Source organism: Campylobacter sp. RM12654 (genome assembly GCF_020137585.1).
In the GTDB taxonomy this organism is placed as follows: domain Bacteria; phylum Campylobacterota; class Campylobacteria; order Campylobacterales; family Campylobacteraceae; genus Campylobacter_E.
The window spans coordinates 1-57,671 of sequence record NZ_JACGAR010000004.1 but is presented as its reverse complement, the minus strand read 5'-3'; the positions used below and the strand labels follow the sequence as shown (position 1 = coordinate 57,671).

The following is a 57,671-nucleotide window of genomic DNA, read 5'->3' as shown; positions in this document are numbered from 1 at the left end:
CTTGTTTTAATCCTAGTTTATCAATAGCATCGCTTACACTTATATCGTTTTCAAACAAATAAGCTAAAACATCTTTGCCTGCTTTATTTGATATTTCACTATTTTCAATAGCTTTTATCAAATCTGCTAATTTTTCTTTTCCCACAGGAGAATTTGTTATATTTAATTCACCTTTTAATAAACCCATTAATTCTACACTTAACCAAGTTGTACTAAGTTTTGGAGAACAACCTGATTTTATTAAATATTCAAAAAACATAGCCATTTCTAGTGAGCTTACTAAAACCTTAGCATCATCTTCTTTTAGCCCATACTCGCTAACATAACGAGATATTTTCTCATCTGCAAGTTCAGGAATTGCAACATTAATCATATCAGCACTAGCAAATACAGGTAATAAATCAGGGTCTGCAAAATATCTATATTCAGCAGCTTCTTCTTTGCTTCTCATAGGTTTTGTAACAAGTCTTGTAGTATCAAATAATCTTGTTTCTTGAACTACTTCACTATCATACTTACCATCCATCCAAGCAGCTATTTGGCGTTCTTTCTCATACTCTATTGCTTTTTGAATGAATTTAAAACTATTTAAATTCTTAATTTCTACTCTTGTATAAAATTTATTATCGCCTTTAGGTCTAATAGATATATTAACATCACATCTAAAAGAACCTTCTTGCATATTAGCATCACTAATATCTAAAAATCTTATAATAGAATGAAGTTTTTTAAGATAAGCTACAGCTTCATCAGCGCTTCTAATATCTGGCTCACTTACAATCTCAAGTAGTGGAGTTCCTGCACGATTTAAATCTACTAAAGAATTATCGTTTTCGTGAATATTTTTACCTGCATCTTCTTCAAGGTGAGCTCTAGTAATTCCTACTATTTTTTTACCAAAATCACCTTCAATTTCTAATTTTCCACCTTCAACTATTGCCACATCAAATTGTGATATTTGATAAGCTTTAGGTAAATCAGGATAAAAATAGTTTTTTCTATTAAAAATACTTACTTCATTAATTTTTGCGTTAATTGCTTTACCAAAATATATAGCCTTTTGTAAAGCTTCTTTATTTAATACAGGTAAAGCTCCAGGCAATGCCAAACACACAGGGCAAACATTAGTATTAGCAACTTCACCAAAACTTGTCGCACAAGAACAAAAAATCTTAGTTTTTGTATTAAGCTGAGTATGAACTTCTAAACCAATAACTACTTCAAATTCCATTAATGCTCCTCATCAATTGCAATAGCACTAGCTATATATACATAAGTTAAAATCATAAATACAAACGATTGTAAAAATGCCATAAATGTTAAAAGAAAATATGGTGGAAGCGGAGCTACGATTGGAACTAAAGCCAAAATAACACCTAAAAATAAATCATCTCCTTTAATATTTCCAAAAAGACGGAAAGATAAAGAAACTATACGAGAAAAATGTGATATCACTTCAACAACAAACATAAGTGGAGCAATCACTTTAACAGGACCAAAAAAATGCTTGAAATACTTAAAAAATCCTTGAGTTTTTATGCCTTCGTAATGATAGTATATAAAAACAATTATTGCTAAAGGAAGTGTTAAATTTAAACTAGCACTAGGAGCTTCAAATCCAGGAATTATACCTATTATATTGCTTACAAAAACAACTAATCCAAGAGTAGCGATTAAAGGAACATATTTTAAAGCTGCTTCCTTTGAGCCTAAAGTATCTTTACCCATAGATAAAACACCATCTAAAAACATTTCCATAATATTTTGAATACCTTTTGGAACTAATTGCATTTTAGAAGTTGCTAATTTTGCTAAAACCAAAATAATTGCAATAACTAAAACGAAATGAATTAAATAAGTAATCGCTTTATTGTCATCAGCTATAAAATCACTAAATAAAAATAAATTGTGCATTTATTATCCTTAAAATTTGAAAGTAATCTGCTGATTTTACAAAAGCTAATTTAGTATTTGGTTAATGTTTTTGTAAAAAATATGGAATATGATTTGCTTAATTTAAACATATTTAAAATAAGGAAAAATAATGAGATTTATGATATTTTTGATATTTATATTAAATTCCTTAATGGCTTCACAGATAAAAGATATAGCAAATATTGTTGGAGTTAGGGATAATGAATTAATCGGATATGGTTTAGTTGTTGGTCTAAATGGTAGTGGAGATGGTTCTAGTAGCGAATTTACTATTCAATCAATTGCAAATATGCTAGGCTCTATGAATATCAAAATAAGCCCTGATGATATTAAAAGTAAAAATACCGCAGCAGTTATGATTAGTGCAAAATTACCTGCCTTTGCAAAAAGTGGGGATAAAATTGATGTAAATGTAGCTTCATTAGGTGATGCTAAAAGTTTAAAAGGTGGAACACTTTTATTAAGTGCTTTAAAAGGTGTTGATGGAAATATTTACGCATTAGCTCAAGGAGCGCTTAGTATAGATAGTAGTGGCAAAGGTGCTAGTATGACAAATGCAAAAATAACAAATGGGGCTAGTATAGAAAGAGAAGTTAATTTTGATTTTAACAATCAAGAAAGAATTACTCTAAGTCTAAAGCAAAATGATTTTGCACTAGCTAGTAAAATAAAAAATGCAATAAATAAAGCTTATGATTTAGATATAGCAAAAGCTACAGATGGTAAAACAATAATAATAGAAAGACCAGAAGAAGAAAGTGCAGTTGATTTTATAGCAAAAGTATTATCGCTAGATGCTGGAGAAATAAACGCAAATAGTAAAATCATAATAAATGAAAAAACAGGAACGATAATAAGTGGAATTGATGTAGAAGTTAGTCCTGTTTTAATATCTCATGGAAATATAACAATTAAAATTGAACCTAAAAGACCTTATGAACTAAAAGACAATGAAGTTGATTTAAAAGATGGTAGTGTAATTGATACTAGCTCAAATATTTTAAGAATTACTAACGATAAAATAACTTTAGCAAATATCACTAGAGCCTTAAATAAACTAGGTGCAAGCCCTGCTGATGTAATAACGATTATTAAAAATTTAAAACAAGCTGGGGCAATTAATGCTGAATTGGAGATTTTATAATGGATATATCAAAAATTTATGAAAATACATATAAAAATACTCTACCAAATACAAATACCTTAATAAAATTAAGTGAAGATAGTAAAAATAATTTTTCTAATTTATTAGAAAAAGAAATTAATAAAATAGAAAATAAAAAATCTCATGAAATTTTAAATTCTAATTTAATAAACCAGCCAAATACTGCAAAAGTAGATGAAAAATTGTTAAAAGAACAAACAGATGCTTTTGAAGCATTTATGATAAAAAGTGTCCTTGATATTAGTCTTAAATTAGAAAATCCACTATTTGGAAAAGACGCTGGAGATGATATTTATGGCTCAATGTATAATGATGCTATGAGTAAGGCTTTAAGTGGTGGGCTTGGATTTTCTGAAATGCTATTTAATTTTTTAAAAGAAAGGCTATAAAGTTTTTTAAACTAATTCCGATATAGTATGCAAATATTATAAAAAGGTTGAAAAATGTTAAACTCACTTAGTTCATCTATGGTATATTCAAGCCAAGATATTATGAAGCCAAAAGCTACAAAAAGTGAAAATGTTGATAAAACTGAAGTTAAAGAAACCAAAAGTTCTTTGAGCCCAAAAGCAGCTGCTATAGCTGAGCAAATTGCAAATGGAACTTATAAAATTGATTTAAAATCTACCGCAAATGCAATTGCAAATGAGTTATGCTAATGATAGAAAAAAGACTAGCTACTGCTAATAATCTTTTATTAAAAATTATTAGCATAACAGAACAAGGAATAAGTGATATCAAAGAAGCTAGAAAAGACAGACTTGATACTCAAAATAAGGAAAAAGTAGAAGCACTTAATGCTTTTTTAAAAGAAAAGCAAGCTTTAGATAATGCCTTACTTGAATTAGCTACTAAAAATAATGGTAATTTATCAGATTTATTAAGTGAAAAATCAAGCGATTTATTACAACAATTAAAATTTAATTTAAATTACTTATTAGCAAAAAACAAAGAATATGCAAAATATGTGCTAAGTGTTAAAGAATTTTATGATTCTTTACTTGAAGAAATGTTAAAAGATAGCATAGAAACTAACGGATACAAACAAGAATTTAAAAGCACAACAACACTAAATCATAAAATATAAATATCTTTTAAAAGATATTTATACAGCTGATTTGCTTTGCCATTTTTTACTTTTCCAACGATATGTATTAGCAAGTCCTCTTAAAAGTTCATCAACTACAAAAGCACTCCATATTCCAACCATAGCAAAATGTAAATGTATCCCTAAAATATAAGCTAAAGGAACACTAACTCCCCACATAAAAACAATTCCAGCATAAAAAGGAAAAGCAGCATCCCCACTAGCCCTTAAAGAATTAACCATTACTATATTTAAAGCTCTTGAACTTTCTAAGAAAAAACTTATTATAAAAAGCGGTTTTATAATATTTATTAATTCATTGCTTAAACTAAGTGCTTGAAATATATAATCTTGAATTAAAAAAACAAAACTAGCATAAGCTAAACTACAAATTATTGCAATTTTTAATACTTTAAAACTTTGTTTATATGCTTTTTCAAATTCTTTTGCACCAACTAGCCTACCGATGATTATCTCATTAGCCACACTTAAAGCAGAGCTAGTAGTAAATATAAACATTGAAATTTGAAAAAATATACTTTGAATACTTAAAGCATCTTTTCCTAATAATCCAACAAAAGCAAAAATAACCATATATTGTGCTGACCATAGTAGATTTTCTCCTGCACTAAAGCCACCTATTGTCAAAATATTTTTTAATATTTTTTTATTAATTTTAAAAAATAGCTCAAAATAAATCTTAAGTTTTGCAATCTTAAAATATATATAAATTAGCATTGCAAGGCTTACTATCCTAGAAATTACACTTGAAATTCCCACTCCAAATAAGCCTAAATCATATTTATATAAAAATATAGCATTAAAAACAATATTAACTGCATTCATAATAAGAGATACAATCATTAATTCCTTAGCCTTAGCATAAGTTCTAATTACAGATGATAAAGCTATATTTAAGCAATCTAACAATATTACATAAGCTATAGTTTGTAAATATATTAATGAATAATCAAATATATCATTAGGAACATTTAACAACCTAAGCATATTGCCATCAAAAAAATTAATTATAAAAAATATCAAAATACCTAAAACCATATTAAAAGATATACTAATATGAGCTGACCTTATTGCTAAGTTTTTGTTATTAGCGCCTAAAGCTTGAGATATTAATACACTTGAACCAATTGAAAGGAATGAAAATATAGTTGTAGCTATTATAAAAATCTGATTTGCACTACTCATAGCTCCTATTAAAAACACATTGTATCTACTAATCATAATAGTATTTATGACAATAGAACTAAAACGAAGTAGCATTTCTAAATAAATATTTAAAGATAATTTATAAAAATTAATTTCTTTCATAGCATTACTCAGGACTAAATGAAATTCTTAAAGAATTTCATTTAGGAATTATCTTCTTGATAAATAGTTTGTATCAAATTTATTGTTTATAAAATCAGGATTTTCCATCATAGAAATATGAAAATCTTTTGTAGTTTTAATACCACTTACTATTAATTCTTGTAAAGCACATTTCATCTTATGAATTGCCATCTCTCTTGTAGGAGCCCACACAACAAGCTTACCTATCATACTATCATAAAACGGAGGAACGCTGTATCCTTGATAAACATGGCTTTCCATTCTCACATTTGCACCTGCAGGAGCTGTATATCTACTAATTGTCCCAGGACAAGGTGTAAATGTTTTAGGGTCTTCTGCAGTAATTCTGCACTCAATTGAATGACCTTTAAAATTTATCTCTTCTTGTTTAGGTAGAGCTTTTCCTTCAGCTACATTTATCATATGACGAATAATGTCTTCTCCACTACACATTTCACTTACGCAATGCTCAACCTGTAATCTTGTATTCATCTCAATAAAATAAAAGTTTTGATAATCATCTAATAAAAACTCAAATGTCCCTGCACCTTCGTATCCGATAGCTTTAGCTGCTCTTATAGCAGTTTCTAATAATTTTTCTCTAGTAGCTGGCTCTAAAATTCTAGCTGGACTTTCTTCTATTAGCTTTTGATGTCTTCTTTGCATAGAACAATCACGCTCACCTATATGAATAACATTTCCAAAGCTATCTCCTATGATTTGCACTTCAATATGGCGTGGATTTTTAATGTATTTTTCAATATACATTCTACCATCACCAAATGCGCTTGTAGCTTCGCTTTCAGCTGACCAATATGCTTTTTCTAAATCAGCAGCCTTTTCAACTACACGCATACCACGACCACCACCACCTGCAGCAGCTTTTAAAATAACAGGATAGCCCATTTCTTCAGCTAATTCTTTTGCAACTTCTACTCCACTAATAGCCCCATCACTACCTGGGATTACTGGAACACCTGCTCTTTTCATAACTTGTTTAGCTTTACTTTTATCGCTCATAGTATTCATAGCTTCTACACTAGGACCTATGAATTTAATATTATGACGCTCACAAATTTCTACGAAATTTTGATTTTCACTCAAAAAGCCATATCCAGGAAAAATCGCATCAGCACCACATAATTCAGCAGCACTAATAATTGATGGGATATTTAAATAACTCTCGCTTGATTTTGGACCACCAACGCAAATACTAGCATCACAATATTTTAAATATAAAGCGTCTTTATCAGCACTAGAATATATACAAATAGCTTCTTTACCCATTTCTTTAATCGTTCTAATAGCTCTTAGAGCTATTTCTCCACGATTAGCAATTAAAATCTTTTTAATCTCTCTCATTGCAACCTACTTATAGTTTTTCAACTGCAAATAATTCTGTTCCATACTCCACAGGTTGTCCATCTTCTACTAAAGCGCTTACGATTTTGCAATCAAATTCAGCTTCAATTTCATTCATAATTTTCATAGCTTCAATAATGCAAATTGTATCGCCTTTTCTCACTGTTTGACCAACTTTTACGAAACTAGCTGCCCCTGGACTTGGTGCTTGATAAAATGTTCCTACCATTGGGCTTGTAATTGCTGGATGAGTGTTTTTAGCAGGTTGTGCTTCATTTACTACATTTACATTGATTGGTGCTGGAGCACTTTGTGGCATTACTGCAGGAATTGGTGCGCATTCAACAACCGTTCCTTGCTTTTCTAAGCTAATTTCAAAATCGCCTTCTTTGATTTTGATTTTGCCTATATTTGCTTGAGCAAACATATCTATTAATTCTTTTATTTCTTCTCTTTTCATTTTCTCTCCTGATATAAAATTCTGACAATTTTAATGTTATAAATATAACAAAAATAAAATTATAACTTATAATAGCATATACTTTTAATTTCGTGTTTCAAATTCTCACATTTTTTAAAACTCGTTAACAATATTTATTATGCTTTTAAATTCTTTTTCAATATTTTCACTAAAAGAAAAATTATGAATATAAGTATGCAAATAATTATCTTTATAAAAAAGACTTATTTTGTGATTAATAAGTTTTGCATTATTACTAATAATATCTAATTTCTTAGGATTTAAGAATTTAAAAACTTCTAAATTATTATTAGAATACAATTTAAAATATTTATTAAAATCTACATTATCAAGTAAAATTAAAGGCTCTTTAACTCCTAAAATATCCTTAATATCGCTATTACTAACTATTATAAAATCTTTCATTTTTATATTTTTTTTACGAATATAAATTCCTTTAAAAATATCTTTTTCTCTTTTTTTATCTTTTTGTGTGTAGTAAGTGTTTTTAATATTAACCTTTAAAATATCTAAATCATCTTTATTATAAGCAAATTCTATATTTAAACTTTCACTATTTATTATGCCTTTTCTAATATCGCTTATATTTGATATTTCATTAAAACTATTGCTAATGAAAAATGGTTTGATTATATTTTTATACTGAATATAGCTAATAAAAAATGATGAAATTATAATAAATACTATCAAAATAAACATTATATAAATATTTTGAAATTGCCTAGCAATACCCCAAATTAAATATATTGCCAAACACACAATACAAATTATTCTAAAAACTTTTAAAAACTCTATCATTTTGCCTCATTAAATTCTTTTATAATTCTTAAAACACTTTTAAATTCATTCTCAATATTAGAAGAAAATAAAAAATTATGAATATAAATTTCTAAATATTCATCGCCATAAATCACACTAAATCTATGATTTATATATTTTGCAGCTGTTACGATATTTCTTAATTTTTTAGGATTTAAAAATTTAAAATCCTTAACCATATCGCTAGGATATAAAATAAATTTTTTATTAAATTCTACATTATCACTCAAATAACTAATCTTTTGATTAAATAAAATTCCATTATTAAAATATAAAAATAACAATCTCCTATTAGCAAAAATACCAAAATTATTATGAATTTTTTTCTTAACCCTTATATAAGTTCCAAAAAAATCAATGCTTAAATACTTAATCTTAACATCAAACATACCTATACTATCAACTTTTAAAAAAGAACAAAACAAAATATCTAAACCATTTTTTCTATAAGCATTAAAAATATAAGCCCTATCAGAAGCTATTAATGTATCTTTATATTTTTCCTTATCTTCAATCAAAACGAAATTATGTTTATAAAAAAACGGCAATACATATAAAAAAAGATTAAGAGTATAAATTAATAAAGCAAGTAATATTAAAGATACCATTAAATATAAAAAATGACTAAAATGAATTAAATTCATATCCTTACTAATATAATAATCATCTATTGCTAAACATAATTTATAAAATGCAAAAACAACTAAAACTATAAAAATAAGTTTTAATGTTTTAATCATTTAAATAAATCTTTTACATTAGGATTGCTTTTAATTTCATCTTTTACTTCATAAAAATCAGCTTTTATAAAATTAAAAGCATTAGCTATTAAATTATTTGGAAAACTCTCGCAATAGTTGTTATAACTTGTAACTGCTGAATTATAAGCTCTTCTAGCAGCACTAATTTGCTCTTCACAATCTTTTAAAGCACTTAAAAGATTATTAACACTTGAGTTTGCTTTTAAATCAGGGTAATTTTCAAGTTTGATATTTAAATTCCCTAAAGCTTTGCTTAGTTCGTTATTTAAAGCAAATTTTTCTTTAGTATTATTTGAATACATAGCATTTTCTCTAAGTTTTACAATATTTTCTAAAGTATCTTTTTCGTATTCAAAATAAGCTTTTATAGAAGATATTAAATTAGGTATTAAATCATATCTTTGCTGAAGCTCAACATCAATACTTGAATAAGTATTTTTTACATCATTTCTTCTTGCTATTAAAGAATTATAAGTAAAAATAACCATAATAATTACTAAAAACAAAATAGCCAAAATCACATAAATTATTTCCAAAACTAACTCCTTAAATATTTTTCAATTTCATTTTTAAATTCTTGTATCTTTTCATCTATGTTAAACTCATCAAAATACTCTAAATGAGCTATATTTACGCCCGTATAATTATAAATAAACTCATCAAGTCTAGTATCAATCTCGCCAATCATCACAACACAAACAATATCAAAACCATTATCTTGCAATGCTTTTATGCTTAAAATCGTATGATTTATCATACCCAAATAATTCCTAGCAGCTAAAATCACTTTACGCTTATGTTTTTTCATAAAATCAATCATAGTTAAATTATCATCAATAGGACAAAAAAGACCCCCAGCTAATTCAATAATCATTTTATCATCAATAGGCAAGATTAAATCATTTATAGAATATTCAATATTATCAACCTTTTTTGCTATGTGTGGTGATGCAGGAGTATTTAAAAATATCCCTTCTTTATGAACTTTTACGTTCTTTACAAAACGCTTTAAAATATCGCTATCTTTATTACAACCTGCTTGAACTATTTTAAAATAAGAATAATTAAAAGCTTTACACAAAGCAACACATAAATGAGTTTTACCAGCGTCAGTATGAATGCCACATATATACATTTTTATCCTTTTTAGTTAGAATAAATTGTATTTTAACAAGTAAAGGATATAAAATGAAAGAAATATTTTTATGTTCAATTTGCAATGTAAAAAGTGGAAATTGTAGCGAAGATTGTGCGTATTGCACCCAAAGTAAGCATTATAATACAAATATTAATGTATATGATTATAAGGATATTAATACTATTTTAAACGAAGCAAAAATAGCTAGTGAAGCTGGTGCTTTAGGCTTTTGCCTTGTTACTTCTGGTCGTGGAATTGATAGTAAAAAGCTAGATTTTATTGCAAGAGCAGCAAGTGCTATTAAAGAAAGTGGCTTACATTTACACCTAATTGGCTGCAATGGAAGAGCTAGTTATAAGGATTTAGTATTTTTAAAAGAGCATGGAATAGATAGTTATAATCACAACCTAGAAACCGCCAAAAGCAATTTTAAAAATATCTGCACTACTCATACTTATGAAGAAAGATATGAAACTAATCAAAACGCTATAAATGCTGGACTTGGCATTTGCTGTGGTGGGATTTTTGGCTTAGGCGAAAGTGATGAGCAAAGAGCTGAATTACTTGACGCTCTTGCGACTTTAAAGCCACACACAAGTCCAATTAATTTTTATATAAAAAATGAAGCTTTAAAAATAAAAGCTAAAGAAATCACCAAAGAAGAAGCTATTAATATAATAAAACTTGCAAAAGAAAAACTACCAAATACAAGACTAATGGCTGCAGGTGGTAGAGAATTTGCATTTAAAGATGATTTTAAAGCTATGTTTGAAGCAGGGATAAACGCTATCGTGCTAGGAGATTATCTAACTACAAAAGGCGAAGAAAAACATAAAGATGTAGAACTCATCTTAAAAAGTGGCTATGAAGTAGCTAAGAGTTGTTAAAAATTTTATGGAATTTGAATTTTAAATCCAAATTCCATAAATAATTTATATAAAAATTTTTATATTTTTTTTAAAAAATTCAAAATACTATTAAATTAATATTTATTTTATTTGTTACAACTTAAGATACCCCCCCCATTGACACATATTAAATCATTGCTATATAGATATTTAAAGGCTTAAGAATAAAAAGTAAATTTTATGCTAATATACGGAGCTTAATTTAGAAATTATTATCAATAGGAGAATGAGAATGAAAATATCTCAAAAATTAGCAATTATAATTGCTGTGTCTTTAGTGATTTTATGCTCTAGTATGATTTATTTATCAAATAGTGCGATGAAATCAATTAGTGATGATACTGATGTATCTATTGAAAAATTAGTCTTAGACGATGCTTTAAAAACTGCTCAAAGCGTTGTATATAGTGTAAATCATATGACAGACCAGTTATATTTAGATTTAAAAAGTAAAGGCATTAGTAAAGAAGTATCATACAATAACACCATAAAATACTTAAGCAATATGGATTTACATAATAAATTAGTGAATTTTTTCGCAATGGATGAAGATGGAACCTACCTAGTTCATTATGTTCAAGCAAGAATTGGTAAAAATCATATAAATGACAAAGATATTTATGGAAAATACTTTATTCAAGATTTAATCAAATCATCAGCAAACCCAGATGGTGGATATGTTAAAACTAAGTTTTTTGATTCTATGATTAACAAAGAAAGAAATGTATTAATATACGCTCAAAAAGATATAGGCATGGGAATTATCTATGCTTGCACCGTGGATTTAGATGAAGGAATGAAAGAAATACAAAAAATCAACGACGATATGAACTCTCACATAAATGAATTTGGAATTAAATTCATAACATACGCAGTGATTATTGGGATAATAATACTTGCGATATTGATATTTTTTGTATTATTTCAAATCTCTAAACCACTTAATTATCTTACAAGTAGAGCTACTGAATTAAGTAGTGGAGATGGGGATTTAACTCAAAAATTACCTGTAAATGGTAAAGATGAAATAGCAGCAACAAGTAAAGCCATTAATGATTTTATAGAAAAAGTTAGATTATTAATCGTAGATGCTAAAAATATAAGTAGCGAAAATGCTAGTGTAGCAAATGAGCTTTCTCAAAGTTCTTTAAATACAGGTCAAAGTGTTGAGCAAAGCTCAGTGATAGTAAGAGATGTAGCTAATAAAGGAGATAGTGCAAACTCTACTCTAGCAATCGGAGTTAAAGCTGCAGAAGATGGTAAAAACCAATTAGTAAATGCTCTAAAATATATAAATGATGTAAATAAATCTATTTCAGAATTAAATACAAAAATTATGCAAAGTGCGAATTTAGAAGCTGAAGTATCAGATAAGATAGTAAGACTTAGTCAAGATGCTGATAATGTTAAATCTATTTTAGAAATGATAAATGATGTAGCAGACCAAACCAATCTACTTGCACTAAATGCTGCAATTGAAGCTGCAAGAGCAGGAGAGCATGGGCGTGGGTTTGCCGTAGTAGCTGATGAAGTAAGAAAATTAGCAGAAAGAACCCAGCATTCATTAGTAGAAATAAACGCAACAATAAGTGTTATAACGCAAGGTATAGAAGATGCAAGTGGTCAAATGAGCCTAAATGCAAAAAGCATTGGGGAACTGACAAAATTAGCTGATAATACTCAAAAAACTATGAACGATATGAATGAAGCTATGAATAATGTAATAGGAATTTCAAATCAAACCGTAGATGATTATATAAACACTAGCAAGGTTATGGATGATATATTATCAGGAGTTAATAATATTAATAAAATAACTCACGAAAACGCAAGAAGTGTAGAAGAAATAGCAGGGGCAGCAAATCATCTTAGCAATATTACAGAAAAATTAAACTCAAAACTAAATGAATTTAGAACTTGAGTAAATCATTTACTAGCACTAACGAAAATAGCGTGGTAGTTTAAGGTATTATGATATTTATCATTAAAGATTTTTAAATCATTTTTACCTAAAAATACCCCGCTAAAGGCATTTACTCCACTAAGTTTTAAATGCCTAAAAAGCTCAACTTAAAATAAATATTTATATATTTTAAACAATACCATTATAATAAAATTAGCAAAATATCTAAATCAAATGTTAGTAAAGCTATATTTTAAATCGTGCTAGAAGATTATCTAACCACAAAAAGCGAAGAAAATATAAAGAATGTAGAACTAATCTTAAAAAGTGGCTATGAAGTAGCTAAGAGTTGTAAAAATACCCCATTAATGGGGTATTAAAGCCAAATACAATTTATTGTAAGAACACTAACTGGCATTCCTATAATTTGAACATCAAACTTTAAACTACTTTCAACCATAGTAGAAGCATTATGAATTCTAAATGAAAATTGCCACCCATTATTTAAATAAAGCTCTAGTGTGTTTTTACTATCTTTTTTGAAATCTAAATAAATGATTTGATTTGGCAAGCATACCAAAGGAACTTCAACTTGACTTTTCTTGCCTAAATCTCCGTGCATATTATAAGCTTGTATTTGAGTTGTTTGTTTCTTATCAATACTTATTAATTTATAAAAGTCAAATTCTCCTAATAAATATTCCACCATAGATTTTGCAACTTTTCCTTGATTTAAAGCGTATTGTTGTAATATCTCGTTTCTAAAAGCATTTAATAATGAAATATATACATCATCTTTATTATGCAATTCGCTCCATTTTAAGCCTTTGCTATTATCTAAAAAATCAAAAATTGGTTTAATCTCATTCCAGTAATTATCAGAACATTTAAACCCGTACCATTTTTGACCAAAATCTAATTTTTTTGATAATCTTGAATGTTTTACAGCAAAATGATTATGCTTAATACTCAGTCCAATTTCCCAACTAATATCATTTCTTTTTATTAAAACATCTCTTACATCAGCATCCTTACCTTTATCATCTGATTGAATTGAAAGCTCCACCTCATCATTACTATTTTCTAAAATCAATGGTTCTAGTTCAAAAATTTTGCCTATTCCAGCTAAGGCGCTAGTTTTATACATATCTTTTTCAATATCATTTAAACTATCCCAAGCTTTTTTAGCTGCTTTGTAACTGCTATTTTCAATCACTTTTACTTTTCTATGTTTGCCTATTTCATACTCTAAATTAATTAAATAAGCAAATTCATAAGCTCTTCCTTGATTATTACTTTTATTACTCATTAAACTCCTTTTAGCAAATTATTGATAGCTTTTGCCATTTCATAAGCTAAATTAATCGGAACAGCATTACCTATCATTTTATAACCATCTTCAAGTTTATCGTAATAAAATTTAAAATTATCATCAAAACCTTGAACTCTAGCACACTCTCTAACACTAAGTCTTCTATATAAACTCTCAAAACCTTCTTTGAAGATATGTTTATTTTTATCCACTTTTGGCATTTTTGGAGCTTGTGGGTGTAATTGAGCTTGTCTTCCAGAAGCTTGAACGGTAAATGCTGGCTCGTTCCAAGTTCGAACCCTATTTCTACTCATAAAAATACTAGAATAAGAACCTATAAAATATTCATGATTCGGTATTTTACATTTATCACTATTCGATTTATTGTTATCTAAAGCAGGTATGGCACTATCTTTTAAATCATATATTACATCTTTAAAAGTTATTTTGTTTTTATATGGTAATGGTGTAATAAATCTTAAATTCAAATCTTTCCTAAAACCTACGTAAAAAACCCTTAACCTATCTTGAGCTACTCCATAATCACTTGCATTTACAACATTTACAAATACATCGTAACCAGCATTTTCAAACTCATAAATTATATTTTTCACAGCTTCACTATGTCTTTTTGACATCATACCTTTTACATTTTCAGCTAAAAAAAATTTAGGCTTTAAGGCTTTTAAAATTCTAATATATTCATAAAAAAGCTGTCCTCTAGGATCATCAATACCCTTCAATGTTCCTGCTTCACTCCAAGATTGGCACGGAGGTCCACCGATAATACCATCACATTTTGGAAGTTCATCAATTTTTACATCTTTAATATCCTTTTTTATAAGCTTTACTTTATGATTTTTTTCATAGGTTTCCCATATACTTTTATCATATTCATTAGCTACAAGTATCTCAAATCCAGCTTTTAAAAACCCCAAATCAAGACCACCAGCACCTGAAAATAAAGATATTATTTTTCTACTCATATTCTTCTTTCTTGATATTTTTATTTAATTCTACATTATTTTTTTAATTATTAGCACTAACGAAAATGGCGTGGTAGTTTAAGGTATTGTGATATTTATCATTAAAGATTTTTAAATCATTTTTACCTAAAAATACCCCGCTAAAGGCATTTACTCCACTAAGTTTTAAATGCCTAAAAAGCTCAATACTTGAGCTAAAATTTAGCTCATAATCTTTCTCAAAAATCTTTATATTTTTATAATACGGCTTTAAAATCCGCTCTATTTCATCAATATTTAAATACTCAAGCCCTACGCCAAAATGTTCTTTAATTTGCCAAAGATTATTCACTCCAAAAGTGCTAAAAATTAGCTTAGAATTTGATTTAGAAATTTCATTTATTAATTTTGCTAAATCAAGCCACTGAAAACACGCATTTGAAATAACTAAATCAAAATCCATTTTAGCTAAAAATGAGTTTTCAAAATCTCTTAAATCGTGCTTTACGAAAATAAATTCCTTGCCATAATCACAGCTAAAATCATTAATATCCACGCAATAAAACTCGCTAAATTCTATCTTTTTAGCCACCATTTTGCTAAACTCACCCCTATTTGAGCCAAGCTCAAGCACCCTACAAAAACGCCCATTTATTTCGCTAAGCAAAACTTCTCTCATATCATTTTGCACGATAGCATTTTTAAAATAAGTATCTTTTGCTCTTAAAAAACTTTTCATATTTCATCCCAGCTTAAAAACTCATCAAAGCAAAAATGAGAAGCATTGATTTTATTAATATTTTTAAAGCTTTTTAAAAGTGCATTTTGTGGGAAAATTTTATCATCATTTGATGAGTATGCCAAATCATAATCTTGCCAAATACAAGGCTTTTTAGAAATTTCTATAATACTTAAAAGCTCATCTTTAGGATTTTGATTAAATGCCTTATTTATCCCGCCACAATTATTTAAAAAGCTTTCTTTATCAAATCTTTTAGCCGTAATTTTAAAAAGCTTTTCGCTAATTCCAAACTCATCATCAATACCTTTTATAGTGCCATTTATCGCTATTTTTTGCACGATATTAAGCGAACTTAAATCGCACTTGCAAGACACCATAACACCCATTGAAAAAGCGATTAGTTTAATGTTTTTATAAGTTTTACAAATCTCTAAAAATCCTAAATCAAATTCCAAATAATCATAAACCATTAAAACATCATTTTTAGAAGCTAAATTATAAGCACTCGGTAAAAAGCCAAAACCACCGAAAAATAACACCAAATCACTAGAATTATTTTTATGTAAAAACTCAAATTTCATAAAAAGCCTTAGCAAAATTATCTAAATCGCTAAAATCCATACTAGCATTTATTGATAGTCTTATTCCTGTATCTTTAATAGCCACGGTTGGAGTTTTAATACTTGGAGCAAAAAAGCCTTTTTGCATAAGTTTTGCCGAGTAAAAATTAGCTTTTTCATTATCTCCTAAAACTATCATTTTTATATAACTAACGCCCTTTATTTTATCTTTTAGCAACTCGTTTAAATATGAGCTAAGATTTTGTAAATGCTCTCTTAATTTATCAAAATTAGCCAATTTTGAAAACACAAAATGTGAATAAGCTACATTAATAGGCGGTAAAGCGGTTGAATAAATTAACCCCCTAGCCTTGTTTATAAAAAAATCTTTTGCTTCTTTTGAGCAAATCATCGCAGCACCCATACTAGCAATGCTTTTGCCAAATGTAAGAACTAAAAAATCAATATCTTTTAAATATCCAAGTCCAAGCCCATTAATGCCGAGTGAACCAATACTATGTGCTTCATCAACATAAAGCATAATGTTTTTATATTTTTTCTTAAGCTCTAAAAGCTTATCAAGTGGTGCAAAATCTGCATCCATACTATATAAACTCTCGCAAATTATTATGATTTTTTCATAATTTAAATTCGTTTGCAATAATTTTTCTAAATCATTTATATCATTGTGTTTAAAGCGTTTAAAATTAGAATGCTTTATGCCATCAATGATACTTGCATGAACTTTTTTATCAGCTAAAAAAAGCGTATTTTTTAAAGTAGCTAAAGCACTTAAACAACTATAATTTAGCAAAAACCCACTGCTAAATAAAAGCGCTTCATTTTTATATAAAGATGATAAGTATTCTTCAAACAAAAAGTATTCATCTCCACCGCCACCAAGACTTCTACTAGCACTTGAGCTAAGTGCAAAATGATTTTTTAAAAATTCTCGTTCAAGCTCACCGCTACTTGCAATTCCTAAATAATCATTACTAGCAAAATTAAGCAGTCTTTTATCATTAAAAATCACAAATTTACCATCATTTTTAAATCTTTTTAGTTCTCTAAAATTATTTTCTTTTTTTAATTCATTTAATAAGTTTTGCATTTTTATCCTTTATAATAATTTTAATTAAAATTTATAAAGGAGTTATAAATGCAAGAAGAATTAGTAAAACTTGATTTAGCACATATTTGGCATCCTTGCACGCAAATGAAAGAGCACGAATTTGTGCCATTAATCCCTATAAAAAGGGCAAAAGGTGTGTATTTATATGATTTTAATGATAAATCATATATTGATTGCGTTAGCTCTTGGTGGGTAAATCTTTTCGGACATAGCAATGATTATATAAATAGCAAAATTTACGAGCAATTAAACACCTTAGAGCATATCATAATGGCTGGATTTTCTCACGAAAGCATTATAAGATTATCAAAAAGACTTACTGATTTATTACCAACTAAGCTTAATAAATGCTTTTATGCTGATAATGGCTCAAGTGCTGTTGAAGTAGCACTTAAGATGAGTTTTCATAAAAATCTTTTGCAAGGAAAATTAAAAAACAAATTTTTATCACTTAGTAATTCTTACCACGGAGAAACGATAGCTGCACTAAGCGTAAGCGATGTTGAGCTTTATAAAAAGACTTATAAACCACTTTTGCTTGAATGCTTAAACACTCCTGCACCAAGTGGGCTAGATTATGAAAATGAATTAAAAGAGCTTGAGAAATTGCTTGAAAAAGAGCATAAAAACATAAATGCCTTTATCCTTGAGCCTTTAATTCAGTGTGCAGGTTCAATGAATATGTATTCAGCTAAGTTTATTAAAAAGGCTTGTTGGTTAGCAAAATCTTATGATATTGATATAATTTTTGATGAAATTGCCGTTGGATTTGGAAGAAGCGGGACTATGTTTGCTTTAGAGCAGTGTGAAATTGTGCCTGATTTTTTATGCCTTAGTAAAGGGCTTAGCGGTGGGTATTTGCCAATTAGTGTAGTAATTACAAATGATGAAATTTATAATGAATTTTATGCTCCATATAGCGAATACAAGGCGTTTTTGCATTCACATAGCTATACAGGAAATGCACTTGCTTGTGCTGCTGCGAATGCAACTTTGGATATATTTACTAAAGATAATGTTATAAATCAAAATAAAATCAAAAGCGAGTATATAAACTCACTTTGGCAAGGATTTGCTGAATTTAAGAGTGTGCGAAATGTTAGGCATCAAGGAATGGTGTTTGCATTTGATATAGAGCATTTTAATCCTAGATTTGGGCTTGAAGTATATCTAAAAGCACTTGAATATGGGTTACTTTTAAGACCACTTGGCAATACGATTTATTTTATGCCACCTTATGTAATCAATAACGATGAGATAAATTATGTAATAAATAGCATAAAAGAGATTTTGAGATTTAAGAATTTGAAATGAGAATTTCAAATTCTTAAAATTGTTTTAATGTTTTACTTTAGAGTTTCACTCCATTCTATTTCGGTTAATTTTTTAAGACTTTTTGCCATAAAACCACTATAAGTTTTACCTAAAATAACGCCTATTGCATAGTCTTTTCCAACCGAACAAATGCTACCTTTATCATTGTATTTAAAAGGTTCATTAAACTCAATTCCTTCAAGTCTTGCATTTAGTCTTTTTGCTAGGTATTTTCCTTGCTTACAAGCAATTTGTGCAGTAGGTGCGAAATTTGAAACAATCGCTAAATCTCCTAAAACATAGCAATTATCAAAATTAGGTGCCATTAAATACTCATTTACTAAAACTCTATTATTTTTGTGATTAAAGCCACTATTTGCAATTACTTCACTACCCTTAACTCCAGCTGTAAAAATTATAGTTTTTGCTTTTATATAATTATTTTCATCGTTTAAGAATAATTTATCATCAACTTTTTTGATTATTTTATGAGAGCTTAGAACTTTTACGCCTAGATTTTCTAAATAATTTCTAGCTTTTTTAGCTAAATCTTTAGTATAAACAGGCAAAATCTCATCCATTGCTTCAACCAAATATAAATTAATGCTAATTCCTAGATTTTTGCAAGTTGTAGCGATTGAGCCACAAAGTTCTACTCCACTAAGCCCCGCACCACAAATAATTACATTTTTATTCTCATAAAGCTCAAGATTTTTATAAAGTGTTTCAGCAGTTTTTAAAGCGTTTTTATAATTTATAATATTTAAGCATTCATCAAGTCCATCAATGCCAAAGGTATTTACACTCGCACCAAGCCCAACATAAAGCTCATCATAATCATAATTTGCATTCTCGCAAATAACTTTGCCATTTTCAATACTTTTTACATTATCACAAATTAAAGTTATATCTTTAGGCAGTATGCTTTTTAGATTTATTACTATGTCTTTTTCGCTTTCTCTTGCTGCTATTTTGTGTAATTCTGTCGTTTTATAATGATAAGAATTATTGTTTATTAGTATAAATTCTGCTTTTCTTAGATTTTTCTTTTTAATCTTTTTAATTAGACTTAAATTTGCATACCCAGCACCTAAAAATACAATTTTTTTCATAAACTCTCCTTTAAAATATTTAATAAATATTAAAATATTTTTACTTTAATTCATATTAAATATTAATAAAGTTTAAAATAAAATTTATATATTTTAAATTCAATCAAATAATTCAATTACAAAATTATCTAATTTCACTTGATTTGAATAATAAAAATACTTCGCTAAAACCAAAATACCAAGCAATTCTTCTATATTAGGATTTAAAAATTGTTGTATATATTCATTTTGATTTTTAATAATATTTTTTACTAATTTATCATTAGTTAAAGCATTATCCATTACATCTAAAATATCGCTAAAATCATCTTGAATTAATAAAAAATGCTCATTAGGAATTAATTTTCCTTCCATAAACCAAGTTTCATATTTTAATCTTGGAGTAATTGCGATAGAATTTGAACTCATTATCCATTTAAGATTTGTAGCAACATCCCAGCCTTCAAGAGAGATTATAAATTTATATTTAAGCTGCTCTTCCTTGCTTAAATAACCTGACCTATTTTTCTTATTTACATTACCTAGATTTAGTCTATCACAATCTTGAAATTTATTCATAAAATCTATTCTATTTTGTTGAACACAAGCACCCCTAAAAACAGCCAAATCCACTTTATCTTTAAAATCATTTTTATCATCTAAAAAGCAAAAATGTCTTCTGCTATCAAGCTTTAAAATCACATTTTTACTATCAATTGGTCTTGATTTTGTTATGGTATTTAAAAACTCGCTAGAACAATCATAAAAGAATTTATTTATCTTTAAATCTTTATGAAAATATTTGCTAACCTTGTAAAAATCAAAAGAATATGAAGTATTTTTTAATAAGTTTTCGCCTAATTTAGAATGCTCTACATTTTCTATCTTTTTTAGCTCAAAAAAATCATTAATTTTATTGTAATAATTCAATCTATTTTTTATATGTAAAATCTCATCATTTTTTAACTTTTTTAAAGCATTTAATTTTGAAATTAATTGCATATTAAAAAACACTCTTGGAATACTTAAAGCACCAAGTCCTTTTAAATTCATAATCATTCTACTCATATTATTTTCCTTATTTTAAATTCTTATTTAGCTTTTCTATGCTTTTGCAAAGTGAGTTAATCAAATAATCAATATCGCTTAATTCGTGAGTATAATGCAAACTTATTCTTAAAAATCCAGGCTTAGCATTGAAATTTTGATTATCCACATAATTTAATAAATCATGCGCATAAGGACCAGCACAAGCACACCCAGCACGAGTTTCTATCCCATAATCATCGCTTAAGACCCTAGCTAAATCATAAGGGCTAACGCCTGTAGAATTTAGTGAAAATATAGGCAATCTATCCTTAATATTTGCAGCGTATAGTGTGATTTTGTATTTAAATTGCACTTTTTTAATGGCGTTTAAAAAATATTCTTTTAAGATATTTTCCTTTTCTTTAATCACCCCAAGCCCTATTTCATCTCTAAGTCTAAAAGCTAATTCACTTTTAATAACTTGTAAAATCGCAGGGGTTCCACCCTCTTCAAGGCTTTCAGCATCGTCTAAAAACTCATAATTGCTCCTACTAACATAACCAACCGTCCCACCAGCTGCAAATGTAGGAATTTTGCCAATAAGCTCATTTTTAATAGCTAAAAATCCACTCGTGCCAACTCCGCCTAACATTTTATGTCCTGAAAAAAACAAAGCATCAAACGGAATTTCAATATTTTCATAAGGTATAGCCGAACTTGCATCAATTGCTAACATCGCTTTATATTTTTTCGCAATTTCGCTGATTTTTGCAAGGTTTGCCCTAACTCCTGTGATATTGCTAACGGCATTAAAACTCATTATTATTTTTCTATTAGCGTTCTTTTTGCAAATTCTTTCAAGCTCGTATAAATCGCTGTTAAAATCCCTATGATTTAGCCTAATACATTCACATAAACCTTCTTTAAAACTAAGCTCATTTGAATGGTGTTCAATCGCACTAACAATTACTAAAGGCAAAGTATTTTTAGCAATATCATTAAAATAACGCTGTTTAATTAGCGGTGGAACATATATTCCTAATAATTCTTGAAATTTTTTAATAGCCGCAGTTGAGCCACTCCCACAAGCAATCAAGCTATAATTAGAATTTAATCCTAAGCTTTTTTTGATATAGCTTTTTGCGTCTTTATAGTATTTACTTGTTATTTTTGAATTTTTTGCACTATCTGAATGAGTGTTGGCGTATGTTTTTAAAATATTTTGCATTTTGAATTCAATTGATTTTAGTGCTAAAGCACTTGCTGTGTAATCAAAATATTTTGTATTTTCATCTAAAATTATGTCGCTTTTTAGCTCACTAATTTGCATTTTTGCCCTTTGTAAAAATAATTAAAGTAAAATTAGCACAAAAAAATTAAGGGGTAGTTATAGAATTTTTAGACTTTATTAAAAGATATCCGCATTTTTATTTAGACGAAGCATTGGACTTTTATTCTGTGTTTGGAGATAAGAGTTTTAAACCTAGTTTAAATGATATTAATTATTATATACACGAGCTAGTAAATACATATAATCCTTACGAATTTGAAATAAATGAAAGCGAATGCAAGGCACTAATTCACTACGCTAGAAAATCTCGCTTGGAGTTTTCTATCAACAAATACGGCTCAAGATTTAAAGCTAGAAAGAGCTTTCACTCATTGATTAATCGTGGTTTTTTAAGACTTGAATTAAATAATGATTTATTGAGTTTTAAGAGATTTTATCCACAAAATAAAGTTATTTTTAATTCTAATTACACTAGATTTTATTTTTATTTTTTAAAGGCAATGGAGAAAATAATTTTAAAAGATAAAGAATTAGCCTTAAGATTAATTAATGATAAATTTTATGAATATCAGTCGTTTATTTACGAGCAAATTGCTTGTGAGTGGTGCGAGAAGAGATTTAATATAAAAGGCATTAAGAGTATTTGGGGCAAAGATTATGAATGTGATATTTTTTATGATAATTACGAAATATCTTTATTGGGTGAAGTGAAATTTAATGGCAAAAAAATGTGTATTAGCTCGTATTCAAAACTCATTCAAAAGGCTAGATATTTGGGTTTTGAGCCTGATTATTTTATACTTTTTAGTAAAAACGGCTTTAGTAAAAAACTTCTAGCTTTAAATGATAAAAGACTAATATTAGCTAATCACGAAAATTTTAAAGAATTTATATAAATTATTTACTCAAATATTTTTTTATTTCTTCACTAATTGGAGATAGTTTGCCATCTTTTATATGAACTAATTTTATAAAAGCTTCAAAAATAGCTTTATCATCTTTATAAATTATTTGCTTTAATTCTAAACAATATTTATCAAATCCTACAAGAATATTTTTAACTTCTAAAATATCTCCTAATTTAGCAGGTGCTTTATAAATAGCCTTAATTTCTCTTAATGCAAAAGGATTTTCTTTTAATAAATCTTTTCCTTCATTAGCGAAAAACCATTCGCTCCTAGCTCTTTCACAATATTTTAAATAATTTGTATGATAGACAATCCCCATACAATCAGTATCTTCATAATAAACTCTAATTTGCATCCTAATCCTTAAAAGAGTATGGCTATAAGCCGGGTTTTGTCTTGGATAATCATTTATCTACTTACTATTTCACAATAGCACTCTAGCGAAGGGTTTAAAATATAAGATAAAAACCACCCCTTCTTGCTGCAGGTTGGGTTTATAAGCTGAATTGCTTTTACTCGCATAATCACTGGTGGGCTCTTACCCCGCCGTTTCACCTTTACCTAAAATTAGGAAGTTTATTTTCTGTTACACTTTCCCTTAGATTGCTCTAGCCATCTGTTAGATGGAACCTCATCTTATTGCAGCCCGGACTTTCCTCTTAATTAAAAGCGATTATCCACCATACTCTTACGCCATTTTAACTAAGCTTGTTTAAGATAAAGAAAATTAAAGGAGTAAAAAATGTATAAATATAATTTATATTATCCAGCGGGAAATACTACAGCTTTGGTTATTGGCATTAATAACTTAGATTTTAAAAGTATAAATAATGAGATTTTATCTAAGCATAAAGATGTTGAACAAGTTGGCTTTGTGCAAGATTATGAATTAAAAATGGCAGGTGGAGAGATTTGTTTTAATGCTTTAAGATGTGCGGGAAAGTATTTTTTAGATACTAATAATTTAAAAACTACAAAAATTAAACTAAATGATAAAGATTATTTATGCGGTATTAGTAGCAGTGATTTTATAAAAGATAATAATATTAAAAAACTATATAAAGATGATAATTTTTATTATTTAAGATTTAAAAATGAATATAAATTAAATAAGCTTGATGATGATATATATTATGTAGATTTAGGAGATATTTTTCATATTATTTATACGAAAAAATTAGATTTATCTAAAATTAATTTAAAAGAATTTGCATATTCATATTTAAAAAATAATGATTTTTTAGACAAAAAAGCAAGTGGTTTTATGTATTTACAAGGTGATTGCCTTGAGCCTATTGTCTGGGTAAGAGATATTAAGACTTTATTTTATGAGAGCGCTTGTGGGAGTGGGAGTTTTGCTAGTTATTTATATTGCAATGAAATTTTAGGTAAAAATTATTTAGCACTAAAACAACCTTCAAATGAGTATTTGTTTTTAAGAGAAGTTGATGGCTTTATAGAAATTAGCTCAATTATTAAAGATATTTTGTAAATTAATATCATATTAACATATATTTTATATATCAATTTAATAACAAATATCAAATCTAAAGGATAAAAATGCTTAAAAATATATTTTTAAAAACTCTTTTAAATATATTTTTATTAAATTATAATGCAAGTTTAAGCACAACAGATTTTTTTAAATTTTGGGGCATTTTACTTTTAATATTAAGCTCTTATATGTTTTTTGGTTTTTTAATGTTTAAAATAGGAGTAATTAAAAGTATTTTTACTTTTCAAACATATTTTATAGATATATTGATACTACCATTTTTTAGCATATTATTTTTAAGTCTTATCTATAAGGCAAATTCTTGTAAATCTTGGTTATTTTATGCTGGTTTATTTTTGATACCTTTATTTGTTTTACTTGTATTTTTTGGGGTATTTTATATAATATTAATACTTATTTTATATGTTATTATTATGATTTTTAATATAAATTCTACAAATCTTAATATAAAATTAAATAAAAAATCTTTAATTTTTAGGCTTTTAGCCATTTGTTTTTTAATTTTTATAGCATTTATATTCCCGCCTGATATAAAATTTATAAAATATGGATACGGAATTGATTATATTAGTTTTTTAACTTTTTTAAATTTTGCATTTTTAATCCCTAGTTTTGCTACTATTTTGATATATTTTCTTAAAAATTATAAAAGTTTAAAATAAGTGAATAATTTAATATTTCAACTTTATAAAATATAGCTATATATTTGATAGTAATATATAATTAAATCCTAGATTTTAAATTGAATTAGAATTTAAAATACTTAGGAATTAAAATAACTTAAAATTTTTTCTTTGTTTAAAATAAATTCTTTATCAATCTCTGTCATTTTTAATTGTGAAAAATCAAATTCATCATAAGGAATTAAATTATCTTTAGTTGCTAAATGAATACGAGATTTTTTCATTAACGGAAAATGAAGACTTATTATATTTTCTGCTTTTTTCCATTTATTTAAAGAATACAAAGACTCATAACCTTGATTATAATCCATATAAAAATGGGTATACTTATCTTTGTTTAATACCCAATGATCATCTCCTACTTTATAAAAATTCTTTAAAAAATATAATTTACCATCACTATAATGCATATTAAGAGCAGGCAAATAAATACTATCAATAATGCTTTTTGGTTGCATTAATACCTTTTTTAATGCAATTTCATTATAAATATGGTCACAATCAATTTTAATCAACCAATCATTTAATGGAATTTTATTAAGCACAAAATTATAATAAGTATCAAGTCTAAATTCTTTTGATATTTTTTGTTTATAGTTTTCTTTCCCTGCAGGAATTACTTTGTAAGGATACTCTAAAGGAATAAAATTCGGATTATTTTTGCAAAATTGTTTAATTACTTCACTAGTTCCATCATCTTTACCAAATTCATCTAAGTGATAGCCTAGAACTCCTCTTGTAATACCCCCCCCCAACTATTGTATTTAAGGTAATATTAATAGTTTCTATTTCATTATAAACCCTTATAAAAGCCCAAGGATTTATATCCTTTGGCTTTGGTTCAAATAATGATAAAAATTCATGCTTTCTTTTTAAGCAACTTCTTATATGTTTATTATAAATATTCATTTAATCTCCTTAAAACATCAATCCATCTTCTTCTTGTTGTTTTAATATATCATTTCTGCTTGCTTTTGGTAAAGGTGATTTATCTGTATAAAACCAAGTTTTACCATCAATTACTCTTTTTCCAACGCCTTTTGGTATATCAAAAGTTCTTTTAATATTTGGATTTTCTGCTAAATATTTTTGCATAAAATATCTAAATACAGGAGCAGCCGTTCTAGCACCACCTTCATAATATTTCATAGGCTTATTATTATCATTACCATACCAGGTTATTACTTGAATACTAGGCGTAAAACCTACAAACCAAGCATCTATACTTTTATTTGATGTCCCTGTTTTTCCAGCTACTTCAAGTCCTGCAATTCTTGCTGCACCACCAGTTCCGGCTGCAACAACATTTTTCATCATATCAATCATTAAATAAGCTTGTTCAGGTTTTACAAATTCTTCTGCTTCTTTGGTTTTTAACTCAATTTCATTACCAAATTTATCAGTAACTTTTGTAATCAATCTAATAGGTTGTTTTGTTCCATAATTTGAAATAATGCTATAAAGTTCAGCGTAATTATAAGGACTAACCCCAAAAGAACCTAATCCTATTGATAAATCTTGTGGAACATTTGTAAAACCAAATTTAGTAATTGTTTGATGAACAAAACTAAGGCTAGTATCAAGTAATAAGTTAATTGTAGCTAGGTTTCTACTTTTTGTAAGTGCTTCTTTAAGAGTGATTAAACCATTAAAATCTTTTCCATAATTTTTAGGCTTCCAAATCATTTTCTTACCCTGTGCATCACGAGTTTCAAATACTCTTGCAATATCAGCAATCTCGCTAGCAGGTGAATAGCCAAGATTTAAAGCTGTAAGATATACAAATGGCTTAAAGCTTGAACCCACTTGACGATTACTCATAGTAGCACGATTAAAATTACTTTTATAATAATCAACCCCACCAACTAAAGCTAAAATATCCCCACTACTAGGCTCTGTAACTATCATAGCTCCATTGATTTGGTTTAAATCTATATCTTTATCTCTTTTGATAAGTTCATCATATCCAAACTTAATAGCTTCTTCAGCTATTTTTTGAGTATTCAAATCAACACTAAGTTCAACTCTATAACCACCTGTTTTAATGTCTTCAATTCCCATAGCTTGTAATTGTCTAATAGCTTCATCTATTACATAAGGAGCTTTATTTTGGGTTAAACTCTCATCATAAACAATTGGTTTTAAAGCTACATTTTGTTTATATTCAGCTTCACTAATCCAGCCTAAATCATACATTCTTTTTAAAACCGCATTAGCTCTTGAAAGCGATAAATCAATTCTTTTTGTAGGATCATATGTGCTAGGAGCTTTTGGTAAGCCAACTAGCATAGCCATTTCTTTAAGGCTAAGTTCGTTTAATTCCTTATGAAAATACCCAGCAGCAGCTGTTTTAATCCCATAATATCCATGCCCTAAAAATATAAAGTTTAAATATCTTTCTAATATTTGTTCTTTTGTTAGATTTTTTTCAATTTCATAACTAATTATTGCTTCATTTATTTTTCTTTTAATGCTTTTTTCACTTGTTAAATAATGATTTTTCACAAGTTGTTGAGTAAGAGTTGAAGCACCTTCTGCTAAGCGACCTTTTTGAATATCTTTAATAATTGCTCTAAAAATAGCATCAATATTAATTCCTTCGTGTTCAAAAAAACTCGTATCTTCAATGGCAATTAATGCTTCAATTAGTCTTGGTGGAATTTCTTCAAATCTAGCATAAGCTCTATTTTCGTTAAAAACATTTGCAAGTAAAGTGCCATTTCTATCATAAAATTGAGTTGTAAGGTCTAAATCAAATTCCTTATAATCAATATCTTTATTTTCAACAACATTTAAAAAATATCCTAAAACAACACAGCCTAAAATTCCACAAACAGCTATAAAATAAATAATGTATTTCAAAAAATCTCCTTAAATCATAGTGCTAATGAGTAAAGCAAATAGCACACCAATACAAGAAATCAAAATATTTAACGGGATAAAATAATAAACAATTAAAGCTATTTTTTCATTACAAACTAATAATTTATTTTCTTTTTCTTTCTCACATAAAATAAATTGATAATAAATATATAATAAATTTAAAGTAGCAAAAGCATAAAGCGACCATTGTGTAGATGCTAAAGTATTAAACAATGGGTCAGAACTATTATTAATCATTACATATATAGCACTAAAAGCCATAACAGCCATTAAAACAAAAAACGCATAAAGCTGCTTTTTTAATATCCTTAGTGCTTTTTGTAAATTCTCTTCATCTTCACATAAATAAAAACCAGCATTTGCTCTAATGCCTAAATGAAGACCAATAAAGCAAATACCGGCTAATAAATGTATATAAGGTAAAACTAAGCTATCAAGCCCTAGCATATTACCTTCTTGATTTCATCTTTTGCTAAAGCTAAAGCTTCGTTGATTTTACTAATATCTTTTGCACCTGCAGTAGCAAAATCATCTCTACCGCCGCCATTTCCGCCTAAAAATTGAGCTACAATCTTAGCTAAATTTCCAGCCTTAACGCTAGTATTTTTTGAGCCAACCGCAATGCTTACTTTATCGTCTTTGCAAGTGATTAAAACAATAACAGCTTTATCAAATTTATTTTTAAACTCATCTATACCAGATTTAATATCAAGCCCGTTATATTCACTAACGCAAACATTAATTCCGTTAATAATCTCACTATTTAAATTATTAGCACCATTTTTTAAAGCGTCTTTTAGTTCTTTTATTTCATTTTTTAAATTCTCAAAACTCTTTAAAATATCATTTGTTTTTAGACTTTTTTTGATATTTTCAAATTCCGCAATCAAATTCCTTGAGTATTCTTTAGCAGCCTTACTTGCTATTGCTTCAATTCTTCTAACACCAGCACTTACTCCGCTTTCTTTTAATATTATAAAATCGCCAATTACTGAAGTATTACTAACATGAGTTCCACCACAAAGCTCAATACTATCTCCTAAAGTTAATACCCTTACTTTATCGCCATATTTTGTATCAAAAAGCGCCATTGCACCGCATTTTTTTGCACTTTCAATATCAGTTATTTGAATATTTGAATTTGTAGCTTTATAAATCATATCATTTACAATATCACTAATTTGCTTTAGCTCATCTTCGTTTAATGCACGGGTAAAATTAAAATCAAATCTAATTCTATTGTAATCAACAAATGAACCTGCTTGAGTTGCATTTTCTCCTAAAACCTTTCTTAATGCATAATGAAGCAAGTGAGTAGCACTATGATGTCTTGCGATTTCTGCTCTTCTTTCGGTATCAATTTTGATTAATAATTCATCATTTACATTAAAATCACCTAGAATTTCAACTAAAGCTAAATTAATATCAAAAAATTTCTCAACTTCAAGCACATTTGCAACTAATTTATCATTTTTATAAATACTACCTAAATCGTAATTTTGCCCACCACTTGTTGCATAAAGTGGAGTTTTATCAAACATTAGCCAAGCTTTTTTGCTTTTAATTCCAATTTTAAATTCTTCATCTAAAGCAGCTAATAATTTTGCTTTAATTTCAGTGTTTTCATATCCAACGAACTCATTTAGACCGAATTTATCTAATAATTCTTTAAAATCTCCGTGAGTTGCTTTATCCCCACTACCTTTCCAATTTGCTTTAGCTAATTCTCTTTGCTTAGCCATTAGTTCATTGAATTTGTCTTCATCAATTTTAAGATTTTTTTCTCTTAACATATCAAGAGTTAAATCAAGTGGAAAGCCATAAGTATCATATAATTTAAACGCAACTTCTCCACTAAAAATATCTTTAGTATTGTTTAATTCATCATTAAAGATTTGCATACCTTTTTCAATAGTATTTAAAAATCTCTCTTCTTCACTTAATAATTGCTCTTTTACAAAAGATTTTTTCTCATTTAAATATGTATAATGCTCTCCCATTAATTCACAAACAATATCTACTAATTTATACATAAATGCACTTTTAAATCCTAGTAAATATCCGTGTCTTAAAGCTCTTCTTACGATACGGCGTAAGACATATCCTCTACCTTCTTTATCAAATGTTACGCCTTGAGCTAGTAAAAATGTAGCTGAACGAATATGATCAGCAATTACTCTAAAACTAGCTCCACTTTTATATTCATATTTTAGGTTTGCTAAACTTGCGATTTTTTCAATTATTGGCATAAATAATGAGCTATCAAAATTGCTAAATTTTCCTTCTTTAATAGCACTTACACGCTCAAGTCCCATACCTGTATCAATGCTAGGTTTTGGTAGTTTTGTCATAGTTCCATCAGGGTGTTTTTCAAACTGCATAAAAACTAAATTCCAAATCTCAAGGAATCTATCTCCATCTCCACCCATATAATCTTCATCACTTTTAAAATTTTCTTCACCTTGGTCGTAAAAAATCTCACTACAAGGACCACATGGGCCAGTATCACCCATTTGCCAGAAATTATCTTTATCTCCAAATTTATAAATGCGTTCTTTTGCAATGTGTTTTTGCCACATATTATAAGCTTCATCATCGTTTTCATGAACGGTTACATAAAGCCTATCTTTCGGTAATTTTATAACCTCAGTTACAAATTCCCAAGCATAAGCAATTGCTTGTTCTTTAAAATAATCACCAAAAGAGAAATTTCCTAACATTTCAAAAAATGTATGATGCCTTGCAGTATAACCAACATTATCTAAGTCATTGTGCTTTCCACCTGCACGAATACAAGTTTGACAGCTTGTTTTTCTAGGTGGATTTGGGCGTGGCACTTCACCTGTAAAAATACTCTTAAAAGGAACCATTCCTGCATTTGCAAAAAGCAAAGTCGCATCATCAGGCACAAGTGGGCTTGATGGGGTAATTTCATGACCTTTACTAGCAAAAAACTCTAAAAATTCTTTTCTTATATCCATTTTTATATCCTTGAAAATTTTTTAAATCATATCAAAAAGGTTTTAAACTAAAGATAATAAAGCTCTAATTTTTAGAGCTTTAATTTAGTTAGCATATCATCATAAGCTTTTTTTGTTCCTTGTCTTACTGGCTGTATTATTGAGCCTATTATTATAAATACTGAAGCTAGTAAAAATCCTGGTATTATTGAATAAAGTTCAAATATACCTTCTTTTGCAATATTAAAATAATCAATATGCTCCCATAAAATCACTCCTAAAGCACCAAAACTCATACCTAAAATCGCACCTAATCTACTCATATTTTTCCAAAATAAAGAAAAAATTATCACACTACCAAAAGAAGCACCAAAACCAGCCCAAGCATATCCAACAATATCAATAATGCTAGTATTTTTATCAGCAGAAATTATAAAAGCAACAATAGCAACAACCAAAACACTAAGTCTTGAAACTCTCATTACTATCTTAGCAGGAGCACCTTTATTAAAAATTTTTCTATAAAAATCTTCTGCTAAAGTTGAGCTAGATACTAATAATTGCGAACTTGCCGTACTCATAATCGCTGCTAAAATCGCACTTAATAAAATTCCAGAAATCCAAGGATTAAATAATAATTGGCTAGTTACTATAAAAATTCTATCCTTATCTAATAAGTCTATATTAAACTTATATAAATAAGCAATACCAATAAATCCTATTAAAATAGCTCCAATTAAGCTAATTACCATCCAAGAAATACCTACAAAAGTAGCAATTGGAATGTCTTTTGTGCTTTTTATAGATATAAACCTTACTATTATGTGTGGCTGACCAAAATACCCAAGTCCCCAAGCTAAAGAACTAATTATCCCTACTAAAGTTAGATTTTTACTCATAGAAATATAATCTTTTTGACTTTCTTCTCCAAGCTTAATTATTATATTAATAGCTTCGCTAAATCCGCCTATTTCATTAATCATAACCAATGGAACAATAATTAAAGCTCCCATCATCAATAAGCCTTGTATCAAATCAGTCCAACAAACTGCCTTATATCCGCCAACGAAAGTATAAACAACTATTAATATAGTTCCTGTAATTACTGCTTGTTCGTATTTAACTGAAAATAATTCTTCAAAAAGCTTTCCACCAGCTACTAAACCACTAGATATATAAATAGTAAAAAATATTAAAATCACAATAGCACAAATTATTCTTAAGGTATGACTATCATCGCTAAATCTAGTCTCAAAATAATCAGGAATAGTTATACAATCTTTTCTAACATCAGTATAAATTCTAAGCCTTTTAGCAACAAACATCCAATTAATTAAAGCACCAATACTAAGCCCTATTGCTATATAAGTTTTACCTAAGCCATATAATAAAACAGCCCCTGGTAATCCCATAAGAAGCCAACCGCTCATATCAGACGCTCCAGCACTAAGTGCTGATACTATAGGACCCATACCTTTATCGCCTATAAAATAATCTTCTGAAGTTTTATTTTTCTTCCAAAAATAAAACCCAATTCCTAGCATTAATACGCTATAGAATACAAAATCTAAAATTATTGGCAAACTAATTTGCACCTTTTCTAATTCATTCATTTTTATCCTTTTATATAGACTAACTTTTAAAACTCTAGCACCTAAATTCCAATAATAATAAAATACTATAAAATAAGATTATTTAATAATTCAAATATTTTATTAATAAATAGATTTATTACTAGCTATAGTTTTTGAGTATTTGCTACTTGTTTATAAATAAAAGCTTTTAAATATCCTATTTTATCACATTCAATATCATTTTAAATAATTTTTATAAATTTATATTTTAAAAAAGCTTATTATAAAGATTACAATAAAGCCTTAAATAATTATGTATTAAATGAAAGCAAATACAATTAGCCTTTTATTTTTTAAGGATAATCAATGTTAGCATTCTGTGATTTAAAATCTCAATATTTAAAATACAAAAACGAAATAGATGAAAGAATTCAAAATATATTAAATAATACAAGTTTTATAGGTGGAAATGAAGTTGCTTTGCTTGAAAGTAATCTGGCAAATTATACAAAAGCAAAATACGCATATTCTTGCTCAAACGGAACTACGGCTTTATATGTAGCATTAAAAGCTTTAGGAATTAAAGAAGGTGATGAGATAATTACAACTCCTTTTACTTTCATTGCAAGTTCTGAAATGATAGCTTTAATTAAAGCTAAACCTGTTTTTGTTGATATAAGCGAAGTAGATTATAACCTTGATATAAGCAAAATTGAAAGCCTAATTACACCTAAGACTAAGGCTATTTTGGCAGTTTCAATTTTTGGTCAAATGCCTGATTTAAATTCCATAAAAAATATATGTAAAAAACATAATTTATACTTGATTGAAGATGCAGCTCAAAGCTTTGGTGCAAAAGATGATTTAGGCAATATCTCTTGTAATATTGCCGATATTAGCACGACAAGTTTTTTCCCTTCAAAACCACTTGGGTGTTATGGAGATGGTGGGGCTATCTTTACAAATAGCGATGAATTAGCAAAAAAAGTAAAATTACTTATAAATCACGGAAGCGAAATGAGATATAAACACGAAATAATAGGCTTAAATGCAAGACTTGATAGCATACAAGCTGCAGTTTTAAATGTAAAATTAAAATATTTTGATGAAGAAATTGCTAAAAGAAACGAAATTGCTAACATTTATACAAAAAACCTTAAAAACTGCATTACACCTAAGGTAAAATCAGGATATAAGAGTGTTTGGGCTCAATATAGCGTAAGGGTTAAAAATAGAGATTTAGTAGTAAAAAAACTAAGTGAAAACAATATCCCAACCGCAATTCATTATCCAATAGCGCTATATTCGCAACCTTGCTTTAAATATTTAGATTATAAAGCAAGTGATTTTAAAGTATGCGAAAATGTAACAAATGAGATTTTATCTTTGCCATTTTCTGCATTTTTAGATACACTAGACCAAGAAAAAATCATTGAAATTTTTAATAAAGGAGAATAAATGAGAAGATTAGATCAAGTAGGTTCATTCTTAAGACCAGCTAAATTAAAAGCTGCAAGAAGTGATTATGCAAACGCAAAAATCAGTAAAGACGAATTAAGAGCTATTGAAGATGAGTGCATAAAAGAATTACTAATTGAGTGTGATAAAAACAATGTTTATTATCTAAGTGATGGAGAATTTAGACGCTCTTGGTGGCATTTAGATTTTTATTGGGGATTTAGTGGAATTAGCAAAATTATTAAAGAAAAAGGCTATATTTTTAAAGGTATAGAAACAAGAGCTGAAGGTATTAAAATAACTAATAAAATAGAATGTAAAGACCATCCTTTCTTAAAAGATTTTGCAAGTTTAGTAAAGATTGCAAAAGAATTAGGCATTGATACAAATCGCTTAAAATTAACAATTCCTAGCCCATCAATGCTTTTATATATGTTATTTATCCGTGGTGGATTTAATGTAGAATTTGAATACTACGGAAAAGATTATGCAAAATTAAAAGAAGATATTTTAAAAGCCTATGCTGATTTTTATTTAGAATTTGAAAAATTAGGCGGAGTTTATTTACAACTTGATGATGTTAGCTTTGGCTCGTTTTGTGATGAAGATTTTAGAGCAAATCTAATCAAAAACAACTATAACGCCGATGATTGCACTAAGGAATATGTAGAGTATTTAAACAAAAGCCTATCAACTATGCCAAAAACAATCACAAGTGCAATACATATATGTAGGGGTAATTATAGAAGCCATTTTAGTGCTAGTGGTGGATATAGCAAGGTTGCTAGCGAATTATTTGCAAATCTTAATATAAATAAATTCTTTTTAGAATTTGATGATGATAGGTCAGGAGATTTTGAACCATTAAAATATATTAAAAATCAAATAGTAGTAATTGGACTTTTAACTACTAAAACTAAGGAAAATCCAAGTATTCAAACTCTAATTAAAAGAGCAAAAGAAGCAGCTAATTTCTTAGATACAAAACAAATTGAGTTTAGCACCCAATGTGGTTTTAGCTCTACAGAAGAAGGAAATGAAATTGATATGAATACTCAATGGGAAAAAATCGCACTTTTAAATGAATTAAATAATACTTTAGATAAAGAAGGCTTTTAATGAATATAGCATTAATAGGTCTTGGTGTAATGGGTAAAAACCACTACACCGAACTTTGTAAAAAGGATATAAATTTATATTGCTTTGATTTAATTAAGCCTGATTGGATTGATGATAATAAGTATTTTTCTAATTTAGATGAATTATTAAAAAATGATATTGATGGAGCGATAATAGTTGTTCCGACTAAATATCATTATGAAGTATTTTCTAAGATTAAAGATAAAATCAATTTTATTCTAATAGAAAAACCATTATCATTTAGTCTTGATGAAGCTTTAGCTATTAAAAATAGCGGAGTAAATGTAGCAGTTGGCTTTTGCGAGAGATTTAACCCTGTAAGTCTTGAGTTTTTAAAACATATCAAAAACGAAGAAATAAAATATGCAAGTTTTATAAGAGCGTCTAAAAAACCAGCTAGAATTAGTGATGTTGGGGTTGATTTAGACCTTTGTGTGCATGATTTGGATTTAGCAAATTTCTTTGGGATAAAGGCTAGTTTTAAAATAAATCGCACAAATAATCCTTGCACGCAAATTAAGCTAAATTCTAATAATCTTGATATTTTAGCTTCTTGGGAATTTAATAGTAGGATTAGAAAAGCCTTTATAAATACAAATGTATCAAGCTATGAATTAGACTTTTTAAACTCAAAATTAATTAAAGATGAAACTACAATAACACTTCAAGCTCATTCAAGCCTAGCAAAAGAGCAAGATGAGTTTATTAATTATATCAAGACAAATGATTTAGGGCTTTTAGCAAGTGTTGATGATGCTATTTATACTCAAGAAATTCTAAAGAATTTGAATTAAGATATTAAAAATACTGACTTAAAACAAATTAATTAATCAATCCTTTAAAATAATTGCTAGAATAAAGCTTTTATTTAAAGGAGAGTAGATGAACAAGATTTTAGTTTTAGATGGAGTTAGCGATTTAGCTACTAAAATTTTAGAAAAAGATTGCAAAGTAAGTGAATATCCTAAAATTAGCGAAGAAGAATTGCTAAAAATAATTGGTGATTATGATGCAGTTATTTTAAGAAGTGCTACAAAAATTACAGAAAAAGTATTAGAACACGCTCATAGATTAAAAGTAATTGGTAGAGCTGGAGTTGGTGTTGATAATATAGATATAAAAGCAGCTACAAAAAAAGGAATAATAGTAGTAAATGCACCAAATGGTAATACAAACGCAGCTACAGAACATACTTTTGCACTAATGTTAAGCCTTGCTAGAATGATACCTAACGCACATGCTAGCGTAGTAAATGGTATTTGGGATAGAAAAAGCTTTTTAGGACTTGAATTAAAAGATAAAACTTTAGGGGTTTTAGGTTTAGGTAGAATTGGTGCTGGCGTTGCTAGTAGAGCACAAGCATTTGGTATGAAAGTAATTGCGTATGATCCATATCTTAGCAACGAAAGAGCTATTCATTTACAAGTTAAAAAATGTGAATTAAATGAAGTTTATGCTGAAGCTGATTTTATTACATTACACCTTCCATTAACAGATGAAACAAAAGAAATGATAAATAAAAATAGCATAGCTAAAATGAAAAAAGGTGTAAGAATTATAAATGCAGCAAGGGGTGAATGTATTAATCTTGATGATTTAACAAATGCTTTAAAAAATGGAGATATTGCAGGAGCTGCTCTTGATGTTTTTGCTAATGAGCCATTAGGAAACCACGAGATTACAACTTTAAAAAATGTGGTTTTAACACCACATTTAGGTGCATCTACAATAGAAGCTCAAGAAGGAGTTGCAGTTGATGTGGCAATTGCTATTAAAGAAGCGTTAAATGGTCAAATGGTTGCTAGTGCTTTAAATGCTGTGCCAGTTAGCCCTGAAATGCTAAATAAAATTAAGCCTTATTTTAATCTAGTAAAAGCATTAGGATTTATTGCGTGTGAAGTTAGCAATTCAGCAATTAAACAAGTTTTCATTGAATATTCAAATGCCTTTAAAGAGCTTGATACTAGAGCTTTAAGCCAAGTAATGTTATGTGGATTATTAAATTCTATATTGCAAGAAAAAGTAAATATGGTTAATGCACCAATTCTAGCTCAAAATAGAGGAATAAGCTTAATTGAGCAAAAAAGTGATGAAGTAAATAATCAAATAAAAGTAAAAATAGTAAGCGAATTAGGTGAGCACGAAATAAGAGGAGCTTTAATGAGCGATAAGAGTGCTTATGTTAGTGGTATTGATGAATATGATATTAAATTTGAACCAAGTGGAGTATTATTGTTAGTGCCACACGATAATGTGCCTGGTATGATAGGACAAATTGGAACTATTTTAGGCGAAGCAGGAATAAATATTTTAAGTATGCAAGTTAGCAAAACAAATACAAGTGGTGAAAACATAATGGCAATTAGTATTAATAAAAAACCATTAAAAACAGATTATAAAAAACTTTGTGAATTAGCTGGAGTTCATGGAGTTAAGATAATTGATTGCAGTGAGATTTGCGATGATTAATCTAATATTACTTAGACACGGGCAAACTAATTGGAATAAAGAAGGTAGATATCAAGGTCAAATTGATACTGATTTAAGTGATTTAGGCAAGGAGCAAGCTAAGAAATTAGCCCTTGCTTTAAAAAATATACAAATTGATTTTTTTATAGCAAGTCCTTTAAAAAGAGCTTATGAAACAGCTTGTGAAAGTGCTAAATTTCACAATAAAGAAGTTTTAAAAGATGAAAGATTATTAGAGATAAATCACGGAACTTGGGAAGGTAGATTATCAAGTGAAATAGAACAAGATTTATTAAAAAAATGGAAGCAAACCCCACATTTAGTAAAAATGCCTAATGGAGAAAGCTTAGAAGATATTTTAAATAGAGTAAAACTTGCAATAAACGATTATATTACAAAATACGATGGAAAAACAATTGCAGTTTTCGCTCACGATGCAGTAAATAAGGTAATCATTTCTCATTTATTAAATGCACCACTTAGCTCATTTTGGAACATTACTCAAGATAATACCTGTATTAATATCCTTGAAATATCTAATGATTTAGCAAAAATAATAACCTTAAATAACACTAGTCATTTAGGATATTTATATTCTAAAGAAATTCAATTAGGTTTATAATGCTTGTTTAAATTCTTATTTTGATTTTTACAAAATAAGAATTTAAAATCATTGCTTTACTAAATAATTCATCTTTAAAAATTATATAAATTTATATAATATGAAAACCATAAAATACAGCTTCAATTTGCTTTAAAATATTCTTACAAGATATATTAATCTAAAGCAGAATTTGTTGTAATGTCAATATTATTTAACATATTATTTTTGCTATTTTACTTATATTCAGGTATTACCCACGCTAGAATAATCATTTTTACCTTGTTTTAAAATCTTATAATAAATATTATCTATTTAAATTTTAAAAGTAAAAAATTTTATAAAGCTATTTTTTATTTTATTACCAAATAACATATAAAATATTTATATGAAAAATAAAGAATTTAAATTAGGATAAAAGATGAATTTTAGACATATGCAACTATTTTTAAAAGTAGCAAAATTGCAAAGCTTTACAAAGGCTGCAAATGAGCTTAAAATACCGCAACCATCATTATCTCAAAGTATTTTTGCATTAGAAAATGAGCTAAAAACTACGCTTTTTAATAGAAGCACAAATCCAATATCTTTAACCGAAGCAGGAGAAATATATTTAAAAAAAGCAAATCTAATAAAAGATATGATTGCAGAACTTGATACTGAAATTTCAGCACTAAACAATGCCAAAACTGGCAAAATTCGTATAGCATTCTTACAAAATGGCTATAATATGATTCCAAATCTCTTGCCACAATTTTGCAAGCGTTTTAGCGACGCTAGTATTAAAATTTCTCAAATCTTTTCAACGCTTAAAATCAAACAAATGATTTATGATGATGAAATTGACCTTGGAATGCTAGTGTTACCACTTGATATAAAATATTTAAAATATGAAATAATAAAAAGCAGCAATGTTTTTCTAGCACTGCCATCTTTACACGAATTATCTTTAAAATATAAAAATAAAGAATTGCCAGAAATATCAATCAAAGAACTAAAAAATGAGAAATTTATTCTACCAAAATCTTCTCAAAGAAGTAGATTAGATATTGATTTAATGTTTAAAAACAATGAATTTATTCCTAAAATTTTATGCGAAACAGAGACTTTTGATATTGCAAATTCAATAGTAGCAAGTGGTGTTGGTGCTACTTTTACTATTAGCGAATTAATAAAAGATGATAAAAAAGATAAAATAAAATTATTTAATATAAAGGATAATAATTTAATTAAAACATTAGTTATAGCTTATAAAAAAGATAAAAAACTCTCACATTTAGAGCTTGAGTTTATAAAAATGGCAAAAGAATTAGGGGCTTAGCCCCTAAAATTATGCTAATTTTGTAGCATCAATTATATTTAAATCAAGTCCTAATTGTTCGTTGCTAAGACCAAGTGCTAATCCTACTAATTGAGAAAGATGAATTATTGGCTTTCTAATTTCAGAACCCATTGCATCTTGATAGCGTTCTTGGTAAATATCAAGCTGCATTTGACAAAGCGGACAAGGTGTAACAACGCAATCAGCACCATTTTTATCAGCACTACCAACAATTTGAGATGACATTTTTTGCACCGATTTTACTGCTGGATAACTAGCGTGAAAACCACAGCAATCTAAGCGTTTTTCAAACGGAACTATTGTCGCACCAAGCGCACTAACTACAGCTTCAAAGCTTTTTGGATTAGTTGAACTTTCTTTTGCGTTATATGATTTTTCAGGGCGAATACTATGACAACCATAAAATAAAGCTACTTTTAGATTAGAAAGTGGCTTAACAACTTTTGATTTTAAGGTATCTAAATTCTCATACAAAATCCATAAAAGGCTTGTTATTTCATTATTTCCTTGATATTTCATATTACCTTTTGCTAAATATTCATTTATGCGGTCTTTTGCACCTTTATCTAAAGCAGTTTTTGCACGAGTTAAAGTTAGCATACAAGTACTACAGGTTGTTAGCATTGGCATATTCATATTCTCAGCTAATGCTATATTTCTAGCATTTGCTACAAGTGCTGCTATTGGGTCTACATCTTGTGCTTGAGATGCACCACAGCAACTCCAACCCTTAATCTCGTGTAAAGTTATACCTAGTATTGGAGCTATTGCTTCTAATGACATTTTTGATTCTTTAGCTGCTTGATTTAAAACACAGCCAGGGAAAAAAGCGAAATCTTTTTGTTGCATAACTTACTCCTTATTAGCAGCTCTAGCTGCTTCAATCATTTTTACTAAATCTTCATGACCTTCAATTTCTTCATCACCAAAAATATGTAATGGATTCATCTTACCTGCTTTCATTAGATTGTATGCAATATCTATTTTTGTAGTATTTGCTAAAACACCTTCAGAGCGAAGTGCTAAATAAATCTCATTTAATCTACCTGTATCTTCTAAGTCTTTTAAGAATGCTTCTGCGTGAGCTGGTCCTGTGCCATCTTTTAAACCTTTTTTCATAGCCATTACTCTTAGCATTGCTATATCATCAGCAGCACTAATTCCTTTAGGACAGCGGTCGGCACACTCTTGACAATGAACGCACATCCAAAGACCATTTGCAATAGATGGTTTTAAGTGTTTTAAAGCATCTTTTGAGCGTGAATCATAAGCAGCACGAAATGCGTGAGTAAATACAAATGGTTCCATATAATCACTTGAATCAGCTTCAAGTTTATTACATTCACTAGCACAACAACCACATAAAATACAATCCCATTGTTTTTTAATAGCATCAACTTCAGCTTGAGTTTGCACGCAACCTTTTTTATCAGAAAATGCTTCTTTTGGTGTTATAGTTGGTTTTATTTTTCTTAAATTCTCAATGCTTGGCTCCCAATCTACAACTAAATCCGAAAGAACTTTAAAATTTGCCAAAGGAGAGATTTTTAAACTTTCAGGATTGTCATATTCTTTTAATAAATCATCCATTTTAGTATCACAAGCAAGGTATGAATGCCCATTCACACGCACACCACAAGCACCACAAATCGCCATACGACAAGCCGAAGTAAAATTTAGTGAAATATCTTGAGTGCGTTTTATATGTTGTAATAAGGCTAAAAGCGTTTTTCCCTTTACTTCATCTATACTTAAATCATATGCTTGAACAAATTTATCAACTCCATTAAAGCGGTCAATTAAAATTTTCATTAGTATTTCCTTTCTTCAGGTTTAAATTCTGTAATAACTACATCTTTATAACTAAGGCTTAATTTGTCATCTTTTAAAGTAACAAGGCTATGTTTTAAGAAATTCTCATCATCTCTTGTTGGATAATCTTCTCTAGTATGAGCCCCACGGCTTTCTTTTCTATTTAATGCACCAAGACAAGCACACCTTGCTAAAAGAATGAGATTTCCAAATTCTAAATACTCAATTAAAGCGGTGTTATAGAACATATTTGGATTTGAAATTTTAAGATTATTATATTTAGCCCAAATCTCATCTAGGATTTTTATATGTTTTTCAAGCTTTTCTCCTGTTCTATAAATTCCCATATTATCCCAGTTATATTGTCCAAATTCTTCTCTTAAATCATAAAGCTCGTTAGGTTTTGAATTGCCACTTGTTATATCTTTTAGCTTAATTCTCCATTTTTGAGCTAATTCTTCAGCGTGTTTGCCAGAGCCATAATTTTGTCTTTTATTTGCATACTCACCTGCACCCTCACCTGCAAGTTTGCCTGTAACTGCCGCATCAGCTAAGCTATTTCCACCTAAACGATTTGCTCCGTGAATTGAAGCACAACTTGTCTCACCTGCAGCAAAAAGTCCTGCTAAATGAGTACTCATATCATCAAATTTTGCAATTTCTATACCACCCATTGAATAATGAGCTGTTGGACGAATTTTAATTGGTTCTTTTACTAAATCTATACCTTCAAATAAAAGTCCAATATGACGAATTTGTGGTAATTCATTCATAATTTGCTCTTCACCTAAATGTGTAACATCTAAAAGAACATAAGAGCCCATTCCCTCTCCAAATCCATTGCCTAAACGAATTTCACTTTCAATTGAACGAGAAACAATATCTCTTGGAGCAAGCTCAAGACGATTTGAGTATTTACTCATAAAGCGTTCGCCTTTATTATTAATTAATTTTCCACCAAGACCTCTTGCCGCTTCAGTAATTAATGCACCACCATTTCTAACTCCTGTTGGGTGAAATTGAAGCATTTCAGGGTCTTTAAACGCAAGTCCAGCTCTAAGTGCTGCAGCAATTCCATCTCCACTAGCATTAAATGGGGTTGAAGTGCGGTTATAGAACACACGAGTATAACCACCTGTTGCTAGAACCACTGATTTTGCTAATACAGGCACTACATCTCCTGTTTGCATATTTAAAAGAACTGCACCTTCGCACTCATTATTATCAATCGCAATATCAAGTAAGTAATGGTCAAGCAAGAAATTAACACCATTTGTAATAGCTTCATCAAGACAGGTATGCATCATAATAGAACCTGTTTTATCGGCTGCATAATTACAGCGTTCATATTTTGCACCACCAGCAAAACGCCTTGCAACCGTTTTATCTTGTTGTCTATTAAAAGGCATTCCTGCATAATCAAGTTCGTGAATTGCTTCGGTAGCCTTTTGTGCAAATTTAATAATTACATCTTGATCACCTAAAAAATCACTACCTTTAACAGTATCATATGCGTGTAATTTGTTTGAGTCACCATTTTCAAAATCAATCACACCATTAATCCCACCTTCAGCCATACAGGTTGCATTTCGTGATGGCATACCTTTATTAACTACTACAACATTTAAATTTGGATGATTTTTTCTAACCGCAACAGCAGCTCTAAGACCAGCACCACCAGAGCCGATAACTAAAACATCTACGCTTGGTAGTGAGGTATTTTTACCACTTTTTTTAAGCTCACTTGCCATAATTGATACAGGGCTTGTGCTAGCTGCTACTGCACCAACACCAAAAGTAGCTGATTTTATGAAATCTCGCCTATTGAATTTTTCTTCATTCATATAAAACTCCTTTAAATAAGAATTTTGGTATTAATCTTTATTTTTTTCTTAAAATAAAAAATTAATAGCAAAATATTATTCTAAATTACATTATAAGTCAAATATTATTTTTTTTATAATCTCATAAGATAAAAATTATAATATATAAAAAATCACGATTTTATGGTATTTTGAATTAGAGAATTTGTAATAAAATTAATATAAAAAATAAAATATCATCAATATTTATTAGCAATAAACTTATAAAAAGTTTCTTTTTTAGTATTTTAATAATTAATAATTTTTCACATTGCTTATAAATCTATAGTATAAATTTACTAATACTTTAAATATTTAATTTGCCTTTATTTACGCTAATTTTGAATATATACTATTAAGCTTTAAATAGGCAAATTAACACCATTTAAGTAATTACTTTAATTTATAATAATTAGATGATATTTTTATATATTCTTAAAAAATAATTTTAATTTTTGAGTATAAAACTATGAAAGTGTTTTAATGCTTTTATAAGCGTCAATAATGTTTCTTATTTCTTCATAAAAAGATTAATATGATTAATAATTCAATAGTTATAAAAAAATTATATTAGTGTTTTAAATTCTATTTGAGTAATAAAATAATCAAGCCCTAAAAAGGGCTTGAGATTATTCAGAAACGCTATAATCAGCTGCTGCTAAACGCTTTAATTGTCTATAGCGTCTTTGTGCATCTGCTTTGTTGCGAGCATATAGTTCTGCTGCTTCTTTTGGATTTCCTTTTTTTAGTGAGTTATAACGAACTTCTGCCATTAAGAACTCTTCATATAAATTCCAATCAGGTTCTTTTGAAGCAATTTTTAATGGATTTTTACCCTCTGCTTCTAATCTTGGATCAAATGTGTAAATTGGCCAATAACCACACTTAGTTGCGATTTCTGCGTGATCACCACTAGCACCCATTCCACCTTTAATTCCGTGAGCTATACAAGGGCTATAGCAAATGATTAAGCTTGGTCCATCGTAAGCTTCTGCTGCGATTAGTGCTTTAATAAAATGAGCATAATTTGCATTTGAATTTACTTGAGCTACGAAAATATTTCCATAAGTCATAGCAATTTGTCCTAAGTCTTTTTTCTGACTTGGCTTACCACTTGCAGCAAATTGTGCTACTGCACCTGTTCTAGTTGATTTTGAAGCTTGTCCGCCTGTATTTGAATAAACTTCAGTATCCATTACTAATACATTCACATCTTCTCCACTAGCTAAAACATGGTCAAGCCCACCATAACCAATATCATAAGCCCAGCCATCACCACCAAAAATCCATTGAGATTTTTTAGCTACATAGCTTTTTAGACCTAAAATTTCTTTAGCACCTTCAAGCTCTGCGTGTTGTTCTAATAATGGAATTAGTCTATCTCTAACATCTGCTGTTATATCAGCATTTTTCTTATTAGCCAACCATTCGCCATAAAGAGCTGCAATTGCATTTGGAGCTTTATCTTTTGTATTAATCATAATATCTTCAATTCTATGGCGAATTGTCTCGGTAGCAACTCTCATACCCATACCAAACTCAGCATTATCTTCAAATAATGAGTTACCCCAAGCAGGTCCAAAACCTTTATCATTTTTGCGATATGGAGTAGAAGGTGCTGAACCACCATAAATTGAGCTACAACCTGTTGCATTCGCAATCATCATTCTCTCACCAAACATTCTAGTAACTAATGTAATATATGGAGTTTCACCACAACCTGGACATGCTCCGTGGAATTCAAATAATGGTTGTGCAAATTGAGCACCTTTTGTAGTATCTTTTGCTATAAAATTATCTTTATAAGTAACTTTATGGAATAAATAATCAGCATTATCTTGTTCGCCTTTTTCTAGCTCTTCTTCAAGTGGAACCATAACAAGTGATTTTTCTTTACTTGGACATTCAGTTACACATAACTCGCAACCTGTACAATCTAATGTTGAAACTTGAATTTTAAATTTAAGACTTTCGCCTTTTACACCTTTAGCATCGATTGAATGCTCTTTCACGCCTACTGGAGCATTTGCCATTTCTTCATCATTAATTAAGAATGGGCGTATTACCGCATGTGGGCAAACTGATGCACATTGGTTACATTGAATACAATTTGCTTCAATCCATTTAGGAACCATAACACCAACACCACGCTTTTCATATTGTGTAGTTCCATGCTCAAAACTACCATCTTCATATCCAATAAATGCTGACACTGGTAAATCATCACCCTTTGCAGCATTCATAGGTTTAACTATATTTTCAACAAAAGCAGTTCCTATGTATTTATCATCAGCTTTTTTCTCATCTATTACTAAATTAGCCCAAGCTGGATCAACAGTAACTTTTACTAAACCTTGTGCTCCAATATCAATAGCTTTATAGTTCATCTCAACTACTGCTTCGCCCTTTTTAACATAGCTTTTATATGCAAATTCTTTCATATATTTTTGAGCATCTTCATAATCAATAATTTTTGCTAATTTAAAGAATGCACTTTGCATAATTGTATTTGTTCTATTACCTAGTCCTATATCACGAGCAAGTTTTGTAGCATTTATGATATAAAAATTCACATTTTTTTCAGCTAGAACTTTTTTAACTTTATTAGGAATTTTTTCAATTGTAGTTTGTTCGTCCCAAATTGAGTTTAGTAAGAAAGTTCCATTTTCTCTAATACCTGCTAAAACATCATAAATATCTAAATATGCAGCAACACTACAAGCAATAAAATGTGGGGTACTTACTAAATAAGTTGAAGTTATTGGCTTTTTAGAAAATCTTAAATGGCTTCTTGTATATCCACCTGATTTTTTACTATCATAAGCAAAATATGCTTGTGCATATAAATCAGTTTTATCCCCAATAATTTTAATTGAGTTTTTATTTGCACCTACCGTTCCATCAGCACCAAGTCCGTAGAATAAACATTCAGTTGTGCTTTCATCTCCTAATGAAATCTTTTTGCCTAGTGGTAATGAAAGATGAGTTACATCATCATTAATTCCAATTGTAAAATTATTTTTTGGTTTTTCTTGATTTAAATTCTCATATACTGCAAGTAATTGTGCAGGGTCAACATCTTTTGAACTAAGACCATATCTACCACCTACAATTAAAGGCGCATTTTCTTTATCATAATATGCAGCTTTTATATCAAGATATAAAGGCTCGCCTATACTACCTGGTTCTTTTGTTCTGTCTAAAACTGCAATCTTTTTAACTGATTTTGGCATTTCTTCAAAGAAATATTTTAAGCTAAATGGTCTATATAAATGAACCATCATAACACCAACTTTTTCGCCTTTTTTGTTTAGATAATCAACCACTTCAGTTAAAGCTTCATTTACACTACCCATAGCAACAATTACACGAGTAGCATCAGCAGCACCATAATATACAAATGGTTTATAAGTTCTACCTGTAACTTTTGAAATCTCTTTCATATAATCAGCTACTACATCAGGTAAACCATCATAAAATTTATTAGCTAACTCACGAGTTTGAAAATATATATCATCGTTTTGCGCTGTTCCACGAGTTTTTGGATGTTCAGGATTTAAACAGGTATCACGGAATGCTTGAACTGCATCCATATCAATTAATCTTTTAAATACTTCATAGTCCATTACTTCAATTTTTTGAATTTCATGAGATGTTCTAAATCCATCAAAGAAATGCATAAATGGAACTCTTCCTTTAATAGCACTAAGATGAGCAACACCAGCTAAATCCATAGCTTGCTGAACGCTATTTGAACATAGCATTGCAAAACCTGTTTGACGAGCTGCGTAAATATCTTGATGATCACCAAAAATTGATAAAGCTTGAGCAGCAATTGCACGAGCAGCAACATGTATAACACCAGGAAGCATTTGACCTGCGATTTTATACATATTTGGGATTTTAAGTAATAAACCTTGAGAAGCTGTATAAGTTGTAGTTAATGCACCAGCTTGTAACGAACCATGAACGCTACCAGCAGCACCTGCTTCACTTTGCATTTCAACAATTTTTACAGGCATTCCAAAAATATTTTTCTTTCCTTGAGAAGCCCAAATATCTGTATAATCAGCCATAGGTGAACTTGGAGTAATAGGATAAATTCCTGCCACTTCTGTGAACGCATAGGCAGCATATGCAGCGGCTTCGTTACCATCCATTGTTTTCATAACTTTTGCCATAATTTTTTCCTTTTTTATAGAATTTGTGTTTCAATTTTACTCAAAGCTTATAAATAAATGTTAATTTGATTCAAGTTTGTAAGTGCTAGAAAATAGGACATTTTTAGTATTGTAAATATTGTCAATCAAAAAAGTTACTGATTTAATTTTAGGGTTAATTATTTCATCATAATGAGTAAATAAACTTTCAAAAAATATAATATTTTCATTATTTTTTAAAAATGGTTTTATGATTTCTTTAAATTCTATAAAAATAATTTTAATTAAATCAAAATTTTCAATCTTAAACTCAATTTTTTTATTTCTTATTTTAAAACTAATTTTACTTGTATTTGAAAGATTGATTTGTAAATTAGTCGCTATTTTAGAATAATCAATTGCGTTATTTACAACGCTATATTTTACTCTAAAATCTATACTAATATCATTTAACATATCAAGAATAGATTTATAAGCAGTTTTATTTAAATACCAAGATAAAAATGCTAAATCATCTTTTACATTGTCATTAAACTTCAGATTATCAACATTAAATTCAAATTCTGAACTCATATTAAACAAGCTAGTATCATCAAAATAATATTTATTTTTATCAAAATAATATTCTAAATTATTCTTTTCTATAAAAGAGTATTTTAAATCTTTAAAATCCTTTTCAAGCAATTGTAAAAAATTATAAAATGCAACTCTGTTTTTAATATAAATATTAGAGAATTTAAAATATTTAAAAACTCCATTTTCTATAAAGCATTCAGTATGACTTGAACATTCCACCTTAGCTGCTATATATAATTTTTCAAGTAATTTTACTAGATAATCTATTTCTTGTTTTTGTTTGATTATATTTCTTTGTTCTTGTTGATAATTGTCATACAAAAACACACTAGTTGTTAATACAACAACAAGTATGCTTAAAATTATTTTTTTCATAAATTAGCTTCGTTTAAAGCCTCTGATTGATAGTGAGCTATTAGTGGTTCAATGATTTCATCTAACAAACCATCTTGCATAATTATGTCTAATCTGTGTAAAGTAAGATTTATTCTGTGATCACTTATTCTATTTTGTGGATAATTATAAGTTCTAATTCTTTCACTTCTATCTCCACTTCCAACTTGAGATTTTCTACTCTCTCGCTCTTTTGCTAATCTTTCTTGCTCTTGCATTTCATAAAGTCTTGCTTTTAAAACTTTTAAAGCACTTTCTTTATTTTTATGCTGACTTTTACCATCTTGATTAACAACAACTAAACCTGTTGGAATATGCGTAATTCTAACTGCAGAATCAGTAGTATTTACACTCTGACCACCATGACCACTACTTCTCATTACATCAATTTTTAAATCATTTGGATTTATTTCAATATCACTATCTTCTACTTCAGGCATAACTGCAACGGTTATAGCACTTGTATGAACTCTGCCTTGAGATTCTGTAGCAGGAACTCTTTGAACTCTGTGTGTGCCACCTTCGTATTTTAATCTTGAATAAGCTTTATCACCTTTAATTAATAAAATAATCTCCTTAAATCCACCTGCACTACCTTCACTTTGACTAACTACTTCTATTTTATAATTTTTATCTTCAGCATATCTTGCATAAGCTTTAAATAAATCTCCGACAAATAAAGCAGCTTCATCTCCACCAGTTCCAGCTCTAATTTCTAAGAAAATATTCTTATCATCATTTGGGTCTTTTGGTAATAAAAGTATTTTTATTTCTTCTTCTAATTTAGGTTTTAATTCTTCTAATTCTTTTAATTCTTCTTTAGCTAAATCACCTAAATCAGGGTCTTGCAATAAAGTTTTATTTTCTTCAATTGAATCTAGCGTATTTAAATATTTTTTAGCAACTTCAACTATATCTTCTAAACTTTTTTGTTCTTTTGATAAGGCTGTAACTTTTGCTAAATCTGTAGTATTTTCAATATTACTTAAAAACGCTTGAATTTCTTCATAGCGTTTTAAGAAAGGTTCAAGTTTGCTTGCTAGCATTAAAAATTATGCACCAATTTTATTTACTAAAAGTGCTAAACGACTTACTTTTCTTGAAGCTGTTTGTTTTTTAATAAAACCACGGCTTACCATTTCGTGAATTTTTTTATTAGCTACTTTTAAAGCTGCTGCTGCCGCTTCATTATCATTAGCTGCTGCTGCTTCACGAACTGCACGAGTAATGTTTTTAAGTCTTGTTCTATAGAATCTGTTTCTAATAGTTTTTTTAATTGTTTGTCTAGCTCTTTTTTCTGATGATTTATGATTTGCCATAAAAAATTCCTTCGTAAAAATTTTTAAAAGACTGATTTTAGTAAAGTTTTGTTAAAATAATCTTAATTCAAAATTAAAATCATACTGAAAGGCAAAAAAATGATATTTGGAACAGATGGAATTAGAGGTTTTGCAGGTAATGATTTAAGTGCTTTTAAAGCTCTTAAAGCTGCTATGGCTATTGGAATTTTTTTTAAAAATAAAGCATTAACAAAAAAAGTAATAGTTGGAAAAGATACTAGAAAAAGTGGTTATATGATAGAAAATGCAATCGTTAGTGGTCTTAATGCAGTAGGTTTTAATGTATTGCAAATTGGCCCTATGCCTACACCTGCTGTTGCTTTTTTAAGTCAAGATTTAAGATGTGATTTTGCTATTATGATAAGTGCTTCTCATAATCCTTATTATGATAATGGTATTAAAGTATTTGATGCTAATGGATTTAAATTAAGCGAAAGCGAAGAATTTGAAATAGATAGAATATTTAATGATGATAATTTAATTAATTCGCATCTTGCAATAAAGGATAAAATCGGCTCTGCAAAAAGAATTGATGATGTAATAGGTAGATATATAGTTCATATTAAAAATTCTTTTCCAAAAGATACAACCTTAAAAAACCTTAGAATTGTGTTAGATTGTGCAAATGGAGCGGCTTACAAGGTTGCGCCTGCTGTCTTTTCTGAATTAGGAGCTGATGTTATAACATTAGCTTGTGAGCCAAATGGAATAAATATTAATGATAATTGTGGAGCACTTCATCCAAATATGTTAGCTAAAGAAGTAAAAAGATTAAGAGCTGATGTTGGGTTTGCTTTTGATGGAGATGCTGATAGATTGGTTATGGTTGATGAAAACGGAGAAATCATTAATGGAGATATTTTATTAGGGGTTTTAGCAAAAGCTTTAAAAGATAATAATAATTTAAGCGGTGTTGCAATTAGTAAAATGAGTAATATGGGATTTTTAAATTATCTTAAAAAACACGATATTTCTTATATTACAACCGATGTTGGAGATAAATATATTCTACATGCAATGCAAGATAAAAATTATAATTTTGGTGGAGAGCAAAGCGGACATATAATTTTTAGCGATTATGCAAAAACTGGTGATGGCATAGTAGCAGCACTTCAAGTAGCAAAATTATTATTAAATAAAAAAGCTAGCGAGATTTTTAGCGAAATTAAATTATTTCCACAAAGCCTAACAAACCTAAAAATCACAGAAAAAAAACCTTTAGATAAATTAGAAGGCATAGATAACTTATATGAAAAATTAAATAAAAATAATGTGAATTATTTATTTAGGTATTCAGGAACTGAAAATTTAATGAGAATATTACTTGAATGTGAAAACGAAAAAACCTTAAAAAATATGGAAAATGAATGTATAAAATACTTTCAAAGTGTGCTAGTATGAGAAAAAAAATTATCATCTCAAGTCTTATAATAGCCATTGTAATAATCTTAGATAGACTTAGTAAAAATATATTTTTAGCAGGTTATGAATGGCATTTTACCCCTATTAGTTTTTATTTAGTTTTTAATGATGGGGTTGCTTTTTCAATGCTAAGTTTTTTACAAGAATATCTAAAATATATTCAAATAATGTTGCTTATAATTGCTGGAATACTTTTAGTTAAAGAAAAAAAATTCCTAAACGATAATTATTATGCCCTATCATTCATATTAGCCGGGGGCATAAGCAATATTTATGATAGGTTTTTATATCCTGGAGTTATTGATTTTATAGCTTGGCATTATTGGTTTAACTTCGCTGTTTTTAATATTGCTGATGTGTGTATTAACCTTGGCGTTATTATAATAATTTTAAAAGAAATTTTTAAGAAAAGGAAGAAAAATGGAATTTCTAGCTAACAATTATGATTGGATAAAATGGCTTCATTACTTAGCGTTTATTTCTTGGATGGCGACTTTGTTTTATTTGCCACGCCTTTATGTATATCATCAAGAACATTCACATAAAAAAGAATTTGTTGAAGTTGTAAAAATTCAAGAAGATAAATTGTTTTATTTCATAGGACAACCTTCTATGATAATTACACTACTTACTGGAATTTTAATGATTAGTGCTAATTCAACCTTGATGAAACTTGGTTATTTTCATCTTAAATTATTGTGTGTTGTTCTACTACTGATTTATCATTTTGATTGCTTAAGATACCTTAAACAACTAAAAAATGATACCTGTAAAAAAAGTGGTAAATTTTTTAGAGCTTATAACGAAGTGCCTACTATAATAATGATAGGTATAATTACTGCAATGATTATAAGACCATTTTAAATAGGAATACAACATATTCCTATTTAAACAATAATGTATATTATCAGTTTAAATTCTTTTAAAAACTAAATAATAATACTAAGCTAAAAAACTTGTAATTTTAAGAGATAATTAAGAAATATCTAATATATTAAAATATCTTACATAAATAGGAAAAATCTTGGATACTTTACATCAACCAACTTTAAGGGTTATTAAAATTTTAGAGACTTTAAAAAATTGTGATGAAGGTCTTAACATAACACAAATTTCAAAAGAATGTAAAATCAGTGTGGGAACTCTTCATCCTATTTTAAAAACACTTTGTGAATTAGATTATTTAAGTTTTGATAATAAAAATTACAAATTATCTTTTTGTCTAAATCCAGAGCTAGAACAAAGGAAATCTACAAAAATTATAATTTATTATATGGATGAGCTAGCTAAAAAAATAAGATTAGCCGTGCAATTAGGGATTTTAAATGGTAAAAAAGTAATTTACTTACATAAAAGTGAAGGTAATGAAAAAATTATTCTAAAGACAAAAGCTGGAGATGTAGCCAATGCTAACGCAACTGCTCTTGGCAAAGCATTGTTATTTGATAAAAATTTAAATGAATTAAAAAGTATTTTCAAAAAACAAATTCTAGAGCAAAATACTGCAAGAACAATCAATAATATAAATGATTTATACGACAATATTCAGTATTGTAAAAATCTAGGTTATTCTTATGAATACGGGGAATATGATGATGATTTTTCTTGTTTTGCTGTGCCTATTTATAAAAACCAACAAATATTTGCTGCAATTAGTGTTACTATCTTGAAATTTCATATAAATGATGAAAAAAAGGATTTAATAACAACAGAATTATTAAAATATAAAAAAATTATAGAAGAGCAATTACAATAATTATTTTAATAGTATTTAATATTTATATTAAATATATTTTAATTATTGCTTTATCATTTTTATAATTTATATCAAATTAACAACTTTCAGTTAGAATAAATGAAAATTAATTTTAATTTTTATTACTTAATTTAAGGAGAAAATATGGAAAGTTTTGCAATTCTTAAAATTGCACTAGCATTAATAGTAGTAATTATTACTATTACACTTTTAATTAAACGCTACGAATCAAGAATGGTTCTTTTTACAAGTGGTGTTGTTTTATGTATTATTGCAGGTGCTCCAATGGACGCACTAGAAGCTTTTACTAAAGCGATAAAAAAGGCAAACATTATTGAACCAATAGTTGCTGCTATGGGTTTTGCTTATGTTTTAAAGCTTACAACTTGCGATAAGCATTTAGTTCATGCTTTGTCAAAAGTATTAAAATATGCAGGTATTTTTCTAGTTCCTGGAGCTGTATTAATCACTGCATTTATTAATATTTCAGTAACTTCTGCTGCTGGTTGCTCTGCTGCTGTTGGTGCGGTTATTATCCCGCTACTTATGAGAATGGGAGTTCATCCTGCGCTTGCTGCTTCGACCGTTTTATTAGGAACTTATGGAAGCGCAAATCTAAACCCTGGTTATCATCAGACAAATATAGTTGCTGAAGTTAGTAAAGTAAATGTAATGGAAGTAATCCATTATGAAGCGTTTTATTTTGGAGTAAGTGCTGTAATTTGTGCTTTTGGATTGATGATTGTTGGCTTACTTTTAAAAGAATATAAAGGTTATGTTCTTGAAGATGAAAGCAATGATGATAAAGATTTCAAAATCAATCCTATAAAAGCTATTGTTCCAATTGTTCCTGTTGCTATACTTTTAGTTCTTAGCAATTCGCATTTTAAAGAATGGTATGAAGCTACTTTTGCACTTAAAGTTCCAAAAGTTGGCATTGGTCATGCAATGATTATTGGCTCATTATTAGCATTTATTACTTGCTTTAAAGATGTAAAAGCTGGTGAAGTTATGAAAAAATTTTGTGCTGGTATGGGTGAAGGATTTTCACATGTATATGGAATCATTATTTGTGCGGGGATATTCGTTGCAGGGCTTGAAGCTATGGGATTTGTTCAACAATTAATTGATTTTATGAAATCAAATCCAAATATTGCAACTTTCATAGGTTCTGTTGGAACTTTTGCCCTAGCCTTAATAACAGGTAGCGGAGATGCTGCCGGAATAGCATTTAATCAAGCTGTAACGATAAAAGCAGCAGATATTGGACTAGACCCTATGCACCTTGGCTCTGTTGTAACTGCTGTAGCTGGACTTGGAAGAAGTATGAGCCCTATTGCAGGAGCTGCTATTATATGTGCTACTTATGCGAAGGTTAATCCAATTGAACTAGCTAAAAGAAATGCAATACCAACAATTATTGCAGCAATAGCATATGTATTAATCGCTATTTAAATTCTACATTGCAAAAGGAAAATTAATATTATTTCCTTTTGCAAAAGTTCTTTTGAAAATCACTACAATTATATTTGGAATACAAATTGCTTATTTATAAAAAACTTTATAAAGGTTATAAATGCAAGTTGTACAGAATTTAGAATCAATTAGTATAAATACTCAAGATTTTTCATTTTTTAAAGAAATGAAAGAAATAATTAATAAAAATTTTTCACAAAATATCGGAAAGAAAAGCAAACTAATATCATTTTATGTTGAAAATGAAATTCCACAAAGAAGATATTTTTTAAAATTACTATCAATATTGAATAAAAAATACAATAACGAGCAACTTCAAAATATAAATACCGCATATTATAAAAAATTTAAACTAAATCTAGTAAGCGTAAATAGCCTAAAAGCAATGATAAATTGTAAGCTTGATTTTATGAGAAAAGATATAATTTTAAATTTCTCAAATCTTGAAAAAAATTTAATAATTTATCTTTCTAATTATTTTAAAGAGCACGATATAAAAATATTAAAAACTAAATTTATCATCACTTATAAAAATGAAAATACCTTAAGTTTATTAGATAAACTATGTGCTTGTAACGAGCATTTAAATTACTGCGTAAGCTTTAGTCTAAGCGAATTGGCTTATTTGCAATTTAAAAAAGAAATTAAAAATGAGCTGAAAAAAGACAATAGGTTTTTAAATGTTTGTATGCTTTTAGAAGAACATTTTAAAACATTGGGAGTGGAAGTAGGAGCTAGTTTTGATGTTGTAAGGAATAAATATCTTAAGTTAAGTAAAGTTTATCATCCTGATTTTCACTCGGAAAAAAGTGAAGAAGTAAAAAGAGTGTTAAAAGAAAAATTTGAAGAAATAAATATCGCATATGAAAGCCTAAAACCATTGTATAAAAATGTAAGTTAATATAATTGTTAGAAATTTATAATAATTATCAGTTTCTTTAAAGGTTAATTGAGTATCATACTCAAAATTATTTTTAAGGAGAGTTTTATGTCAGTTTTGGTTATTGGTGCAGATGAGATTACCCCTATTAAAGCAGTTTTACATGACTTAGGTGCAAAAACAATCACTCATTGGGATGCTAGAAATGAAAATAGAGTAAATCGTCAAAGCATTCCACAAGACACTGGCTGTGTTGTTATGCTTACAAGTTTTTTAAATCATAACACTATGAAAAAAATAAAAAGTCAAGCTAAAAAAAGAAATATACCTTTAGTATGTGCTAAGCGTTCTGTTAGCTGTGTGTATTGTGAATACTGCAAAGTCTTGGGTTTAAATAAGTAAGTTTTAAAATAGAATTTGAAATCAATTATTTAATTTCAAATTCTAAATATTTTAATTATTCAATAATTAAGCCAAAGCCACTTAAAGCTGCAAATTGTTCTTGATTGCCTAAAAATTTAAACTTATTAATGCCTAAATCTTTTAAAATCTGCGCTCCTATGCCATAATTTTTATCATCGCTTTTTAAGCCTTCCATAAATACTAGCATACCACCTTCTTTACTTAAATCATCTATTGATTTTAAAGTTTCTTCTAATTTAGTAGCATTTAAAATATTAATATCTTTAGAACTCTTATAAAACTTAATCAGACTTTTTTCATTTTTACCTGCAAAAGCAAAAATAGTGTGAATATCTCCTAAAAAATCTTTATATACAATCTTTTTAACATCTTTACATAGTAATTTGGTTTTTTCTTCACTAATTTTTGATACTAAGCTTTCATTTTGCAATCTATATTTAATTAAGTCTTCAATAGTTACTAATTTTATATTGTGCTTTTTGCCAAATTCTATTAAATCATCACGTCTAGCCATTGTTCCATCAGGATTCATAATTTCACAAATTACACAAGCAGGAGTAAGACCAGCTAATTTACACATATCAACCGTTCCTTCCGTATGCCCTGTTCTAACTAATACACCGCCATCTTTTGCTATTAACGGATTAATATGACCAGGTCTTACAAAATCACTTGCAACTGCATTTTTATTTGCAAATAATTTTATAGTAGCATCTCTTTCGCTAGAACTAACACCTGTACTTGCCGTTTTAATATCTACCGTAATAGTAAATGCCGTTTCATGATTAGATGTATTTTTAGGAACCATTAGTGGTAATTCAAAATGCTCTGCAATTTTTTTATCTAGTGCTACACAAACAACACCCCTAGCATGTGTTAATGTAAAATTCACCTTTTCTGGCGTGCTAAATTCTGCTGGAAAAATTAAATCACCTTCATTCTCCCTATCTTCAGCATCTAGCATTATCAACATATTTCCCTTTTTTAATTCTTTTATACCTTCTTCTATACTAACAAAAGACATATTTTTCCTTTTAATAATTATTTTAATTAAGTGTATGTAAAAATAATATATAAATGTTTAGAAATACAAAAAAATAAGTAAAAATTATTTTTTTAAAAATTTTACTTGACAAATATATTTTTTTGATATATAATCACGCTTTTAATTTGCATTGGGGTATCGCCAAGCGGTAAGGCAACAGGTTTTGGTCCTGTCATTCAGGGGTTCGAATCCCTTTACCCCATCCACTTTTATTTATCGCGAAATAGAGCAGTGGTTAGCTCGTCGGGCTCATAACCCGAAGGACGGGGGTTCAAATCCCTCTTTCGCAACCAATTTTCAATTCTTTTCATAGTATCTTAAATGTTTCTTACTCTCTATGAGTTAAATTTCCGAATAGTATCTTTTTAATACTTAAAATAAACTTAATGTTATATTTTTTTTGTTTTTAGGATTTTACTTTATATTTTAATAATTCTTCTCAAAACTAACTTAAAAAATGGGTAAAAAATGGGGTTTTCTTAAGTGAAACTTAATAAGGTTAAAATGCCTATTACATAGGCATTTAAGGGGCGAATTTTTAAAATCTCGCAAATTTGTATAAATAAGACAAGGCGGGGTTCGTTACGGCGTTGGGCTCACGCCCCCCCCCCCCCCCCATAACTCCCCCCCTTTTTTTCCTCTTTTTA

General features: G+C 28.4%; 55 protein-coding genes, 2 tRNA genes, 1 other RNA gene and 1 pseudogene (1 of these 59 running past the window's edge). 26 read left to right on the top strand and 33 right to left on the bottom strand.

Annotation, left to right across the window (positions count from 1 at the left end):
- Window positions 1-1,231, bottom strand: partial view of an Asp-tRNA(Asn)/Glu-tRNA(Gln) amidotransferase subunit GatB gene (gene gatB / locus AVBRAN12654_RS02290; protein WP_267525128.1) — the 5' portion only. The gene continues 188 nt to the left of window position 1, outside the view; the window shows 1,231 of its 1,419 coding nt (coding positions 1-1,231); its start codon is at window positions 1,229-1,231; its stop codon lies beyond the left edge, outside the window.
- On the bottom strand, window positions 1,231-1,914 hold the full coding sequence (locus AVBRAN12654_RS02285) for a F0F1 ATP synthase subunit A (protein ID WP_214118807.1): 684 nt from the start codon (window positions 1,912-1,914) through the stop codon (window positions 1,231-1,233). The genes gatB and AVBRAN12654_RS02285 overlap by 1 nt, the downstream gene beginning before the upstream one ends.
- Window positions 1,915-2,044: 130 nt before the next feature.
- Here AVBRAN12654_RS02285 and AVBRAN12654_RS02280 point away from each other — a divergent pair, with 130 nt between their 5' ends.
- The 4 genes from AVBRAN12654_RS02280 to AVBRAN12654_RS02265 all read left to right on the top strand — a co-directional run bounded on the left by AVBRAN12654_RS02280 (window position 2,045) and on the right by AVBRAN12654_RS02265 (window position 4,187).
- On the top strand, window positions 2,045-3,079 hold the full coding sequence (locus tag AVBRAN12654_RS02280; RefSeq protein ID WP_214118805.1) for a flagellar basal body P-ring protein FlgI: 1,035 nt from the start codon (window positions 2,045-2,047) through the stop codon (window positions 3,077-3,079).
- Window positions 3,080-3,228: 149 nt separating this feature from the next.
- On the top strand, window positions 3,229-3,489 hold the full coding sequence (locus AVBRAN12654_RS02275; RefSeq protein ID WP_239803721.1) for a rod-binding protein: 261 nt from the start codon (window positions 3,229-3,231) through the stop codon (window positions 3,487-3,489).
- A gap of 54 nt (window positions 3,490-3,543) precedes the next feature.
- Entirely contained in the window at window positions 3,544-3,759 is a 216-nt protein-coding gene (locus tag AVBRAN12654_RS02270) for a flagellar biosynthesis anti-sigma factor FlgM (RefSeq protein WP_214118801.1), read from the top strand.
- Window positions 3,759-4,187, top strand: a complete 429-nt coding sequence (locus AVBRAN12654_RS02265; protein WP_214118799.1) for a hypothetical protein — start codon at window positions 3,759-3,761, stop codon at window positions 4,185-4,187. Before AVBRAN12654_RS02270 ends, AVBRAN12654_RS02265 begins: the two co-directional genes overlap by 1 nt.
- 18 nt (window positions 4,188-4,205) lie before the next feature.
- Here AVBRAN12654_RS02265 and AVBRAN12654_RS02260 read toward each other — a convergent pair whose 3' ends face one another.
- The 7 genes from AVBRAN12654_RS02260 to bioD form a co-directional block, all read right to left on the bottom strand.
- On the bottom strand, window positions 4,206-5,516 hold the full coding sequence (locus AVBRAN12654_RS02260) for an MATE family efflux transporter (protein ID WP_336608590.1): 1,311 nt from the start codon (window positions 5,514-5,516) through the stop codon (window positions 4,206-4,208).
- 48 nt (window positions 5,517-5,564) lie between these two features.
- Window positions 5,565-6,899 carry an acetyl-CoA carboxylase biotin carboxylase subunit gene (locus tag AVBRAN12654_RS02255; protein ID WP_214118795.1) on the bottom strand — a complete coding sequence of 445 codons (1,335 nt, stop codon included), beginning with the start codon at window positions 6,897-6,899 and terminating at the stop codon, window positions 5,565-5,567.
- 10 nt (window positions 6,900-6,909) lie between these two features.
- Window positions 6,910-7,359, bottom strand: a complete 450-nt coding sequence (gene accB, locus AVBRAN12654_RS02250) for an acetyl-CoA carboxylase biotin carboxyl carrier protein (protein WP_214118793.1) — start codon at window positions 7,357-7,359, stop codon at window positions 6,910-6,912.
- Window positions 7,360-7,473: 114 nt separating this feature from the next.
- Window positions 7,474-8,178, bottom strand: a complete 705-nt coding sequence (locus tag AVBRAN12654_RS02245; RefSeq protein ID WP_336613854.1) for a DUF3137 domain-containing protein — start codon at window positions 8,176-8,178, stop codon at window positions 7,474-7,476.
- Window positions 8,175-8,939: a DUF3137 domain-containing protein gene (locus tag AVBRAN12654_RS02240; RefSeq protein WP_336607842.1), complete on the bottom strand. Its 765-nt coding sequence runs from the start codon at window positions 8,937-8,939 to the stop codon at window positions 8,175-8,177. The genes AVBRAN12654_RS02245 and AVBRAN12654_RS02240 overlap by 4 nt, the downstream gene beginning before the upstream one ends.
- Window positions 8,936-9,496, bottom strand: a complete 561-nt coding sequence (locus tag AVBRAN12654_RS02235) for a LemA family protein (protein WP_336613853.1) — start codon at window positions 9,494-9,496, stop codon at window positions 8,936-8,938. Before AVBRAN12654_RS02235 ends, AVBRAN12654_RS02240 begins: the two co-directional genes overlap by 4 nt.
- Window positions 9,497-9,498: 2 nt before the next feature.
- Window positions 9,499-10,095 (bottom strand): ATP-dependent dethiobiotin synthetase BioD, encoded by a 597-nt coding sequence (gene bioD, locus AVBRAN12654_RS02230; protein ID WP_336607843.1) that lies wholly within the window; start codon window positions 10,093-10,095, stop codon window positions 9,499-9,501.
- A gap of 53 nt (window positions 10,096-10,148) precedes the next feature.
- On the opposite strand from bioD, the gene AVBRAN12654_RS02225 reads away from it, so the two are divergent.
- The 3 genes and pseudogenes from AVBRAN12654_RS02225 (at window position 10,149) to AVBRAN12654_RS09505 (ending at window position 12,927) form a co-directional block, all read left to right on the top strand.
- Window positions 10,149-10,985: a biotin synthase gene (locus tag AVBRAN12654_RS02225; protein WP_214117065.1), complete on the top strand. Its 837-nt coding sequence runs from the start codon at window positions 10,149-10,151 to the stop codon at window positions 10,983-10,985.
- 247 nt (window positions 10,986-11,232) lie between these two features.
- A pseudogene (locus tag AVBRAN12654_RS09510) lies at window positions 11,233-12,069 on the top strand (HAMP domain-containing protein); the annotation flags it as partial.
- Window positions 12,070-12,186: 117 nt separating this feature from the next.
- Window positions 12,187-12,927, top strand: coding sequence for a methyl-accepting chemotaxis protein (locus tag AVBRAN12654_RS09505; RefSeq protein WP_442862312.1), 741 nt, complete (start codon window positions 12,187-12,189; stop codon window positions 12,925-12,927).
- 358 nt (window positions 12,928-13,285) lie between these two features.
- On the opposite strand, the gene AVBRAN12654_RS02215 is transcribed toward AVBRAN12654_RS09505, so the two are convergent.
- The 5 genes from AVBRAN12654_RS02215 to AVBRAN12654_RS02195 are packed head-to-tail and all read right to left on the bottom strand — an operon-like array spanning window position 13,286 to window position 17,599.
- Window positions 13,286-14,218 carry a HaeIII family restriction endonuclease gene (locus AVBRAN12654_RS02215; RefSeq protein WP_239803575.1) on the bottom strand — a complete coding sequence of 311 codons (933 nt, stop codon included), beginning with the start codon at window positions 14,216-14,218 and terminating at the stop codon, window positions 13,286-13,288.
- Entirely contained in the window at window positions 14,218-15,207 is a 990-nt protein-coding gene (locus AVBRAN12654_RS02210; RefSeq protein ID WP_239803574.1) for a DNA cytosine methyltransferase, read from the bottom strand. The genes AVBRAN12654_RS02215 and AVBRAN12654_RS02210 overlap by 1 nt, the downstream gene beginning before the upstream one ends.
- Window positions 15,208-15,250: 43 nt before the next feature.
- The gene (locus AVBRAN12654_RS02205; protein WP_336613851.1) at window positions 15,251-15,925 is read right to left on the bottom strand and encodes a methyltransferase domain-containing protein; all 675 of its coding nucleotides are present in this window, start codon (window positions 15,923-15,925) and stop codon (window positions 15,251-15,253) included.
- On the bottom strand, window positions 15,922-16,509 hold the full coding sequence (locus AVBRAN12654_RS02200; RefSeq protein WP_336608807.1) for a pimeloyl-ACP methyl esterase BioG family protein: 588 nt from the start codon (window positions 16,507-16,509) through the stop codon (window positions 15,922-15,924). Before AVBRAN12654_RS02200 ends, AVBRAN12654_RS02205 begins: the two co-directional genes overlap by 4 nt.
- Window positions 16,499-17,599: an aminotransferase class I/II-fold pyridoxal phosphate-dependent enzyme gene (locus AVBRAN12654_RS02195; RefSeq protein ID WP_336613850.1), complete on the bottom strand. Its 1,101-nt coding sequence runs from the start codon at window positions 17,597-17,599 to the stop codon at window positions 16,499-16,501. Before AVBRAN12654_RS02195 ends, AVBRAN12654_RS02200 begins: the two co-directional genes overlap by 11 nt.
- 48 nt (window positions 17,600-17,647) lie before the next feature.
- On the opposite strand from AVBRAN12654_RS02195, the gene AVBRAN12654_RS02190 reads away from it, so the two are divergent.
- The gene (locus AVBRAN12654_RS02190) at window positions 17,648-18,934 is read left to right on the top strand and encodes an adenosylmethionine--8-amino-7-oxononanoate transaminase (RefSeq protein WP_336608809.1); all 1,287 of its coding nucleotides are present in this window, start codon (window positions 17,648-17,650) and stop codon (window positions 18,932-18,934) included.
- Window positions 18,935-18,966: 32 nt separating this feature from the next.
- On the opposite strand, the gene AVBRAN12654_RS02185 is transcribed toward AVBRAN12654_RS02190, so the two are convergent.
- From AVBRAN12654_RS02185 to AVBRAN12654_RS02175, 3 genes are all read right to left on the bottom strand, one after another.
- A complete protein-coding gene (locus AVBRAN12654_RS02185) occupies window positions 18,967-20,046 on the bottom strand; it encodes an NAD(P)/FAD-dependent oxidoreductase (RefSeq protein WP_214150434.1) in 1,080 nt (359 codons plus the stop codon).
- Window positions 20,047-20,145: 99 nt separating this feature from the next.
- Window positions 20,146-21,093, bottom strand: a complete 948-nt coding sequence (locus AVBRAN12654_RS02180) for a glycosyl transferase family 90 (protein WP_336613849.1) — start codon at window positions 21,091-21,093, stop codon at window positions 20,146-20,148.
- 10 nt (window positions 21,094-21,103) lie between these two features.
- On the bottom strand, window positions 21,104-22,384 hold the full coding sequence (locus AVBRAN12654_RS02175; protein ID WP_336613848.1) for an aminotransferase class V-fold PLP-dependent enzyme: 1,281 nt from the start codon (window positions 22,382-22,384) through the stop codon (window positions 21,104-21,106).
- Window positions 22,385-22,497: 113 nt separating this feature from the next.
- Here AVBRAN12654_RS02175 and AVBRAN12654_RS02170 point away from each other — a divergent pair, with 113 nt between their 5' ends.
- Window positions 22,498-23,241, top strand: coding sequence for an ATP-binding protein (locus tag AVBRAN12654_RS02170; RefSeq protein ID WP_336613847.1), 744 nt, complete (start codon window positions 22,498-22,500; stop codon window positions 23,239-23,241).
- Between the two features lies 1 nt (window position 23,242).
- On the opposite strand, the gene AVBRAN12654_RS02165 is transcribed toward AVBRAN12654_RS02170, so the two are convergent.
- A complete protein-coding gene (locus AVBRAN12654_RS02165; protein ID WP_336613846.1) occupies window positions 23,243-23,608 on the bottom strand; it encodes a YbgC/FadM family acyl-CoA thioesterase in 366 nt (121 codons plus the stop codon).
- A 9-nt stretch (window positions 23,609-23,617) separates the two neighbouring features.
- Window positions 23,618-23,942: RNase P RNA component class A (gene rnpB / locus AVBRAN12654_RS02160), an RNA gene on the bottom strand.
- A 53-nt stretch (window positions 23,943-23,995) separates the two neighbouring features.
- Between rnpB and AVBRAN12654_RS02155 the strand changes: the two genes are divergently transcribed.
- Entirely contained in the window at window positions 23,996-24,745 is a 750-nt protein-coding gene (locus tag AVBRAN12654_RS02155; RefSeq protein WP_336613845.1) for a hypothetical protein, read from the top strand.
- 68 nt (window positions 24,746-24,813) lie between these two features.
- Window positions 24,814-25,431, top strand: coding sequence for a hypothetical protein (locus AVBRAN12654_RS02150; RefSeq protein ID WP_336613844.1), 618 nt, complete (start codon window positions 24,814-24,816; stop codon window positions 25,429-25,431).
- A gap of 101 nt (window positions 25,432-25,532) precedes the next feature.
- On the opposite strand, the gene AVBRAN12654_RS02145 is transcribed toward AVBRAN12654_RS02150, so the two are convergent.
- From AVBRAN12654_RS02145 to putP, 6 genes are all read right to left on the bottom strand, one after another.
- The gene (locus AVBRAN12654_RS02145; protein WP_336613843.1) at window positions 25,533-26,207 is read right to left on the bottom strand and encodes a hypothetical protein; all 675 of its coding nucleotides are present in this window, start codon (window positions 26,205-26,207) and stop codon (window positions 25,533-25,535) included.
- Entirely contained in the window at window positions 26,161-26,361 is a 201-nt protein-coding gene (locus AVBRAN12654_RS02140; RefSeq protein WP_336613842.1) for a hypothetical protein, read from the bottom strand. The genes AVBRAN12654_RS02145 and AVBRAN12654_RS02140 overlap by 47 nt, the downstream gene beginning before the upstream one ends.
- Before the next feature lie 9 nt (window positions 26,362-26,370).
- Window positions 26,371-28,314: a transglycosylase domain-containing protein gene (locus AVBRAN12654_RS02135; RefSeq protein WP_442862311.1), complete on the bottom strand. Its 1,944-nt coding sequence runs from the start codon at window positions 28,312-28,314 to the stop codon at window positions 26,371-26,373.
- A gap of 9 nt (window positions 28,315-28,323) precedes the next feature.
- Complete coding sequence (locus AVBRAN12654_RS02130) at window positions 28,324-28,782, bottom strand: hypothetical protein (protein ID WP_214117112.1); 459 nt, start codon at window positions 28,780-28,782, stop codon at window positions 28,324-28,326.
- Window positions 28,776-31,316, bottom strand: coding sequence for an alanine--tRNA ligase (gene alaS / locus AVBRAN12654_RS02125; RefSeq protein ID WP_336613841.1), 2,541 nt, complete (start codon window positions 31,314-31,316; stop codon window positions 28,776-28,778). Before alaS ends, AVBRAN12654_RS02130 begins: the two co-directional genes overlap by 7 nt.
- Window positions 31,317-31,387: 71 nt before the next feature.
- Window positions 31,388-32,908, bottom strand: a complete 1,521-nt coding sequence (gene putP, locus AVBRAN12654_RS02120) for a sodium/proline symporter PutP (RefSeq protein ID WP_214119815.1) — start codon at window positions 32,906-32,908, stop codon at window positions 31,388-31,390.
- 327 nt (window positions 32,909-33,235) lie between these two features.
- Between putP and AVBRAN12654_RS02115 the strand changes: the two genes are divergently transcribed.
- From AVBRAN12654_RS02115 to AVBRAN12654_RS02090, 6 genes are all read left to right on the top strand, one after another.
- Window positions 33,236-34,327 (top strand): DegT/DnrJ/EryC1/StrS family aminotransferase, encoded by a 1,092-nt coding sequence (locus tag AVBRAN12654_RS02115; RefSeq protein ID WP_336613840.1) that lies wholly within the window; start codon window positions 33,236-33,238, stop codon window positions 34,325-34,327.
- The gene (locus tag AVBRAN12654_RS02110) at window positions 34,328-35,446 is read left to right on the top strand and encodes a 5-methyltetrahydropteroyltriglutamate--homocysteine S-methyltransferase (protein ID WP_336613839.1); all 1,119 of its coding nucleotides are present in this window, start codon (window positions 34,328-34,330) and stop codon (window positions 35,444-35,446) included.
- Entirely contained in the window at window positions 35,446-36,261 is an 816-nt protein-coding gene (locus tag AVBRAN12654_RS02105; protein ID WP_214150536.1) for a Gfo/Idh/MocA family protein, read from the top strand. The genes AVBRAN12654_RS02110 and AVBRAN12654_RS02105 overlap by 1 nt, the downstream gene beginning before the upstream one ends.
- An 88-nt stretch (window positions 36,262-36,349) precedes the next feature.
- Window positions 36,350-37,936 carry a phosphoglycerate dehydrogenase gene (gene serA, locus AVBRAN12654_RS02100; RefSeq protein WP_336613838.1) on the top strand — a complete coding sequence of 529 codons (1,587 nt, stop codon included), beginning with the start codon at window positions 36,350-36,352 and terminating at the stop codon, window positions 37,934-37,936.
- Entirely contained in the window at window positions 37,917-38,558 is a 642-nt protein-coding gene (locus AVBRAN12654_RS02095; RefSeq protein WP_336613873.1) for a histidine phosphatase family protein, read from the top strand. Before serA ends, AVBRAN12654_RS02095 begins: the two co-directional genes overlap by 20 nt.
- A gap of 400 nt (window positions 38,559-38,958) precedes the next feature.
- Entirely contained in the window at window positions 38,959-39,858 is a 900-nt protein-coding gene (locus AVBRAN12654_RS02090) for a LysR family transcriptional regulator (protein ID WP_214117135.1), read from the top strand.
- A 9-nt stretch (window positions 39,859-39,867) separates the two neighbouring features.
- On the opposite strand, the gene sdhE is transcribed toward AVBRAN12654_RS02090, so the two are convergent.
- The 7 genes from sdhE to rpsT all read right to left on the bottom strand — a co-directional run bounded on the left by sdhE (window position 39,868) and on the right by rpsT (window position 50,001).
- Window positions 39,868-40,728, bottom strand: a complete 861-nt coding sequence (gene sdhE, locus AVBRAN12654_RS02085) for an 8-methylmenaquinol:fumarate reductase membrane anchor subunit (protein WP_336613837.1) — start codon at window positions 40,726-40,728, stop codon at window positions 39,868-39,870.
- A 3-nt stretch (window positions 40,729-40,731) separates the two neighbouring features.
- The gene (sdhB, locus tag AVBRAN12654_RS02080) at window positions 40,732-41,691 is read right to left on the bottom strand and encodes an 8-methylmenaquinol:fumarate reductase iron-sulfur subunit (RefSeq protein WP_214117140.1); all 960 of its coding nucleotides are present in this window, start codon (window positions 41,689-41,691) and stop codon (window positions 40,732-40,734) included.
- Window positions 41,691-43,535, bottom strand: coding sequence for an 8-methylmenaquinol:fumarate reductase flavoprotein subunit (gene sdhA, locus AVBRAN12654_RS02075; protein ID WP_336613836.1), 1,845 nt, complete (start codon window positions 43,533-43,535; stop codon window positions 41,691-41,693). The genes sdhB and sdhA overlap by 1 nt, the downstream gene beginning before the upstream one ends.
- 647 nt (window positions 43,536-44,182) lie before the next feature.
- Window positions 44,183-47,734, bottom strand: coding sequence for a pyruvate:ferredoxin (flavodoxin) oxidoreductase (gene nifJ / locus AVBRAN12654_RS02070; protein WP_336613835.1), 3,552 nt, complete (start codon window positions 47,732-47,734; stop codon window positions 44,183-44,185).
- A 60-nt stretch (window positions 47,735-47,794) separates the two neighbouring features.
- Window positions 47,795-48,664 carry a hypothetical protein gene (locus AVBRAN12654_RS02065; protein ID WP_336613834.1) on the bottom strand — a complete coding sequence of 290 codons (870 nt, stop codon included), beginning with the start codon at window positions 48,662-48,664 and terminating at the stop codon, window positions 47,795-47,797.
- On the bottom strand, window positions 48,661-49,728 hold the full coding sequence (gene prfA / locus AVBRAN12654_RS02060) for a peptide chain release factor 1 (protein WP_214117152.1): 1,068 nt from the start codon (window positions 49,726-49,728) through the stop codon (window positions 48,661-48,663). The genes AVBRAN12654_RS02065 and prfA overlap by 4 nt, the downstream gene beginning before the upstream one ends.
- Before the next feature lie 6 nt (window positions 49,729-49,734).
- On the bottom strand, window positions 49,735-50,001 hold the full coding sequence (gene rpsT, locus AVBRAN12654_RS02055) for a 30S ribosomal protein S20 (protein WP_214117154.1): 267 nt from the start codon (window positions 49,999-50,001) through the stop codon (window positions 49,735-49,737).
- 99 nt (window positions 50,002-50,100) lie between these two features.
- Here rpsT and glmM point away from each other — a divergent pair, with 99 nt between their 5' ends.
- The 7 genes from glmM to AVBRAN12654_RS02020 all read left to right on the top strand — a co-directional run bounded on the left by glmM (window position 50,101) and on the right by AVBRAN12654_RS02020 (window position 55,958).
- Window positions 50,101-51,423, top strand: a complete 1,323-nt coding sequence (gene glmM, locus AVBRAN12654_RS02050) for a phosphoglucosamine mutase (protein WP_336613833.1) — start codon at window positions 50,101-50,103, stop codon at window positions 51,421-51,423.
- Entirely contained in the window at window positions 51,390-51,881 is a 492-nt protein-coding gene (gene lspA, locus AVBRAN12654_RS02045; RefSeq protein WP_214117157.1) for a signal peptidase II, read from the top strand. Before glmM ends, lspA begins: the two co-directional genes overlap by 34 nt.
- Entirely contained in the window at window positions 51,865-52,308 is a 444-nt protein-coding gene (hemJ, locus tag AVBRAN12654_RS02040; protein ID WP_214117160.1) for a protoporphyrinogen oxidase HemJ, read from the top strand. Before lspA ends, hemJ begins: the two co-directional genes overlap by 17 nt.
- 160 nt (window positions 52,309-52,468) lie before the next feature.
- Window positions 52,469-53,200, top strand: a complete 732-nt coding sequence (locus tag AVBRAN12654_RS02035) for an IclR family transcriptional regulator (RefSeq protein WP_214117161.1) — start codon at window positions 52,469-52,471, stop codon at window positions 53,198-53,200.
- A 144-nt stretch (window positions 53,201-53,344) separates the two neighbouring features.
- Window positions 53,345-54,655 carry a C4-dicarboxylate transporter DcuC gene (dcuC, locus tag AVBRAN12654_RS02030; RefSeq protein WP_336613832.1) on the top strand — a complete coding sequence of 437 codons (1,311 nt, stop codon included), beginning with the start codon at window positions 53,345-53,347 and terminating at the stop codon, window positions 54,653-54,655.
- A gap of 121 nt (window positions 54,656-54,776) precedes the next feature.
- Window positions 54,777-55,577 carry an adenylosuccinate lyase gene (locus AVBRAN12654_RS02025; protein WP_336613831.1) on the top strand — a complete coding sequence of 267 codons (801 nt, stop codon included), beginning with the start codon at window positions 54,777-54,779 and terminating at the stop codon, window positions 55,575-55,577.
- An 87-nt stretch (window positions 55,578-55,664) separates the two neighbouring features.
- On the top strand, window positions 55,665-55,958 hold the full coding sequence (locus tag AVBRAN12654_RS02020; RefSeq protein ID WP_214117178.1) for a DUF2325 domain-containing protein: 294 nt from the start codon (window positions 55,665-55,667) through the stop codon (window positions 55,956-55,958).
- A 55-nt stretch (window positions 55,959-56,013) separates the two neighbouring features.
- On the opposite strand, the gene AVBRAN12654_RS02015 is transcribed toward AVBRAN12654_RS02020, so the two are convergent.
- On the bottom strand, window positions 56,014-57,003 hold the full coding sequence (locus AVBRAN12654_RS02015) for a bifunctional 3,4-dihydroxy-2-butanone 4-phosphate synthase/GTP cyclohydrolase II (RefSeq protein ID WP_214117180.1): 990 nt from the start codon (window positions 57,001-57,003) through the stop codon (window positions 56,014-56,016).
- Window positions 57,004-57,155: 152 nt separating this feature from the next.
- On the opposite strand from AVBRAN12654_RS02015, the gene AVBRAN12654_RS02010 reads away from it, so the two are divergent.
- A tRNA-Gln gene (locus AVBRAN12654_RS02010) sits at window positions 57,156-57,230 on the top strand.
- Window positions 57,231-57,241: 11 nt separating this feature from the next.
- Window positions 57,242-57,317, top strand: a tRNA-Met gene (locus AVBRAN12654_RS02005).
- Window positions 57,318-57,671 lie beyond the last annotated feature (354 nt).

Coding starts and splice junctions, on each gene's coding strand:
- AVBRAN12654_RS02285 (WP_214118807.1), bottom strand. CDS start 1,914: ATGCACAATTTATTTTTATTTAGTGATTTTATAGCTGATGACAATAAA.
- AVBRAN12654_RS02280 (WP_214118805.1), top strand. CDS start 2,045: ATGAGATTTATGATATTTTTGATATTTATATTAAATTCCTTAATGGCT.
- AVBRAN12654_RS02270 (WP_214118801.1), top strand. CDS start 3,544: ATGTTAAACTCACTTAGTTCATCTATGGTATATTCAAGCCAAGATATT.
- AVBRAN12654_RS02265 (WP_214118799.1), top strand. CDS start 3,759: ATGATAGAAAAAAGACTAGCTACTGCTAATAATCTTTTATTAAAAATT.
- AVBRAN12654_RS02260 (WP_336608590.1), bottom strand. CDS start 5,516: ATGAAAGAAATTAATTTTTATAAATTATCTTTAAATATTTATTTAGAA.
- AVBRAN12654_RS02255 (WP_214118795.1), bottom strand. CDS start 6,899: ATGAGAGAGATTAAAAAGATTTTAATTGCTAATCGTGGAGAAATAGCT.
- accB (WP_214118793.1), bottom strand. CDS start 7,359: ATGAAAAGAGAAGAAATAAAAGAATTAATAGATATGTTTGCTCAAGCA.
- AVBRAN12654_RS02245 (WP_336613854.1), bottom strand. CDS start 8,178: ATGATAGAGTTTTTAAAAGTTTTTAGAATAATTTGTATTGTGTGTTTG.
- AVBRAN12654_RS02240 (WP_336607842.1), bottom strand. CDS start 8,939: ATGATTAAAACATTAAAACTTATTTTTATAGTTTTAGTTGTTTTTGCA.
- bioD (WP_336607843.1), bottom strand. CDS start 10,095: ATGTATATATGTGGCATTCATACTGACGCTGGTAAAACTCATTTATGT.
- AVBRAN12654_RS02225 (WP_214117065.1), top strand. CDS start 10,149: ATGAAAGAAATATTTTTATGTTCAATTTGCAATGTAAAAAGTGGAAAT.
- AVBRAN12654_RS02215 (WP_239803575.1), bottom strand. CDS start 14,218: ATGAGTAATAAAAGTAATAATCAAGGAAGAGCTTATGAATTTGCTTAT.
- AVBRAN12654_RS02210 (WP_239803574.1), bottom strand. CDS start 15,207: ATGAGTAGAAAAATAATATCTTTATTTTCAGGTGCTGGTGGTCTTGAT.
- AVBRAN12654_RS02205 (WP_336613851.1), bottom strand. CDS start 15,925: ATGAAAAGTTTTTTAAGAGCAAAAGATACTTATTTTAAAAATGCTATC.
- AVBRAN12654_RS02200 (WP_336608807.1), bottom strand. CDS start 16,509: ATGAAATTTGAGTTTTTACATAAAAATAATTCTAGTGATTTGGTGTTA.
- AVBRAN12654_RS02195 (WP_336613850.1), bottom strand. CDS start 17,599: ATGCAAAACTTATTAAATGAATTAAAAAAAGAAAATAATTTTAGAGAA.
- AVBRAN12654_RS02190 (WP_336608809.1), top strand. CDS start 17,648: ATGCAAGAAGAATTAGTAAAACTTGATTTAGCACATATTTGGCATCCT.
- AVBRAN12654_RS02185 (WP_214150434.1), bottom strand. CDS start 20,046: ATGAAAAAAATTGTATTTTTAGGTGCTGGGTATGCAAATTTAAGTCTA.
- AVBRAN12654_RS02180 (WP_336613849.1), bottom strand. CDS start 21,093: ATGAGTAGAATGATTATGAATTTAAAAGGACTTGGTGCTTTAAGTATT.
- AVBRAN12654_RS02175 (WP_336613848.1), bottom strand. CDS start 22,384: ATGCAAATTAGTGAGCTAAAAAGCGACATAATTTTAGATGAAAATACA.
- AVBRAN12654_RS02165 (WP_336613846.1), bottom strand. CDS start 23,608: ATGCAAATTAGAGTTTATTATGAAGATACTGATTGTATGGGGATTGTC.
- AVBRAN12654_RS02155 (WP_336613845.1), top strand. CDS start 23,996: ATGTATAAATATAATTTATATTATCCAGCGGGAAATACTACAGCTTTG.
- AVBRAN12654_RS02150 (WP_336613844.1), top strand. CDS start 24,814: ATGCTTAAAAATATATTTTTAAAAACTCTTTTAAATATATTTTTATTA.
- AVBRAN12654_RS02140 (WP_336613842.1), bottom strand. CDS start 26,361: ATGAATATTTATAATAAACATATAAGAAGTTGCTTAAAAAGAAAGCAT.
- AVBRAN12654_RS02130 (WP_214117112.1), bottom strand. CDS start 28,782: ATGCTAGGGCTTGATAGCTTAGTTTTACCTTATATACATTTATTAGCC.
- alaS (WP_336613841.1), bottom strand. CDS start 31,316: ATGGATATAAGAAAAGAATTTTTAGAGTTTTTTGCTAGTAAAGGTCAT.
- putP (WP_214119815.1), bottom strand. CDS start 32,908: ATGAATGAATTAGAAAAGGTGCAAATTAGTTTGCCAATAATTTTAGAT.
- AVBRAN12654_RS02115 (WP_336613840.1), top strand. CDS start 33,236: ATGTTAGCATTCTGTGATTTAAAATCTCAATATTTAAAATACAAAAAC.
- AVBRAN12654_RS02110 (WP_336613839.1), top strand. CDS start 34,328: ATGAGAAGATTAGATCAAGTAGGTTCATTCTTAAGACCAGCTAAATTA.
- AVBRAN12654_RS02105 (WP_214150536.1), top strand. CDS start 35,446: ATGAATATAGCATTAATAGGTCTTGGTGTAATGGGTAAAAACCACTAC.
- serA (WP_336613838.1), top strand. CDS start 36,350: ATGAACAAGATTTTAGTTTTAGATGGAGTTAGCGATTTAGCTACTAAA.
- AVBRAN12654_RS02090 (WP_214117135.1), top strand. CDS start 38,959: ATGAATTTTAGACATATGCAACTATTTTTAAAAGTAGCAAAATTGCAA.
- sdhE (WP_336613837.1), bottom strand. CDS start 40,728: ATGCAACAAAAAGATTTCGCTTTTTTCCCTGGCTGTGTTTTAAATCAA.
- sdhB (WP_214117140.1), bottom strand. CDS start 41,691: ATGAAAATTTTAATTGACCGCTTTAATGGAGTTGATAAATTTGTTCAA.
- sdhA (WP_336613836.1), bottom strand. CDS start 43,535: ATGAATGAAGAAAAATTCAATAGGCGAGATTTCATAAAATCAGCTACT.
- nifJ (WP_336613835.1), bottom strand. CDS start 47,734: ATGGCAAAAGTTATGAAAACAATGGATGGTAACGAAGCCGCTGCATAT.
- AVBRAN12654_RS02065 (WP_336613834.1), bottom strand. CDS start 48,664: ATGAAAAAAATAATTTTAAGCATACTTGTTGTTGTATTAACAACTAGT.
- prfA (WP_214117152.1), bottom strand. CDS start 49,728: ATGCTAGCAAGCAAACTTGAACCTTTCTTAAAACGCTATGAAGAAATT.
- rpsT (WP_214117154.1), bottom strand. CDS start 50,001: ATGGCAAATCATAAATCATCAGAAAAAAGAGCTAGACAAACAATTAAA.
- glmM (WP_336613833.1), top strand. CDS start 50,101: ATGATATTTGGAACAGATGGAATTAGAGGTTTTGCAGGTAATGATTTA.
- lspA (WP_214117157.1), top strand. CDS start 51,390: ATGTATAAAATACTTTCAAAGTGTGCTAGTATGAGAAAAAAAATTATC.
- hemJ (WP_214117160.1), top strand. CDS start 51,865: ATGGAATTTCTAGCTAACAATTATGATTGGATAAAATGGCTTCATTAC.
- dcuC (WP_336613832.1), top strand. CDS start 53,345: ATGGAAAGTTTTGCAATTCTTAAAATTGCACTAGCATTAATAGTAGTA.
- AVBRAN12654_RS02025 (WP_336613831.1), top strand. CDS start 54,777: ATGCAAGTTGTACAGAATTTAGAATCAATTAGTATAAATACTCAAGAT.
- AVBRAN12654_RS02020 (WP_214117178.1), top strand. CDS start 55,665: ATGTCAGTTTTGGTTATTGGTGCAGATGAGATTACCCCTATTAAAGCA.
- AVBRAN12654_RS02015 (WP_214117180.1), bottom strand. CDS start 57,003: ATGTCTTTTGTTAGTATAGAAGAAGGTATAAAAGAATTAAAAAAGGGA.